The sequence below is a fragment of the Streptomyces sp. TRD_SC_5 genome, from assembly GCF_056836825.1.
In genome coordinates, this window is record NZ_JBWZZS010000001.1 from 6,425,734 (window position 1) to 6,480,000 (window position 54,267).

At 70.9% G+C, this 54,267-nt stretch carries 51 protein-coding genes, 1 tRNA gene and 1 riboswitch (2 of these 53 cut by a window edge); of the genes, 33 read left to right on the forward strand and 19 right to left on the reverse strand.

The genetic code is table 11. From position 1 onward, the window contains the following. From AC1P0E_RS29385 to AC1P0E_RS29455, 15 genes are all read left to right on the forward strand, one after another. On the forward strand, positions 1-433 hold the 3' end of the coding sequence (locus AC1P0E_RS29385) for an iron-containing alcohol dehydrogenase family protein (protein ID WP_482745127.1). The gene continues 629 nt to the left of window position 1, outside the view; 433 of the gene's 1,062 nt are visible here — the last part of the coding sequence; the start codon falls outside the window, past its left edge; it ends in the stop codon at positions 431-433. Next, complete coding sequence (locus tag AC1P0E_RS29390; RefSeq protein WP_482745128.1) at positions 411-1,190, forward strand: CDP-alcohol phosphatidyltransferase family protein; 780 nt, start codon at positions 411-413, stop codon at positions 1,188-1,190. The genes AC1P0E_RS29385 and AC1P0E_RS29390 overlap by 23 nt, the downstream gene beginning before the upstream one ends. A gap of 50 nt (positions 1,191-1,240) precedes the next feature. Next, on the forward strand, positions 1,241-2,086 hold the full coding sequence (locus AC1P0E_RS29395; protein WP_482745948.1) for a glycosyltransferase family 2 protein: 846 nt from the start codon (positions 1,241-1,243) through the stop codon (positions 2,084-2,086). A gap of 94 nt (positions 2,087-2,180) precedes the next feature. Further along, on the forward strand, positions 2,181-3,116 hold the full coding sequence (locus AC1P0E_RS29400; protein ID WP_482745129.1) for an ABC transporter permease: 936 nt from the start codon (positions 2,181-2,183) through the stop codon (positions 3,114-3,116). Then, positions 3,109-3,894, forward strand: coding sequence for an ABC transporter ATP-binding protein (locus AC1P0E_RS29405; RefSeq protein WP_482745130.1), 786 nt, complete (start codon positions 3,109-3,111; stop codon positions 3,892-3,894). The genes AC1P0E_RS29400 and AC1P0E_RS29405 overlap by 8 nt, the downstream gene beginning before the upstream one ends. Before the next feature lie 345 nt (positions 3,895-4,239). Then, positions 4,240-5,142, forward strand: coding sequence for a squalene synthase HpnC (gene hpnC, locus AC1P0E_RS29410; RefSeq protein ID WP_482745131.1), 903 nt, complete (start codon positions 4,240-4,242; stop codon positions 5,140-5,142). Next, a complete protein-coding gene (hpnD, locus tag AC1P0E_RS29415) occupies positions 5,139-6,107 on the forward strand; it encodes a presqualene diphosphate synthase HpnD (protein ID WP_482745132.1) in 969 nt (322 codons plus the stop codon). Before hpnC ends, hpnD begins: the two co-directional genes overlap by 4 nt. A 127-nt stretch (positions 6,108-6,234) precedes the next feature. After that, positions 6,235-7,638, forward strand: coding sequence for a hydroxysqualene dehydroxylase HpnE (gene hpnE / locus AC1P0E_RS29420; protein ID WP_482745133.1), 1,404 nt, complete (start codon positions 6,235-6,237; stop codon positions 7,636-7,638). Beyond that, the gene (locus AC1P0E_RS29425) at positions 7,635-8,729 is read left to right on the forward strand and encodes a polyprenyl synthetase family protein (protein WP_482745134.1); all 1,095 of its coding nucleotides are present in this window, start codon (positions 7,635-7,637) and stop codon (positions 8,727-8,729) included. The genes hpnE and AC1P0E_RS29425 overlap by 4 nt, the downstream gene beginning before the upstream one ends. Positions 8,730-8,850: 121 nt before the next feature. Beyond that, positions 8,851-10,899, forward strand: a complete 2,049-nt coding sequence (gene shc, locus AC1P0E_RS29430; RefSeq protein ID WP_482745135.1) for a squalene--hopene cyclase — start codon at positions 8,851-8,853, stop codon at positions 10,897-10,899. 26 nt (positions 10,900-10,925) lie between these two features. Continuing rightward, positions 10,926-11,579, forward strand: a complete 654-nt coding sequence (locus tag AC1P0E_RS29435; protein ID WP_482745136.1) for a phosphorylase family protein — start codon at positions 10,926-10,928, stop codon at positions 11,577-11,579. Positions 11,580-11,584: 5 nt separating this feature from the next. Beyond that, positions 11,585-12,607 (forward strand): adenosyl-hopene transferase HpnH, encoded by a 1,023-nt coding sequence (gene hpnH / locus AC1P0E_RS29440; RefSeq protein ID WP_482745137.1) that lies wholly within the window; start codon positions 11,585-11,587, stop codon positions 12,605-12,607. A gap of 123 nt (positions 12,608-12,730) precedes the next feature. Continuing rightward, the gene (locus tag AC1P0E_RS29445; RefSeq protein ID WP_482745138.1) at positions 12,731-14,128 is read left to right on the forward strand and encodes an aspartate aminotransferase family protein; all 1,398 of its coding nucleotides are present in this window, start codon (positions 12,731-12,733) and stop codon (positions 14,126-14,128) included. 58 nt (positions 14,129-14,186) lie between these two features. Then, a complete protein-coding gene (locus tag AC1P0E_RS29450; protein ID WP_482745139.1) occupies positions 14,187-14,789 on the forward strand; it encodes a helix-turn-helix domain-containing protein in 603 nt (200 codons plus the stop codon). Between the two features lies 1 nt (position 14,790). Next, positions 14,791-14,943, forward strand: coding sequence for a DUF6126 family protein (locus AC1P0E_RS29455; RefSeq protein WP_482745140.1), 153 nt, complete (start codon positions 14,791-14,793; stop codon positions 14,941-14,943). Positions 14,944-14,992: 49 nt separating this feature from the next. On the opposite strand, the gene AC1P0E_RS29460 is transcribed toward AC1P0E_RS29455, so the two are convergent. Beyond that, positions 14,993-15,817 (reverse strand): tyrosine-protein phosphatase, encoded by an 825-nt coding sequence (locus AC1P0E_RS29460; protein WP_482745141.1) that lies wholly within the window; start codon positions 15,815-15,817, stop codon positions 14,993-14,995. Positions 15,818-16,264: 447 nt separating this feature from the next. Continuing rightward, a riboswitch (cyclic di-AMP (ydaO/yuaA leader) is annotated at positions 16,265-16,437 on the forward strand. Between the two features lie 2 nt (positions 16,438-16,439). On the opposite strand from AC1P0E_RS29460, the gene AC1P0E_RS29465 reads away from it, so the two are divergent. Continuing rightward, a complete protein-coding gene (locus AC1P0E_RS29465; RefSeq protein ID WP_482745142.1) occupies positions 16,440-17,366 on the forward strand; it encodes a M23 family metallopeptidase in 927 nt (308 codons plus the stop codon). A gap of 219 nt (positions 17,367-17,585) precedes the next feature. Next, complete coding sequence (locus tag AC1P0E_RS29470) at positions 17,586-18,377, forward strand: SGNH/GDSL hydrolase family protein (RefSeq protein WP_482745143.1); 792 nt, start codon at positions 17,586-17,588, stop codon at positions 18,375-18,377. Here AC1P0E_RS29470 and AC1P0E_RS29475 read toward each other — a convergent pair. The 6 genes from AC1P0E_RS29475 to AC1P0E_RS29500 are packed head-to-tail and all read right to left on the reverse strand — an operon-like array spanning position 18,330 to position 24,474. Beyond that, entirely contained in the window at positions 18,330-19,262 is a 933-nt protein-coding gene (locus AC1P0E_RS29475) for an STM4011 family radical SAM protein (RefSeq protein WP_482745144.1), read from the reverse strand. The genes AC1P0E_RS29470 and AC1P0E_RS29475 overlap by 48 nt on opposite strands. An 8-nt stretch (positions 19,263-19,270) precedes the next feature. Beyond that, a complete protein-coding gene (locus AC1P0E_RS29480) occupies positions 19,271-20,599 on the reverse strand; it encodes an STM4012 family radical SAM protein (RefSeq protein WP_482745145.1) in 1,329 nt (442 codons plus the stop codon). Further along, positions 20,596-21,408, reverse strand: coding sequence for an STM4013/SEN3800 family hydrolase (locus AC1P0E_RS29485; protein ID WP_482745949.1), 813 nt, complete (start codon positions 21,406-21,408; stop codon positions 20,596-20,598). The genes AC1P0E_RS29480 and AC1P0E_RS29485 overlap by 4 nt, the downstream gene beginning before the upstream one ends. Position 21,409: 1 nt before the next feature. Then, entirely contained in the window at positions 21,410-22,564 is a 1,155-nt protein-coding gene (locus AC1P0E_RS29490) for an STM4014 family protein (RefSeq protein WP_482745146.1), read from the reverse strand. After that, positions 22,545-23,516 carry an STM4015 family protein gene (locus AC1P0E_RS29495; RefSeq protein ID WP_482745147.1) on the reverse strand — a complete coding sequence of 324 codons (972 nt, stop codon included), beginning with the start codon at positions 23,514-23,516 and terminating at the stop codon, positions 22,545-22,547. Before AC1P0E_RS29495 ends, AC1P0E_RS29490 begins: the two co-directional genes overlap by 20 nt. Positions 23,517-23,523: 7 nt before the next feature. Next, complete coding sequence (locus AC1P0E_RS29500) at positions 23,524-24,474, reverse strand: STM4015 family protein (RefSeq protein WP_482745148.1); 951 nt, start codon at positions 24,472-24,474, stop codon at positions 23,524-23,526. Between the two features lie 174 nt (positions 24,475-24,648). Between AC1P0E_RS29500 and AC1P0E_RS29505 the strand changes: the two genes are divergently transcribed. Further along, positions 24,649-24,975 carry a hypothetical protein gene (locus AC1P0E_RS29505; protein WP_482745149.1) on the forward strand — a complete coding sequence of 109 codons (327 nt, stop codon included), beginning with the start codon at positions 24,649-24,651 and terminating at the stop codon, positions 24,973-24,975. 104 nt (positions 24,976-25,079) lie between these two features. Continuing rightward, the gene (locus tag AC1P0E_RS29510; RefSeq protein WP_482745150.1) at positions 25,080-26,081 is read left to right on the forward strand and encodes a DUF6745 domain-containing protein; all 1,002 of its coding nucleotides are present in this window, start codon (positions 25,080-25,082) and stop codon (positions 26,079-26,081) included. A gap of 18 nt (positions 26,082-26,099) precedes the next feature. On the opposite strand, the gene AC1P0E_RS29515 is transcribed toward AC1P0E_RS29510, so the two are convergent. Then, positions 26,100-27,014: a carbohydrate kinase family protein gene (locus tag AC1P0E_RS29515; RefSeq protein WP_482745151.1), complete on the reverse strand. Its 915-nt coding sequence runs from the start codon at positions 27,012-27,014 to the stop codon at positions 26,100-26,102. A 128-nt stretch (positions 27,015-27,142) separates the two neighbouring features. Here AC1P0E_RS29515 and AC1P0E_RS29520 point away from each other — a divergent pair, with 128 nt between their 5' ends. Beyond that, entirely contained in the window at positions 27,143-27,883 is a 741-nt protein-coding gene (locus AC1P0E_RS29520; RefSeq protein ID WP_482745152.1) for an SIMPL domain-containing protein, read from the forward strand. Positions 27,884-27,952: 69 nt separating this feature from the next. Here AC1P0E_RS29520 and AC1P0E_RS29525 read toward each other — a convergent pair whose 3' ends face one another. Then, positions 27,953-28,573 (reverse strand): TetR/AcrR family transcriptional regulator, encoded by a 621-nt coding sequence (locus tag AC1P0E_RS29525; protein ID WP_482745153.1) that lies wholly within the window; start codon positions 28,571-28,573, stop codon positions 27,953-27,955. Between the two features lie 186 nt (positions 28,574-28,759). Between AC1P0E_RS29525 and AC1P0E_RS29530 the strand changes: the two genes are divergently transcribed. After that, entirely contained in the window at positions 28,760-30,328 is a 1,569-nt protein-coding gene (locus AC1P0E_RS29530) for an APC family permease (RefSeq protein ID WP_482745154.1), read from the forward strand. Positions 30,329-30,352: 24 nt separating this feature from the next. Further along, positions 30,353-30,931: a hypothetical protein gene (locus AC1P0E_RS29535; protein ID WP_482745155.1), complete on the forward strand. Its 579-nt coding sequence runs from the start codon at positions 30,353-30,355 to the stop codon at positions 30,929-30,931. Between the two features lie 224 nt (positions 30,932-31,155). On the opposite strand, the gene AC1P0E_RS29540 is transcribed toward AC1P0E_RS29535, so the two are convergent. From AC1P0E_RS29540 to AC1P0E_RS29560, 5 genes are read right to left on the reverse strand one after another with little or no spacing between them, the layout of a single operon-like run. Next, the gene (locus AC1P0E_RS29540; RefSeq protein ID WP_482745156.1) at positions 31,156-31,968 is read right to left on the reverse strand and encodes a glucose 1-dehydrogenase; all 813 of its coding nucleotides are present in this window, start codon (positions 31,966-31,968) and stop codon (positions 31,156-31,158) included. Beyond that, positions 31,965-34,286 carry an acetate--CoA ligase family protein gene (locus AC1P0E_RS29545; protein ID WP_482745157.1) on the reverse strand — a complete coding sequence of 774 codons (2,322 nt, stop codon included), beginning with the start codon at positions 34,284-34,286 and terminating at the stop codon, positions 31,965-31,967. The genes AC1P0E_RS29540 and AC1P0E_RS29545 overlap by 4 nt, the downstream gene beginning before the upstream one ends. Continuing rightward, positions 34,283-35,467 (reverse strand): Glu/Leu/Phe/Val dehydrogenase dimerization domain-containing protein, encoded by a 1,185-nt coding sequence (locus AC1P0E_RS29550; protein ID WP_482745158.1) that lies wholly within the window; start codon positions 35,465-35,467, stop codon positions 34,283-34,285. Before AC1P0E_RS29550 ends, AC1P0E_RS29545 begins: the two co-directional genes overlap by 4 nt. After that, on the reverse strand, positions 35,464-37,200 hold the full coding sequence (locus tag AC1P0E_RS29555) for a thiamine pyrophosphate-dependent enzyme (protein WP_482745159.1): 1,737 nt from the start codon (positions 37,198-37,200) through the stop codon (positions 35,464-35,466). Before AC1P0E_RS29555 ends, AC1P0E_RS29550 begins: the two co-directional genes overlap by 4 nt. 1 nt (position 37,201) lies before the next feature. Beyond that, positions 37,202-38,359 (reverse strand): acyl-CoA dehydrogenase family protein, encoded by a 1,158-nt coding sequence (locus AC1P0E_RS29560; RefSeq protein ID WP_482745160.1) that lies wholly within the window; start codon positions 38,357-38,359, stop codon positions 37,202-37,204. Between the two features lie 272 nt (positions 38,360-38,631). Between AC1P0E_RS29560 and AC1P0E_RS29565 the strand changes: the two genes are divergently transcribed. The 8 genes from AC1P0E_RS29565 to AC1P0E_RS29600 all read left to right on the forward strand — a co-directional run bounded on the left by AC1P0E_RS29565 (position 38,632) and on the right by AC1P0E_RS29600 (position 45,523). Beyond that, positions 38,632-39,873 (forward strand): MBL fold metallo-hydrolase, encoded by a 1,242-nt coding sequence (locus AC1P0E_RS29565; protein WP_482745161.1) that lies wholly within the window; start codon positions 38,632-38,634, stop codon positions 39,871-39,873. Between the two features lie 435 nt (positions 39,874-40,308). Next, positions 40,309-42,144, forward strand: coding sequence for a sensor histidine kinase (locus AC1P0E_RS29570; protein WP_482745162.1), 1,836 nt, complete (start codon positions 40,309-40,311; stop codon positions 42,142-42,144). Between the two features lie 69 nt (positions 42,145-42,213). Beyond that, complete coding sequence (locus AC1P0E_RS29575; protein ID WP_482745163.1) at positions 42,214-42,648, forward strand: roadblock/LC7 domain-containing protein; 435 nt, start codon at positions 42,214-42,216, stop codon at positions 42,646-42,648. Next, positions 42,648-43,022, forward strand: a complete 375-nt coding sequence (locus tag AC1P0E_RS29580) for a DUF742 domain-containing protein (RefSeq protein ID WP_482745164.1) — start codon at positions 42,648-42,650, stop codon at positions 43,020-43,022. Before AC1P0E_RS29575 ends, AC1P0E_RS29580 begins: the two co-directional genes overlap by 1 nt. After that, complete coding sequence (locus AC1P0E_RS29585; protein WP_482745165.1) at positions 43,000-43,605, forward strand: GTP-binding protein; 606 nt, start codon at positions 43,000-43,002, stop codon at positions 43,603-43,605. Before AC1P0E_RS29580 ends, AC1P0E_RS29585 begins: the two co-directional genes overlap by 23 nt. Next, positions 43,602-44,171 carry a GAF domain-containing protein gene (locus tag AC1P0E_RS29590; RefSeq protein ID WP_482745166.1) on the forward strand — a complete coding sequence of 190 codons (570 nt, stop codon included), beginning with the start codon at positions 43,602-43,604 and terminating at the stop codon, positions 44,169-44,171. The genes AC1P0E_RS29585 and AC1P0E_RS29590 overlap by 4 nt, the downstream gene beginning before the upstream one ends. 240 nt (positions 44,172-44,411) lie before the next feature. After that, positions 44,412-45,338, forward strand: coding sequence for an alpha/beta fold hydrolase (locus AC1P0E_RS29595; protein WP_482745167.1), 927 nt, complete (start codon positions 44,412-44,414; stop codon positions 45,336-45,338). Between the two features lie 108 nt (positions 45,339-45,446). Then, a tRNA-Pro gene (locus tag AC1P0E_RS29600) sits at positions 45,447-45,523 on the forward strand. A gap of 80 nt (positions 45,524-45,603) precedes the next feature. On the opposite strand, the gene AC1P0E_RS29605 is transcribed toward AC1P0E_RS29600, so the two are convergent. The 4 genes from AC1P0E_RS29605 to AC1P0E_RS29620 form a co-directional block, all read right to left on the reverse strand. Next, positions 45,604-46,374: a metallophosphoesterase family protein gene (locus tag AC1P0E_RS29605; RefSeq protein WP_482745168.1), complete on the reverse strand. Its 771-nt coding sequence runs from the start codon at positions 46,372-46,374 to the stop codon at positions 45,604-45,606. Further along, positions 46,371-46,625, reverse strand: coding sequence for a hypothetical protein (locus AC1P0E_RS29610; RefSeq protein WP_482745169.1), 255 nt, complete (start codon positions 46,623-46,625; stop codon positions 46,371-46,373). Before AC1P0E_RS29610 ends, AC1P0E_RS29605 begins: the two co-directional genes overlap by 4 nt. Then, positions 46,622-47,251, reverse strand: coding sequence for a nucleotidyltransferase family protein (locus AC1P0E_RS29615; protein ID WP_482745170.1), 630 nt, complete (start codon positions 47,249-47,251; stop codon positions 46,622-46,624). Before AC1P0E_RS29615 ends, AC1P0E_RS29610 begins: the two co-directional genes overlap by 4 nt. A 102-nt stretch (positions 47,252-47,353) precedes the next feature. Then, positions 47,354-48,157 carry a VOC family protein gene (locus AC1P0E_RS29620; protein WP_482745171.1) on the reverse strand — a complete coding sequence of 268 codons (804 nt, stop codon included), beginning with the start codon at positions 48,155-48,157 and terminating at the stop codon, positions 47,354-47,356. 282 nt (positions 48,158-48,439) lie between these two features. Here AC1P0E_RS29620 and AC1P0E_RS29625 point away from each other — a divergent pair, with 282 nt between their 5' ends. Further along, entirely contained in the window at positions 48,440-48,766 is a 327-nt protein-coding gene (locus tag AC1P0E_RS29625) for a plasmid stabilization protein (RefSeq protein WP_482745172.1), read from the forward strand. Positions 48,767-48,784: 18 nt separating this feature from the next. On the opposite strand, the gene AC1P0E_RS29630 is transcribed toward AC1P0E_RS29625, so the two are convergent. After that, the gene (locus AC1P0E_RS29630) at positions 48,785-50,317 is read right to left on the reverse strand and encodes an FAD-dependent oxidoreductase (protein WP_482745173.1); all 1,533 of its coding nucleotides are present in this window, start codon (positions 50,315-50,317) and stop codon (positions 48,785-48,787) included. 256 nt (positions 50,318-50,573) lie between these two features. Between AC1P0E_RS29630 and AC1P0E_RS29635 the strand changes: the two genes are divergently transcribed. Both AC1P0E_RS29635 and AC1P0E_RS29640 read left to right on the forward strand, forming a co-directional pair. After that, positions 50,574-51,983: an NADP-dependent succinic semialdehyde dehydrogenase gene (locus AC1P0E_RS29635; RefSeq protein ID WP_482745174.1), complete on the forward strand. Its 1,410-nt coding sequence runs from the start codon at positions 50,574-50,576 to the stop codon at positions 51,981-51,983. A gap of 44 nt (positions 51,984-52,027) precedes the next feature. Next, positions 52,028-54,267, forward strand: the 5' portion of a protein-coding gene (locus AC1P0E_RS29640) for a phosphoketolase family protein (protein ID WP_482745175.1). It continues 172 nt past the right edge of the window; only the first 2,240 of its 2,412 coding nucleotides appear in the window; the start codon lies at positions 52,028-52,030; the stop codon falls past the right edge of the window.

Here is a 54,267-nt window from a genome sequence, read left to right on the forward strand (position 1 = left end):
CCCCGGCGGGGTCGGCACCGACGAGTTCCTCACGGTCCTCGCAGAGTCCCTCGTGCTCTCGGGCATCGCCATGTCGATCAGCGGCGACAGCCGCCCGTCGTCCGGCGCGTGCCACGAGATCAGCCACGCCTTCGACCTGCTGTACCCCAAGCGGGCCGCGAGCCACGGCGAGCAGGTCGGCCTCGGTGCCGCCTTCGCCATGCACCTGCGGGGCGCGACGGAGCAGTCCGGCCTCTTCGCCGAGGTACTGCACCGGCACGGTCTGCCGGTGCTGCCGGAGGAGATCGGCTTCAGCGTCGACGAGTTCGTCAAGGCCGTCGCATACGCACCTCAGACCCGCCCGGGACGTTTCACGATCCTGGAGCACCTCGACCTGTCCGCAGACCAGATCAAGGACGCTTACGCCGACTATGTCAAGGCCATCAGTAGCTGAACTCCGTCCGGTCGTTCACCCCGAGGGTGTGAAGGACCGGCGCAGCGGTGAGCACTGGGCCGGGCGCATGTACATGCGAGAGATCTCGCTGCACATCGACCCGTACCTGGTGAACACCAAGATCACGCCCAACCAGCTCACGTACCTCATGGTCGTCGTGGGTGTCGCGGGCGGCGCGGCCCTGCTGATCCCCGGGCTGCCCGGTGCCATCCTCGCGGTGGTCCTGTTCCAGATCTATCTGCTGCTCGACTGCGTCGACGGCGAGGTCGCGCGCTGGCGCAAGCAGACCTCGATCACGGGCGTCTACCTGGACCGCATCGGCCACTACCTGTGCGAGGCGGCCCTGCTCGTGGGCTTCGGGCTGCGCGGCGCCGACCTCTTCGGCGCCGGACGGCCCGAGTGGCTGTGGGCGTTCCTCGGAACGCTCGCCGCGCTCGGCGCGATCCTGATCAAGGCCGAGACCGACCTGGTCGACGTGGCCCGCCAGCGCAGCGGTCTGCCCGCCGTGAAGGACGAGGCCTCCGTGCCGCGCTCCTCCGGTCTGGCCGTGGCGCGCAGGCTGGCCGCCGCGCTGAAGTTCCACCGCCTGGTCGGCGGCATCGAGGCGAGCCTGTTCATCCTGGTCGTCGCGATCGCCGACTTCGTCCAGGGCGACCTGTTCTTCAGCCGCCTCGGGATCGCCGTACTGGCCGGAATCGCGATCGTGCAGACCTTCCTGCACCTCGTGTCCATCCTCGCTTCGAGCAGGCTGAAGTGACGGCCGCGGGCGCGGGCACCGGCCTGAAGGCCGGCGCCGTCATCATCACGATGGGCAACCGCCCGGAAGAGCTGCGCGCCCTCCTCGACTCGGTCGCCAAGCAGGACGGCGACCGCGTCGAGGTGGTGGTGGTCGGCAACGGCTCGCCGGTCACCGGTGTCCCCGAAGGTGTACGGACCGTCGAGCTGCCGGAGAACCTCGGCATCCCGGGCGGCCGCAACGCCGGCATCGAGGCGTTCGGCCCCAGCGGCGCCGAGATGGACATCCTGCTCTTCCTCGACGACGACGGTCTGCTGGCGCACCACGACACGGCCGAGCTGTGCCGCCAGGCCTTCGCCGCCGATCCGAAGCTCGGCATCATCAGCTTCCGGATCGCGGACCCCGCAACGGGCGAGACCGCGCGCCGCCACGTTCCGCGGCTGCGCGCGGCCGACCCGATGCGCTCCTCGCGCGTGACGACCTTCCTCGGCGGCGCCAACGCCGTACGCACCAAGGTCTTCGCCGAGGTCGGCGGGCTGCCGGACGAGTTCTTCTACGCCCACGAGGAGACCGACCTGGCCTGGCGGGCGCTCGACGCCGGCTGGATGATCGACTACCGCTCGGACATGGTCCTGTACCACCCGACGACCGCCCCCTCCCGGCACGCCGTCTACCACCGCATGGTGGCCCGGAACCGGGTCTGGCTGGCACGGCGCAATCTGCCGGCCCCCCTGGTGCCCGTCTACCTCGGCGTGTGGCTGCTGCTCACGCTGGCGCGGCGGCCGTCCGTACCCGCTCTGAAGGCGTGGCTCGGCGGCTTCAAGGAGGGTTGGACGACCTCCGCGGGGCCGCGCCGTCCGATGAGATGGCGTACCGTCTGGCGCCTGACCCGGCTCGGCCGACCTCCTGTCATCTGACAAGCTCGGGTCTGAAAGCATCGGGTGCACGCGGGATCCGTAGCCCGTTCCTGCGCCTTACGCCTGCGCATCTTGAACACGAAAGTTTCAACTTGTGAGTGACACAACCCATGACGGTGCGGTCGCGACGAGCGCCCCGCCATCTCCCGACGACGGACTTACCCCGGCGCAGCTCGCCGCCAAGTACGGCCTGTCGGTGAGCGGTGCCCGGCCGGGGCTGATCGACTATGTCCGGCAGCTGTGGGGCCGGCGCCACTTCATCCTCGCGTTCTCGCAGGCGAAGCTGACCGCCCAGTACAGCCAGGCCAAGCTCGGCCAGCTGTGGCAGGTGGCGACTCCGCTGCTGAACGCCCTCGTGTACTTCCTCATCTTCGGCCTGATCCTGGAGGCCGACCGGGGCATGGAGCGGGAGGTGTACGTACCCTTCCTGGTCACGGGTGTGTTCGTCTTCACCTTCACCCAGAGCTCGGTGATGGCCGGTGTCCGGTCCATCTCGGGCAACCTGGGCCTGGTGAGAGCCCTGCACTTCCCGCGGGCCTCGCTGCCGATCTCCTTCGCGCTCCAGCAGCTCCAGCAGCTGATGTTCTCGATGATCGTGCTGTTGATCATCGCGGTGGCGTTCGGCAGCTACCCCTCCCTCTCCTGGCTGCTGGTCATCCCCGCGCTGGCGGTCCAGTTCGTCTTCAACATCGGCCTCGCGCTGATCATGGCGAGGCTCGGCAGCAAGACCCCCGACCTCGCCCAACTGATGCCGTTCGTGATGCGTACGTGGATGTACGCGTCCGGCGTGATGTTCAGCATCCCGGTCATGCTCGCCGACAAGGACCTGCCCGGCTGGGTCACGGACGTGCTCCAGTGGAACCCGGCGGCCGTCTACATGGACCTCATCCGCTTCGGCCTGATCGACGGTTACGGCTCCGAGAACCTGCCCCCGCACGTCTGGGGCGTCGCCGTGGGCTGGGCGCTCCTCATGGGCCTCTTGGGCTTCGTGTACTTCTGGAAGGCTGAGGAGAGGTACGGCCGTGGCTGACGACAAGAAGCAGGGGCGGGTCCCCACCGTCATCGCGGACGACGTGCACATCGTGTACCGCGTCAACGCCGGTGCGGGCGGACGCGGCAGCGCCACCGCCGCCCTGAACCGCATGATGAAGCGCGGCAAGGGCGACTCGCCCGGCGTACGCAAGGTGCACGCGGTGCGCGGTGTCTCGTTCACGTCCTACCGGGGCGAGGCGATCGGCCTCATCGGCACGAACGGGTCGGGCAAGTCGACGCTGCTGCGTGCCATCGCGGGCCTCCTGCCGACCGAGCAGGGCAAGGTCTACACGGACGGCCAGCCCTCGCTGCTGGGCGTGAACGCGGCGCTGATGAACGACCTGACCGGCGAGCGCAACGTCATCCTCGGCGGCCTCGCGATGGGCATGACGCGCGAGGAGATCCGCGAGCGCTACCAGCAGATCGTCGACTTCTCGGGCATCAACGAGAAGGGCGACTTCATCACGCTGCCGATGCGCACGTACTCCTCCGGCATGGCTGCCCGCCTGCGCTTTTCCATCGCCGCCGCCAAGGATCACGACGTACTGATGATCGACGAGGCGCTGGCGACCGGCGACCGGAAGTTCCAGATCCGCTCCGAACAGCGGATCCGCGAGCTCCGCAAGGAGGCCGGCACGGTCTTCCTGGTCAGCCACAGCAACAAGTCGATCAGGGACACCTGCGACCGCGTTCTGTGGCTGGAGAAGGGCGAGCTGCTGATGGACGGTCCCACGGACGAGGTCCTCAAGGCGTACGAGAAGGAAACCGGCCGCTAGGGCGGCGTCCGCGGTCGGTCCCCCGCCGGTCGGTCCGGCGGGGGTTCCGCGTGTCCGCACGGTACGAGCGGCCCGGCGCGCCGTGCGCCCCCCGTCAGACGCGTGCCGGAATCGTCAACTCCCGCTACCTTCGGGAAGGTTGGGGCGTATTGCTGCGTTGTTGTAATGAGACCAACACCCCGGGGCGGTGTGGGTCGTTGTACAACGTAAGCTGTACCAGTGGGCGGCGTGTCCGGAATGGGATGTATTAGGTCGGCAGTGTAGAACGGGAGATGTGACGGCAATGGCTATGGAATCTCTCCAGCTCGAAGACGCTTACGCCGTCCCCGCACCGGGCAGCCCGCGATGACCGGAACCCGGCACGTGCGCACCGACGCACACGCGCGCACGACCCTGGACAAGGCCGCCGACGAGAACTTCCCGGTGGCTCCCTTCTTTCTGCCCCGCAGCTGGCGGGACGACCTGATGGCCGTCTACGGCTACGCCCGCCTCGTCGACGACATCGGTGACGGCGACCTGGCCCCCGGCGGCGCCGACGCCCGCCTGCTCGGCCTCGACCCCGCCGTGGCCGACGACCGCCTGCTCATGCTCGACGCCTTCGAGGCCGACCTGCGCCGCGTCTTCGAGGCCACCGGGGACGGCCCGCGCCACCCGCTGCTGCGCGCCCTCGCGCCGACCGTACGCCGTTGCTCGCTGACCCCCGGGCCGTTCCTCGGGCTCATCGAGGCCAACCGGCAGGACCAGCTCGTACGGCGCTACAAGACGTACGACGACCTCCTCGCGTACTGCGAGCTGTCGGCAAATCCCGTGGGCCGGCTGGTCCTCCAGATCACCGGCACCGCGAGCCCCGAGCGGATCCGCCGCTCGGACGCGGTGAGCACCGCCCTGCAGATCGTCGAACACCTCCAGGACGTCGCCGAGGACCTCGGCCGCGACCGGATCTACCTGCCCGCCGACGACATGGCGCGCTTCCACGTCGAGGAGGCCGACCTGGCCGCTCCGTCCGCGAACGCGTCGGTGCGCGCACTGATCGCGTACGAGGCGGAGCGCGCCGGGCGCCTGCTGGACGAAGGCGCCCCGCTCGTGCGCAGCGTCAACGGCCGGCTCAAGGTCCTGCTGGCCGGTTTCGTCGGCGGCGGACGCGCCGCCCTCACGGCGATCGCGGCCGCCGGATACGACGTCCTTCCCGGACCGCCCAAGCCCACCAAGCTCAGCCTGCTGCGCGCAGCGGGAGCTGTCTTGCGATGAGACCGAAGAGAGGGGTGAGCCGGACCGTGGAGGGACTCACGCAGATGTCCGCACCGGTACTCGCCGCGTACAGCTACTGCGAGGCCGTGACCGGGCAGCAGGCGCGCAATTTCGCGTACGGCATCAGGCTGCTGCCGACCGACAAGCGAAACGCCATGTCCGCGCTCTACGCGTTCTCGCGGCGGGTGGACGACATCGGCGACGGCGCACTGGAGCCCGACGTCAAGCAGGTGCGGCTCGAAGAGACGCGCGCGCTGCTCGGCCGCGTCCGGGCGGGCGTCGTCGACGACGACGACACCGACCCGGTCGGCGTGGCGCTCTCGGACGCGGCACGCCGCTTCCCGCTCCCGCTCGAAGGGCTCGACGAGCTCATCGACGGCGTCCTCATGGACGTACGCGGCGAGACCTATGAGACCTGGGACGACCTGAAGGTCTACTGCCGGTGTGTCGCCGGGGCCATCGGAAGGCTCTCGCTGGGAGTGTTCGGCACTCAGACCGGCGCGCGGTCCACGGAACGCGCCTCCGAGTACGCCGATACGCTCGGCCTCGCCCTCCAGCTCACCAACATTCTCAGGGACGTCCGTGAGGACGCCGAGAACGGGCGCACGTACCTGCCCGCCGACGACCTCGCGAAGTTCGGCTGCTCGGCGGGTTTCCACGGTGCGACCCCGCCCGAAGGGTCCGACTTCACGGGGCTCGTCCACTTCGAAGTGCGCCGAGCCCGCGCCCTGTTCGCCGAGGGTTACCGACTGCTTCCCCTGCTCGACCGTCGTTCCGGTGCCTGCGTCGCCGCCATGGCCGGCATCTACCGGCGGCTCCTCGACCGCATCGAGCGAGACCCCCTGGCCGTACTGCGCGGCCGGGTCTCGCTGCCGGGACACGAGAAGGCGTACGTCGCCGTGCGCGGCCTGTCGGGCCTCGACGCCCGGCACATCTCCCGGAACCACACCAGGAGGCGGGTCTGATGCGGGCCGTTGCGGCCGGCGGGACGAACGCGTACAAGGGAGGCGCAACCCCCCGGCGGGCCGATGCGTCCCTGACTGCAACGGCCCGTCGTCCGTGCATCGCCGGCGAGGCCCGAGGGGAGGGCGTATGACACGCTCCATGCCGACCGCGCCCGTTGGGGCACCGGGCCACGCGGTCGTCGTCGGAGGCGGACTGGCCGGTGTCACGGCCGCGCTCCAGCTGGCCGACGCCGGGACGCGGGTGACGCTGCTCGACGGGCGCCCGCGCCTGGGCGGCCTCGCGTTCTCGTTCCGCCGCGGCGACCTCACCGTCGACAACGGCCAGCACGTCTATCTGCGCTGCTGCACCGCCTACCGGTGGTTCCTCGACCGTGTGGAGGGCGCCGCCCTCGCGCCGCTGCAGAGCCGTCTCGACGTACCGGTGCTCGATGTCGGCCGGACCGCCGGGCCCAGGCTCGGGCGGCTGCGCCGCACGGCGCTGCCCGTACCGCTGCACCTGGCGGCCAGCCTGGCGACGTATCCGCATCTGTCCCTCGCCGAACGCGCGAGCGTGGGGCGGGCCGCGCTGGCACTCAAGAAGCTCGACCCGGCCGATCCCGCCCTGGACGGCGTGGACTTCGCGACCTGGCTGGGCCGCCACGGGCAGTCCGAGCGCACCATCGAGGCGCTGTGGGACCTGGTCGGCGTCGCGACGCTCAACGCGACCGCGCCCCACGCCTCCCTCGGTCTCGCCGCGATGGTCTTCAAGACGGGGCTGCTCTCCGAGCCGGGCGCCGCCGACATCGGCTGGGCGCACGTACCGCTGGGCGAACTGCACGACACGCTCGCCCGCAAGGCGCTCGACTCCGCGGGTGTACGGACCGAGCTGCGGACCAAGGTCACGTCCATCTCCCGTTCGGTGAACGGCGGTTGGGAAGTCGAGACGGCGGGGGAGCGGATCGCGGCGGACGCCGTCGTACTCGCCGTACCGCAGAACGAGACGCACGCCCTGCTGCCCGAAGGCGTCATCGACGACCCCGACCGGCTGCTCGACATCGGCACCGCGCCGATCCTCAACGTCCATGTCGTCTACGACCGCAAGGTGCTGCGCCGGCCCTTCTTCGCGGCGCTCGGCAGTCCCGTCCAGTGGGTCTTCGACCGTACGGAGTCCTCCGGGCTGAGCGGCGGCGGACAGTACCTCGCGGTCTCCCAGTCGGCGGCGCAGGACGAGATCGACGCGCCCGTGGCGGAGCTGCGCGAGCGCTATCTGCCCGAGCTGGAGCGGCTGTTGCCCGCCGCGCGCGGCGCCGGCGTACGCGACTTCTTCGTCACCCGGGAGCGGACAGCGACGTTCGCCCCCACCCCCGGCGTCGGACGGCTGCGCCCCGGCGCCCGTACGCACGCGCCCGGCCTCTACCTGGCCGGGGCGTGGACCGCCACCGGATGGCCCGCGACCATGGAGGGCGCCGTGCGCAGCGGCATCACCGCCGCCGGCGCGGCCCTCTCCGAACTCGGCCGCGCACATGAACATCCGTTGCAGGAGGCGGTATGAGCACTGGCATGGAAACAAGAGGAGAGCCTGTGACCCCGGTGAATCCGGTCGACAACACCACGGTGGACATCGCCGCGCTTCTGGAGCGCGGCCGCACCCTGTCCACTCCGGTGCTGAAGGCCGCCGTGGACCGGCTCGCGCCGCCCATGGACACCGTCGCGGCGTACCACTTCGGGTGGATCGACGCCCAGGGGCGTCCGGCTGACGGCGACGGCGGCAAGGCCGTGCGTCCGGCGCTCGCGCTGCTGTCGGCCGAGGCGGCGGGCGCGGCGCCCGAGGTCGGCGTTCCCGGCGCCGTCGCCGTCGAACTCGTACACAACTTCTCGCTGCTCCACGACGACCTGATGGACGGCGACGAGCAGCGCAGGCACCGCGACACCGTGTGGAAGGTGCACGGACCCGCGCAGGCGATCCTCGTCGGTGACGCGCTCTTCGCGCTCGCCAACGAGGTGCTGCTGGAGATCGGCACCGTCGAGGCGGGGCGCGCCACGCGCCGGCTCACCACCGCGACACGCAAGCTCATCGACGGGCAGGCACAGGACATCTCCTTCGAGCACCGCGAGCGGGTCACCGTCGAGGAGTGCCTGGAGATGGAGGGCAACAAGACGGGCGCGCTGCTCGCCTGCGCGGTCTCCATCGGCGCGGTGCTCGGCGGGGCGGACGACCGTACGGCCGACACGCTGGAGGCGTACGGCTACCACCTCGGTCTCGCCTTCCAGGCCGTCGACGACCTGCTCGGCATCTGGGGCGACCCGGACGCCACCGGCAAGCAGACCTGGAGCGACCTGCGCCAGCGCAAGAAGTCCCTGCCCGTCGTCGCGGCGCTGGCCGCGGGCGGTCCGGCGTCGGAGCGGCTCGGCGAGCTGCTGTCCGCCGACGCCAAGAGCAACGACTTCGACAGCTTCTCCGAGAAGGAGTTCGCCACCAGGGCGGCTCTGATCGAGGAGGCGGGCGGCCGTGACTGGACGGCGCAGGAGGCCCGCAGGCAGCATGCCGTCGCCATCGAGGCGCTGGACGGCGTCGACATGCCCCCGCAGGTTCGTGCGCAGCTCACCGCGCTCGCGGACTTCGTCGTCGTACGAAAGAGATGATCAGCATCCGCCTCATATAACTCGCATGTCGCCGTCCGGTGTCGGGACCCGCCGTAAACCCCGCACCGGACGACGTCGGACCCCAGCACAGCAGATGACCAACTGCCACGAAGGGGAAGCCATGACAGCGACGACCGACGGAAGCCCCGGGGCCATGAAGCCCCGCGCAGCCGCGGCCAGCGAATTTGCCGACAACAACACCCACACCAATAACAATCACACCGATACAGACATCAGCGACGACAGTCCGGTCACCGCCGATGTCCTGGACGCGGCGCGGCGGGCCACGGACCGCGCCGTCGAGCACCTGCTCGCACAGCAGGACGACCAGGGCTGGTGGAAAGGCGACCTCGAGACCAATGTGACCATGGACGCCGAGGATCTGCTGCTCCGTCAGTTCCTCGGCATCCAGGACGAGAAGACGGTCGGGGCCGCCGCGCTCTTCATTCGCGGCGAGCAGCGTGACGACGGTACCTGGGCCACCTTCTACGGCGGTCCCGGCGACCTTTCCACCACCATCGAGGCGTACGTCGCCCTGCGACTGGCCGGGGACCGGCCGGACGATCCGCACATGGAGCGCGCCGCCGCCTGGATCAGGGCGCGCGGCGGCATCGCCGCGAGCCGCGTCTTCACCCGCATCTGGCTGGCGCTGTTCGGCTGGTGGAAGTGGGACGATCTGCCCGAGCTGCCCCCCGAGCTGATCTTCCTTCCGTCGTGGTTCCCGCTGAACATCTACGACTTCGGCTGCTGGGCCCGGCAGACCATCGTGCCGCTGACCGTCGTCTCGGCGAAGCGGCCGGTGCGTCCCGCCCCGTTCGCGCTCGACGAGCTGCACACCAACCCGCGGGTGCCCAACCCGCGCAAGCGCCTTGCCACGCCCACCAGTTGGGAGGGCGCCTTCCAGCGGCTCGACAAGGCCCTGCACGTCTATCGCAAGCTCGCGCCGGCCAGGCTGCGCGGCGCCGCGATGAAGAGCGCGGCGCGCTGGATCGTCGAGCGGCAGGAGAACGACGGCTGCTGGGGCGGAATCCAGCCGCCCGCCGTGTACTCCCTGATCGCGCTCCACCTGCTCGGGTACGACCTGGATCATCCGGTGATGCGGGCCGGCCTGGAGTCGCTCGACCGGTTCACGGTGTGGCGCGACGACGGCGCCCGGATGATCGAGGCCTGTCAGTCGCCGGTCTGGGACACCTGCCTCGCCACCATCGCGCTTGCCGACGCGGGGGTACGGCCCGACGACCCGGCCCTCGTCAAGGCCGCCGACTGGATGATGCGGGAGCAGATCCTGCGGCCCGGAGACTGGGCCGTACGCCGGCCCGGACTGGAGCCGGGCGGCTGGGCGTTCGAGTTCCACAACGACAACTACCCGGACATCGACGACACCGCCGAGGTCGTCCTGGCGCTGCGGCGCGTCGCGCACCCGGACCGCGCGCGGATAGAGGCGACCGTGGACCGCGCCGTCCGCTGGAACCTCGGCATGCAGTCCAAGAACGGCGCCTGGGCCGCCTTCGACGCCGACAACACCAGCCCCTTCCCCAACCGGCTGCCCTTCTGCGACTTCGGCGAGGTCATCGACCCGCCGTCCGCCGACGTCACCGCCCACGTGGTGGAGATGCTGGCCGTCGAGGGCAAGGCGCACGACCCGCGCACCCGGCGCGGCATCGAGTGGCTGCTCGCCGAACAGGAGGCGAACGGCGCCTGGTTCGGACGCTGGGGCGTCAACTACGTATACGGAACAGGGTCGGTCGTACCGGCGCTGACCGCGGCCGGGCTGCCCGTTTCCCACCCCGCGATCCGCCGCGCCGTCGACTGGCTGGAGTCCGTCCAGAACGACGACGGCGGCTGGGGCGAGGACCTGCGCTCGTACCACGAGGCCGGCTGGGCCGGGCGCGGCGCCTCGACCGCGTCCCAGACCGGCTGGGCGCTGCTCGCCCTGCTCGCGGCGGGGGAGCAGGAGGCCAAGTCCGTCGAGCGGGCCGTCACCTGGCTCGCCGAGACCCAGCGGGAGGACGGCTCCTGGGACGAGCCGTACTTCACGGGCACCGGATTCCCGTGGGACTTCTCCATCAACTACAACCTCTACCGGCAGGTCTTCCCGCTCACCGCCCTCGGACGGTACGTGCACGGGGAGCCCACCTTCCCGGGCCTGGGCACCCGGGAAGGGGCCTGATGGGCCCGACGGACCCGATGGCCCCCATGAGCGGGATCCCGGAGCCCTCGCGGCCCGCGCCGCTGCTGATCGCCTGCGCGCTCGGCATCGAGCAGTTCGCGCTGCGCAGCGGCCACCGCAGGGAGGCTCCGGGGCCCGTGACCGTACTGCGTACGGGCATGGGGCCCAAGGCGGCGGAGGCCGCCGTCACTCGCGCGCTCGTCGCCGGCGGGCCGGCCGGGGACACCGCCGTCATCGCCTCCGGCTTCTGCGCCGGGCTCGCACCGGGGATGCACCCCGGGGACCTGATCGTCGCCGACGAGACCCGCGGCCCCCACGGCAGCACGGCCTGCACGGGCGTCGAACTGCTGGCGAAGGCGCTGGCCAGGGCGGTGCCGGGGCGCGCCGTACACACCGGCCCGCTGACCGGCTCCGACCATGTCGTACGCGGACCCGAGCGGGCCGAGCTGCGGGCCACCGGGGCCATCGCGGTGGACATGGAATCCGCCGCGACGCTCTGGAGCGCGCTGCGCGCCGGACCGCGTCCGATTGCGGCCGTTCGGGTGGTCGTGGACGCTCCGGAGCATGAGCTCGTACGCATTGGCACGCTTCGCGGTGGAATATCGGCCTTTCGTGTTCTCCGCGCAGTTATGCCTGCCTTTTTTGAATGGCACCGTTCTTTGCTGCTCCCCAGGAGGTGAGCTAGATGGCCATGCCGCTCCGTCAGACCATCAGGGTCGGGACGTACCTCGTTGAACAAAAGCTCCGCAAGCGTGAGAAGTTCCCGCTCATCGTCGAGCTCGAACCTCTTTACGCCTGCAACCTCGCTTGCGAGGGCTGCGGCAAGATCCAGCACCCCGCCGGTGTCCTGAAGCAGCGCATGCCCGTGGCGCAGGCCGTGGGCGCGGTACTCGAGTCCGGCGCTCCGATGGTCTCCATCGCGGGCGGCGAGCCGCTGATGCATCCTCAGATCGACGAGATCGTGCGGCAGTTGGTGGCGAAGAAGAAGTACGTGTTCCTCTGCACCAACGCGATGCTGCTGCGCAAGAAGATCGAGAAGTTCACCCCTTCCCCGTTCTTCGCCTTCGCCGTGCACATCGACGGGCTGCGGGAGCGCCACGACGAATCGGTGGCGAAGGAAGGCGTGTTCGACGAAGCGGTGGAAGCGATCAAGGAGGCCAAGAAGCGCGGCTTCCGGGTCACCACCAACTCCACCTTCTTCAACACCGACACCCCCCAGACGATCATCGAAGTGCTCAATTACCTCAATGACGACCTGGAGGTGGACGAGATGATGATCTCGCCCGCCTACGCGTACGAGAAGGCTCCCGACCAGGAGCACTTCCTCGGCGTCGAGCAGACCCGCGAGCTGTTCAAGAAGACGTTCGCGGGTGGCAACCGGCGACGCTGGCGGCTCAACCACTCGCCGCTCTTCCTGGACTTCCTGGAGGGCAAGGCGGACTTCCCGTGCACGGCGTGGGCGATCCCCAACTACACGCTGTTCGGGTGGCAGCGGCCCTGCTACCTGATGAGCGACGGATACGTGGCGACGTACCGGGAGCTCATCGAGGACACCGACTGGAGCAAGTACGGACGGGGCAAGGACCCGAGGTGCGCCAACTGCATGGCGCACTGCGGCTACGAGCCCACGGCCGTCCTCGCGACCATGGGCTCGCTCAAGGAGTCCCTGCGCGCGGTCCGCGAGACGGTCTCGGGGAACCACGGGTGATGTGACGGGACGGGCGGGCCCGCGAGAGCGGGTTCACCCGTCGACGGGAGTGACCATCGGCCTCGGGCCGGCGGCCGGGGAAGCCGGGGCCGCCCCACTCGGGAACGCTAAGGAGACCGCGCAATGACGGATGTCGCGCCGAAGGGGTTCGACCTGGCGAAGCTCCTCGCCGAACGCGGGACCGAGCGTTACGAACTGCATGCCAGACACCTGAACCACCAGCTGCCCCGCATGCTGCGCACCCTCGGCTTCGACAAGGTCTACGAGCGGGCCGAGGGCGCCTACTTCTGGGACGCGGAAGGCAACGACTACCTGGACATGCTCGCCGGCTTCGGCGTGATGGGTCTCGGCCGGCACCATCCCGTCGTACGCAAGGCGCTGCACGATGTCCTGGACGCCTCGCTCGCCGACCTGACACGCTTCGACTGCCAGCCGCTGCCGGGGCTGCTCGCCGAGAAGCTGCTCAGCCACAGTCCGCACCTGGACCGGGTGTTCTTCGGCAACAGCGGCACGGAGGCCGTCGAGACCGCGCTGAAGTTCGCCAGGTACGCGACGGGCAAGCCCAGGATCCTGTACTGCGCCCACGCCTTCCACGGCCTGACCACGGGCTCGCTGTCGGTGAACGGCGAGGCGGGTTTCCGTGACGGCTTCGCGCCGCTGCTGCCCGACACCGCGATCGGGCTCGGCGACCTGGACGCCCTGGAGCGGGAGCTGAGGAAGGGCGACGTGGCCGGCTTCGTCGTCGAGCCGATCCAGGGAAAGGGTGTGCACGAATCCCCGCCCGGGTTCCTGCGCGCCGCCCAGGAGCTCCTGCACCGCCACAAAGCACTGCTGATCGCCGACGAGGTGCAGACGGGCCTGGGCAGGACCGGGGACTTCTACGCCTACCAGCACGAGGAGGGCGTCGAACCCGATCTGCTGTGCGTCGCGAAGGCGCTCTCGGGCGGCTACGTTCCGATCGGCGCGACCCTGGGCAAGGACTGGATCTTCAAGCGTGTCTATTCGTCGATGGACCGGGTGCTGGTGCACTCGGCCAGCTTCGGCTCCAACGCGCAGGCGATGGCGGCGGGCCTCGCCGTTCTCGCGGTGATGGAGGACCAGGAGATCGTCGCGAACGCCCGGCGCTCCGGCGACCTGCTGCGCGAACGGCTGGCCGCGCTCATCGGCCGCTACGAGCTGCTGCACGACGTACGCGGGCGCGGGCTCATGATCGGCATCGAGTTCGGCCGGCCCAGCTCCCTGAAGCTGCGCAGCCGCTGGACCATGCTCCAGGCCGCCCGCAAGGGTCTCTTCGCGCAGATGGTCGTCGTACCGCTGCTCCAGAAGCACCGGATTCTCACGCAGGTCTCCGGCGATCACCTCGAAGTGATCAAGCTGATTCCGCCGCTGATCGTGGGCGAGAGGGAGGTGGACCGGTTCGTCGGCGCTTTCACTGCCGTGATGGACGACGCGCACAGCGGCGGCGGTCTGATGTGGGACTTCGGCAAAACACTGGTGAAGCAGGCGGTCGCCAACCGGTGATTTTGCCTCAGAGGCAAATTACTTGCCTCACGGGCAATCCCTCTGGCCCAATGGCGGCATGACATCCCGCCCCGAAGAGCCGCCCGCAGGAGCGCTGCCCCCGGTCGCCCCGCGACTGCGCGACCTGCGCCGGCACAGCGGCCTCACGCTGGAGGCGGCCGCCCGCCGCGCCGGGCTCTCGCCCGCGCACCTGTCCCGCCTGGAGACGGGACAGCGCCGGCCGTCGCTGCCGATGCTGCTCGCGCTGGCCCGTGTCTACGGTACGACGGTGTCCGCGCTCCTCGGCGAGACCCCGGGCGACCGGGACGCCGTACTGCGCGCGGACGAGAGCGAGGCACGGGAGGCCGACGGCTGGACGTACCACCGGGCGGGCGGCTCGGGGCGCGCCATGCAGGCGCTGCGGGTGCATGTCCCCTACGGCGCTCAAGGGGACCTGGTGCGCGTCCATCCGGGCGAGGAGTGGCTGTACGTCCTGTCGGGGCGGCTGCGACTGGTGCTCGGCGAGAGCGTCCACCGCCTCGATGCCGGGGGCAGCGCGCATTTCGACTCGCTGACCCCGCACCGCATCGCGGCCGCCGGCCCGGCCGGGGCCGACCTGCTGTTCGTTCCCACCTTGCTGCAGAGCGCCACCGGCGGCCTGTGCCTGCCCCAGGAGACCTGACATGCCGCAGCCCGAAGAGAAGACCACCGTTCGCCGCTTCGCGGAGGACAAGATCCCCAGGGGCCTGGCGGTCCGCGTCTTCGTGTACGTCGTCGCGGGCCACCTCTTCGCGGCCTTCGTCTACCTGCTCTTCACGCTCGGCGGCCAGCGCTGATCTTGCGGCCGACGCCGGTACTCGCGGCCGACACCGGTACTCGATGTGATCAGCTCTTGTCGAGCAGGCGCGTCCGCAGCCGCTCCCGGGTCTCCGGAGTGATGCCCAGCCCCTCCGCGAGGTAGCGGTCGGTGGTGCCCCAGATCTCCTCGATCGTCTCGAAGGCGGCGTTCAGATACTCCGCGCGGGCCTCGAAAAGCGGGCTGAGCAGCTCCATGACCTCGGGTGACATCCCGGCCGACGAGTTGTCGCTGCGGCGCACCTTGTAGCGGCGGTGCGGGTCGTTCGACTTCAGGTAGTCGGCCTCGATGGCCTCGCGCTCCACGCCGACCGCCAGCAGGGCCACCGCTATGGACAGGCCCGCCCGGTCCTTGCCCGCCGCGCAGTGCATGAGCGCGGGGACGGCTTCCTCGGCGAGAGCGTGCAGCACCTGGCTGTGCTCGGCCGTACGCTCCTTGATGATCACGCGGTACGTCGCCGACATCCGGTCCGCGGCCTTGCCGTCCGAGAGGATCTCGCGCAGCTCGTCGAGGTTCCCGTCGCGGACCATCTTCCAGAACACGGCGCCGTCGGCCGGGTCCGTCAATGGCAGGTTGACATTGCGCACCCCCGGCAGCTCGATGTCCGGGCCTTCCAGTTGCTGGTCCGCCTCGTTGCGGAAGTCGAAGATCGTGTGGAGGCCCAGCGAACCCAGGAACGCCGCGTCGGCGGCGGTGGCGTGCGCCAGGTGACCGCTGCGGAAGAGGACTCCGTGCCGTACCCGCCGCCCGTCCACCGTCGGCAGGCCGCCCACATCACGGAAGTTGCGCACGGCGGCAAGCTCGGGCTCCTGCTCGGGCTCTGTCGACGGGACCTGCGGCAGCTGCTGTGTCACGTGGGCTCCTGAAGTCTGCCGTCGGCGCTGCTCGCCGACTTCGGCGCGTTTCGACGATACGACATGGGTTCGTTGGGCAACCATCTCGGCCGACCCGGCGCGGCCTGTCGTGGAGTCGCCTGCTCTTACCGCTACAGGATGGGGCGTAAGTGATTGTTCGGGTGAAACGGACTATGTCCTGCTAACTCCCCTTGTAGGTACGGGAAATGGTGAGACCGCTGGTGAGCAGGATCATATTCGTGACGGTGCGTGGCGAAGCGCCGTGGGTAAATACCAGTTCACAGGCGGGGCCCAAAGATCCGTAATCCACAGAGGGTGACGGGAATTGCGTCATGAATTCTTGTGGGGCGACGGCGGAGTGAATGGACTGGCTTGTACGGGGGAGCCGCGTCGGCTTACGGTCACCGTCAATCCGGGTGGACCGCCGAATCCTGCCACCTCCCGGAATCCGCACCCACACTCACTCACGCGTGGCAGGAGCGGGGGACCCAGGTAAGTACGCCGGTCATCCGGATGTTCCACGTCCGGACCGGCTTTGGGGTTAAGTCGCGCAACAGCGCGGCCGGGCATCTCCAGCCCGAACCCGACAGCTCACCTCGTAGGCGCCGGAGAGGAATGTTCCATGCCCGCAAAGGGTAAGCACCGCCGCCCGAGGTCCAACTCGCTCACGCGCGGATTCGCCGCCGCCGGAACGGGCGGGGCAGTACTCGCACTTCCCCTCATCGCCGCCACCGGCGCGAACGCCGCGGAGAAGGCGGCCCCGGCTGCCGCGTCCGCCGGCCAGGCCGCCGCTTCGGACGTTGCCAAGAAGGCGACGCCCAAGAAGAAGACCAGCACCAAGACCTACGCCGTGGTCGCCGGCGACTACCTGTCCAAGATCGCCGACGAGCAGGACGTGCGCGGCGGCTGGCAGAAGCTGTACGACGACAACCGTGAGGTTGTCGGCGGCAACCCCTCGCTGATCCTGCCCGGCATGAAGCTGACCATCGGCGCGAAGGCGGCGGCGCCCGCGAAGGCCGCACCCGCGAAGCCGGCGCAGCCGGCGGCCAAGGCGCCCGCGCCCGCCGCCCCGAAGGCCGAGCCCAAGGCCGAGGTCAAGGCCGAGGTCGAGAAGCCCGCCCCCGCCGCCGCGCAGAGCACCGGATCCGGCTTCACCGCCCCGGTCTCCGCGGGCGTCACCACCCCGTACCGCGCCGCCGGCGGCAGCTGGTCCAGCGGCTACCACACGGGCGTCGACTTCTCCGCGTCCAGCGGTACCCCGGTCAAGGCGGTCGGCTCCGGCACCGTCGTCTCCGCGGGCTGGAGCGGGTCGTACGGCAACGAGGTCGTCATCAAGCACGACGACGGCCGGTACTCGCAGTACGCCCACCTGTCCTCGCTGTCCGTCTCCTCCGGCCAGAGCGTCGGCGGCGGCACCCAGATAGGCCTCTCCGGCAGCACGGGCAACTCCACCGGCCCGCACCTGCACTTCGAAATCCGCACCGGCCCGAGCTACGGCTCGGACGTCGACCCGCTGGCCTACCTGCGCGGCCACGGCGTCACTGTCTGATCCGTCTGGTCGGTCAGGTCCGCCTGGTCCGTCTGGTCCGTCCTGAACGACGCTCCCGTACGCCCCCTTTTGCTGCCACGCCCGGCGGCAAAAGGGGGCGTACGTGCGTTTCGGGTCTATTCCGGATTGGGTGAATCTTGACCGGTGTCATATGTCACGCCGCGTCAACCCCTCCCTACGGTGGCGTAGGTCACTCGCTCCAGTGAAGGATGTGCCGACGTGGCAGACGATTCGAGATCATTCAGTACAGGCACCATCGGGTCGTACGCGGCGATCGGCGACAGCTTCACCGAAGGCGTCGGAGATCCCGGACCCGACGGTGCGTTCATCGGCTGGGCCGACCGGCTCGCCGTACTCCTCGACGACCGCGTCCCCGAGCACACGTTCCGCTACGCCAACCTCGCCGTACGCGGCCGCCTCCTCGACCAGATCGTGGCCGAGCAACTCCCGCGCGCGAAGGAACTGGCCCCCGATCTGGTGAGCTTCTGCGCCGGCGGCAACGACATCCTCCGGCCCGGCAGCGACCCCGACGACGTCGCCGAGCGCTTCGAGCGGGCCGTCGCGGACCTCACCAACGCGGTGGGCACCGTCATGGTGACCACCGGCTTCGACACGCGCGGCATTCCCGTACTGCGCCATCTGCGGGGCAAGATCGCGACGTACACCGCTCACGTACGGGCGGTCGCCGACCGGTACGACTGCCCGGTGCTCGACCTGTGGTCGCTCAAGTCCGTCCAGGACAGGCGCGCCTGGGACGGCGACCGGCTCCACCTCTCGCCCGAGGGCCATACCCGGGTCGCGCTGCGCGCCGCACAGGTGCTCGGGCTCGGTGTACCGGCCGATCCGGACCAGGCGTGGCCGCCGATGGCGCCGCGCGGCTCGCTGGAGATGCGCCGGGACAACATCCAGTGGGCGCGCGAGTATCTGGTGCCGTGGATCGGGCGGCGGCTGCGTGGGGAGTCGTCAGGTGATCACATCGAGGCGAAGAGGCCCGATCTGCTGCCCTTGTGAGAGGGGGACGGGAACGCGGGGCGTGCGGGGTATGCGCTCCAGGATGCCGCCCGCGAACACGTCGTACAGCGGCAGCGTCTCCAGGTGGACGTAGCCGATGTGGCAGTCGCAGGCGGCGAGCGGGCAGGCGCGCGGGCGCAGTGCCCGGCGGTACGAACCGTCGTAGAGGTTGCCGAGTTCGGCGGGTACGAAGTGGCAGCGGCGCACCGTGCCTTCGCCGTCCACCGAGATCACCGATTCGCCGGTCCGGCACGGGAGGCCGGCGGAACGGTGCGGGTGGCGGCTGTACGGGAAGAGGGGGTCCAGGGCCGTCCACCGGCCGGCTTCCTCGTCCGTATAGGTGCGGCCCTCTGCCGCGTTGATCCACAGGTAGACCTCGGAGGGGAGCGCGGCGCGTAGCCTTCGTGCTTCTTCGAGGTGCTCCGGGAAGCCGACGACGCCGACGCTGAACCGCACGCCGCGGGCGGTCAGTTCGCGGCACTTGGCGAGGAAGCGGTCGTACGGTGTCTGACCTGGGTGGTACGTACACCACAGCGCGAGCGTGCCGAGGTCGGCGCCGGCTTCGGTGAGCCAGTCGGTGCGGCAGCTCAGGTTCGTCTGGATGGCGACGCGCCGGATGTGCGGCAGCCGGGACAGCTCGGTGAGGGCGCGGCGGTACCAGGAGCGGACCAGGCCCTCGCCCCAGGGCGTGAAGAGCACCGAGAGGCGGTCGCTCGTCTGCGCGGCGGCCCACGCGGTGAAGCGCTCCAGCGCGGCTCGGTCGGCGCGCAACTGCTCAGGGCTGTCGCGCCGTTTGGCGAACGGGCAGTACGGACAGTCGTAGTCGCAGGAGGCGAGCGGGCCGCGGTAGAGGATCGTCAGGTCCGTCGGGCTCGTCGGGTCCATGACCGGGCTCACTTCGGTTCGTACGCGGCCATGGCGGCCCGTACGGAGTCGGAGAAGAGCTCGGGACCGATCGCGTCGGAGTGCGCGAGGCCTTCGGGGGAGAGGCGCAGCAGAGCCTTCGGGGCGCTGTCGTCGAGCCAGCCGAGGGCGGCGAAGCGGTCGAGCTCGGCGGGGAAGTCGTCGGCCGGGTCCGTTCCGAACCGTTCGCGGTAGCCGGCCAGTGGCATGCCATCGGCCTGGAGGAGCGACTGGAGCAGATGACGGCGGCGGGCCTCGTCGGCGTCTGCGTACCAGCCGGTCTCCGCACGGGAGAAGTCCTCGGTGGTCGTGTAGGCGTCGATGATTTTGCGGACCTCGCGCATGTCCACGGCGTAGTCGAAGGAGTAGTGGAGCGCGGAGGTGTACGAACGGGCTCCGCAGCCGAGGCCGATCATGCTGTCGGTCTGGCAGGCGTAGTCGTCGGCCTCCTGCTTCGGCGCGTCCGTGCGGCGGAACATCCGCATCGAGACCTGCTCGTAGCCGTGGGCGAGCAGATGGTCCCTGCCCTGGCGGTAGAGGCGCAGCCGCTGGGTGTCCCACGCGGCGTCGGCCTCCGCGCCGATGCGGCCGAGGCCCGTGAGCGGGCGTATGTACAGGGGATAGAGGTAGAGCTCCTCGGGCCGCCAGGCGAGCGCCGCGTCGAGCGAGGTGCGCCAGGTGTCGGGGGTCTGGCCCTCGATGCCGTAGATGAGGTCGATGTTGAGGGTGGGGATGCGGGCGTCGCGGACGGCGGCGAGGGCCGTCTCGACGTCGGCGCGGCGCTGGGGGCGCACGGCCGCGCGGGCCTCGGAGTCGACGAAGCTCTGGACGCCGAGGCTGAGCCGGGTCGTGCCGCGGGCGGCGAGCACGGCGAGACGGTCGGGGGTGGCGGTGGCCGGGGATGCCTCGACGGACAGGGGTACGGCGCCGAGGTCCGCGCCCATCCGCTTCTCCGCGATGTCGCAGAGCCTTTCCAGCTCGCCGGCGTCGAGGAAGGTGGGGGTGCCGCCGCCGAAGGCCGCGGCGGCGAATCCGACTCCGTCGTCGCCCAGGGCTTCGCGGACGGCGCTGGCCTGGCGGTCGAGCGCGTCGAGGTACCGGCCGGTCAGCTCGTCCGGGGCGCCGATCCGGGTGAAGAGATTGCAGAAGCCGCAGCGGACCTCGCAGAACGGTATGTGGAGGTAGAGGGAGAGGGCGTTCCTGGGCTCCGCCGACCAGAGGTCACGGAGCGCGGGGCGGCTCCCCAGCTCGCGGTACGCCGTCTTGTGCGGGTAGGCGTAGACGTAACTCTGGTAGGGGCGCGGCGGCGTGGTGCTCATCGGGTGGCCCCTTGGTCGAGAGTGAAGTGGGCGTAGGGGACGGTCCAGACGGAATCGTGGCCGAGGCGGTGACCGGTGTAGCCGTCGTCGCCGTACGCGGTGCCGTGGTCGGAGCAGACGATCGCGAAGCAGGGGCGGCGGCTGCTCGCGGCGGCGAACAGGCGGCCGATGTGCTCGTCGACGTACTCCAGAGCGGCCGCGTGGGTGGCGCGCGAGTCACCGGCCGCGTGGGTGGCGCCGGGGAGGTGGAACCAGTTGGGCTGGTGCAGGGCGGAGACGTTGACGAACAGGAACAGCCGTTGGCCGGCCGGGAGGGCGGCGACGACCTGCTCGGCCCGGGTGACCTGCGCCTCGAAGGAGGTGGGCGAGGCCACGCCGAACTCCGGCTCCCAGTGGCTCTCCTGGAACATGCCGGGCAGTACCGAGCCGAGCGGGCCCCGCCGGTTGAAGAAGCCGACGCCGCCGATGCACACGGTGTGGTAGCCGGCGTCCGCGAGACCGGAGACGAGATCGGGCGCGTCGAAGACGAAGGTGCGCTCGGCCGTGGTCTCGCTGCCGGCGAAGCGCGCGGCGAAGAGCCGGGGGTGGGGCCCGGGGGCGGCGGGCGTGGGCAGGAAGCCCGCGAAGATCGCCTGGTGCGAGGCGTAGGTGAAGCTGCCGGGGGCGTGTCGCTTCTCCCATACGCCGCCGGGCAGGTGCCGGGCCAGGTTCGGCAGGCGGCCCGCGGCGGCGAGTTCGGCCGCTACATCGTGGCGCAGGGTGTCCAGGGTGACGAGCAGCAGGTCGTGGCTGCCGACGATCTCGTTCATGTCAGGTGGTCGCATGGTGGTTCCTTGTCGTGCGCTGTACGGCGCGATGTGCTGCGGCGACCTGCGCCGCGTAGGTGTCCAGGCCCTCGAAGCCGCTGCCCGGCAGGCCGGTGAGGCGCGGCAGCAGGTCGCCGAAGGCGTTGACCTCGCAGACGGCGAAGCGGCGCCAGCCGACGGCGGGCAGCAGGTCGACGCCGACGCAGAGCGTCCGGGGGAAGCAGGCGGCGGCTCGCTCGCACACCTCCATGGCCTCGTCCCAGCTGCCGCCCGCCGAAGCGATGGCGGCGCGGACCTCGTCGAGGTCGCCTCGCTCACCGCCCAGATGGAGGTTGGTCATGGGGGAGCGGCTGGTGCGTACGACGGCGTGCGTCGCCCGGCCGCCCATCACGACGACCCGCAGGTCGGCGGCGCGGCCCCGCTGCGCGGCCTTGGGCAGCCAGCGTTCGATGTGGAGCCCGTCCGGGGCGAGCGCGTCCACGATCGCCGCCACCTCGCCCTCGGTCGTACAGCGGCGTACCCGCAGGGAGTTGAACAGCCGGCCCTGCGGGTCGCGTTCCACTGATGTGGTGGCCCGTACGCGGCCGGAGCCGTGGGCTTCCACGGCCAGTACGCCGGAGGCCGACGAGCCGTGCGCCGGCTTGACGAAGGCACGTGGCATACGGTGCGCGCGCAGAAGGTCCCGTACGTCCGCCCAGCCGCGTACGACAGGTGCTGTTGCCCCGGAGGTGGGCGAAGAGGGCACGGGAATGCCCGCGTCGTGCAGCACGGCGTGGCACAGCCGCTTGTCGAACAGCACGGCCAACTCGTCGGGGTCGTCGAGCAGGGTGCAGCCAGTGGCTGCCCGGCCCACTTCCCGTACGGCCGCCGTGAACCGCTCGTACCAGCGGGCCGATCCCTCCACGCGAGTGCCGTCGCCCACGCCCCGCAGCAGGCGCTCGACCTCGGGGTCCTCGCCGGGCGAGTCGATCCGTACGGTCTCGCCGGGCCGGAACGAGGCCCGGCCGCCGAGAACCTCCAGCCAGGGGACAACCCGCGCGGCGGGGAGCCCGGCGGCGGCCACGGCGTCCTGGAACAGGGCGACGCGACGGTTGGCGGGGTTGCCGACGACCGCGAAGCGCGGCCCCGCGCCGATCGCCCTACTCGTCGACGGCGACATAGCGGGGTTCGTCGTCCTCGGGGTCCCAGTAGTCGGGCCCGTCGAGGTCCAGCCGCACGCCGTGCGGTTCGAGCGTCTTGCGTATGCGCTGCTGGATGGACTCGGTGATGTAGTGGTGGTGCAGGTCCAGTTCGCTCAGGTGAGTGAGCGGCTGGCCGTCGAGCAGGGCCTGCGCGCCGGTGTCGCTGAGGGTGCCCATCGACAGGGCGAGCGAGTCCAGCTGGGCGACGACGGGTGCGGCGGCCACCGCTGCCGCGATCTCGTCCTGGATCTCGCTGTTCTGCACACCCAGGTGGCGCAGGCGCGGAAGCGCGCCGCCCGACAGCAGGGGCGAGAGGTCCGCGACCGTCGCATCCCCTCCGTAATGCGTGACACCCAGCCACAGCTCCAAGCGCTCCAGGGCGGGCAGGCTGGAGGCGGCCACGGCGCGGACGACGGAGCCGGGCAGGCCGCCGGATTCGAAGCGCAGCACCCTCAGCGCGTCGTGGCGCACGGGCCGCAGGGAGAGCACGTCCGTATCGGAGAGCGATTCGCCGCAGCCGCGCACGATCAGCTCTTCGAGCCGGGGGAACGCTTCGAGGCACGGCGTGATGTCGGTCATCTCCAGCCAGGACACCTCGCACTCCTCACTGATGACGTCGGCGAGGAAGAGGCCGCGCAGCGCGGGAAAACGATCGGCGTCCGCGAGAGCCCGGTCAAGAACGGGTCGCAGATGCTCGTAATCGTCCTGCCACCAGGGGCCGATCAGCAGCGCCCTCACCTGCGTGGAGTCGACGGAGTCGAGGAAGCGCGGCCACAGCTCGGTGAACGGCTCGTCCTCGTCCCACAGACAGTCCAGGCGCCAGGCCACGGAGCCGGCGGGCGGAAGAGGCAGGGCAGGCGGGTCACCGGGCTGGGGCAGTGTGAAGACGGGAAGCCCGTTGAAGGTCTCGGGGTGTTCGATGTCGGTCACGGCCGGGTCACTCCGCGACCGCGGTGTAGCGGCCTTCGGCGCCGCCGTTGTCCCACGGCTCCAGGCGGTCCGACAGGTCGACGTCCACGCCGTGCGGCTCCAGGGACTCGGCCACCCGTTGCTCCATCTCCTCGGAGAGGAAGTGGTGGCTCAGGTCGAGGCGTTCGAGGTGGGTGAGCGGCTGTCCTTCGAGCAGCGCGGCTGCTCCCTCGTCACCGAGGGTGCCGTTCGACAGGTCGAGGGTGTCCAGCCGGGCCACGACGGGGGCCGACGCCACAGCCGCTGCGATCTCGTTCTGGATCTCACTGTTGCGCAGGCCGAGGTGACGCAGTCCGGGGAAGAGGGCGCCGGAGAGCAACGGCGCGAGGTCGGCGACCTCCGTGTCGCCGCCGTACTCGGAGACGCCGAGCCACAGGTCCAGGTGGTCCAGGGAGGGCAGTTCGCTTTCGGTGATGCCCCGCACGACCGCCGCGGGCAGGCCCCCGGATTCGAAGACGAGCGAGCGCAGCCGCTCGTGCCGTACCGGCGGGAAGCGGAGGTCCTGACCGCCGCGTACGCCGAATTCCAGCAGGCGGGGGAAAGCGCTGAGCAGCCCCGTGACGTTGGACTGCTCGATCCAGGAGATCTCGGCCTGCTCCTGGGTCAGGTCACCGATGAACAGGGCCTCCAGGGAGGTGAGCCTGTCGGCCGCGGCGATGACGAGGTTGATGGGGTAGCTCGAATTCGCGTCGTAGCACTCGCCCCACTGGCCGATGATCAGCGCTCGTACCCCCGAGGGATCGACGGCCTTGAGGAACTCCCCGAAACTTTCCTCCCATGTCCCGTCTTCGTCCTCGTACGGGTTCACGGAGATGCGCCATGCCACGGAGCCCGCGGTCGGCAGCGGCGTGGGGGAGTCGGGACGAAAGTCGACGGCCGGGAGGCCGAGCAGTTCCTGCAGATGGTCCACACCGGACATGGCCCTGGTCTCCTGACGCTGTGCGAGCTACTGACGTGCGAAAGGTTTATCAAGCGGGACTGACAATCCCGCGAGCGGGTTGGTCTTCGCAGGTCAGGAGCGATTGTCAGACCCTGGCCGTAGCGTTTTCCACGTGGCCGGCACACGGTGTGCGGCCCGGGAGGGGAGACAGCCATGTACCGGCAAGGGGACGTACTGATCATGCCGTTGGACGAGTCGGCGGTGCCGGAGCGGCTGGCGGAGGCCTCCGGTGAACGGCGGGACGCCAGGGGCCGGTTGGTGCTGGCGCTGGGTGAAGTCACGGGGCACGCACACGCGGTGCAGGGCCCGGGAAGGCTGCTGCGGGAGGCAGGCCCCTTCGATCCGATGCTGCTCCATCTCCCTGAGGGCGGGCGGGTCGTGCACGAGGAGCACGCGGCGATACCGCTGCCCAAGGGCTGGTACCGGGTGGTGCGCCAGCGGGAGTACGTACCGGGTTCGGTCCGGATCGTCGCGGACTGACCGCCCGGCGCGGGAACCATGCCCCACGGAACGACGGGGCCGGTGATCAGAGTCAGGGATCAGGATCAGGGACCAGGGTCAGGGATCAGGGGACAGGGAATTCGATGCAGCATGTGAACACTTGGCGGACCGTCGCGGCGGCGACCGGTGCGGCGGACCGCGCGGCCGCGGAGGAGGGCGTGCGGGTCGCCTACCGCACGGCGGGCCTCGCGGAGCCGGAGCGGATCGTCTGGGCCGCCTCGCCCAAGGAGGCGGTCGAGACCGTCGAACGGCTCTCCGGTGTGGGACGGTCGGTGCGCGACGACGTGCGTACCGGGCCGTGGGCGGAGGAACGGAGGCGGCTGCACGACGAGTTGGGCCCGGCGGGCTGGGCGGCGTTGTGGTCCGCCACCGGCGCCCAGTTGTGGGACACCACCCGCGAGCTGGCCGAACGGATACGCACGGGTGTCGTCGCCGAGCTGGCGGAGCGGCCGGAGGACGAGTCCGATGTGCGACTGGTGCTGCTCGACGCGGTGCTCGGCCAGCACGACGCCGCCTGGCTCGCGGCGTTCGACGGTCGGGGCGAACGGCTCGCGGGGCTGGCGCAGGTCGCCAGGCACGCCGGCTGGTGGTGGCCGTACGAGAACGCCGTGGTGATCAGTGAACGGCCGGTGGAGCTCCACCGCGACGAAGCCGGGCGGCTCGACCGGGGCGACGGCCCCGCCCTCGCCTTCCCCGACGGCTTCGCGCTGTACGCCTGGCGCGGTATGCCCGTACCCGCGGCGTTTCTGGACGAGCTGTCGTTGTTGACGCCCGCTCGCATCCGCGCCGAGGAGAACGCCGAGCTGCGCCGCGTGATGCTGGAGCACTACGGCTACGACCGCTATCTCAGCGAGTCCGACGCCGAGCCGGTGCACCGCGACGAGACCGGCGTCCTGTGGCGCATAGCCCTGCAGGGCGACGAGGACGTGGTGATGGTCGAGGTGGTCAACTCCACCCCGGAGCCGGACGGCACACACCGTACGTACTGGCTGCGCGTGCCGCCCACGACGAAGACCGCGAAGGAAGGAGTGGCCTGGACGTTCGGGCTCGGCCAGGAGGCGTATGAACCGGTGCGGCAGACCTGAGAAGGCCGTACGCGCGCTCTAGGAGGAGAGGAGGTCGCCCGGTCCGATCAGGTCCGTGTTGCCTTCCGTCGTGCAGGCGTGGGCACCCGCCCGCGCGCCCAGGCGGGCGCACTCCTCCAGGTCCCGGCCGGTGAGGCGCCCGTACAGGAATCCGCTGACGTACGCGTCCCCGGCGCCGTTGGAGTCCACCACCGGGCCGGGCGGCACGGTCGCCGGGACGGGGCGCGGGGTGCGGCTGCCGTCCCGCGTCAGCAGGTACGAGCCGCCCGCGCCCGCCGTTGCCACCACGGCCTCGGCGCGGCCCTCGCGCAGGATGTCGCGCATCACGGCGGCGATTCGCTCGCCCGCGCCCGCCGCGCTGAGGAACACCAGGTCGGAGCGGAGAGCGAACTCCCTGTGGTGATCGGCGAGTCCGTCCCAGTCGTGCAGATCGGTCGAGACGGGAACGCCCAGTTCCTCGATGTCGTCGAGCAGGTGCCGGGCGAAGTTCATGATGGACAGGTGGACATGCCCGGCCCGCCGCACTTGGGGGAGGTAGAAGTCGCGGGGCATCCGCAGATCGCCGGGGTCGCGGGCGTCGTAGAAGGACATCCGGCGGCCCGTGGCACTGTCGACGAGGTTCACCGCTCGTCGGGTGCCCGTCGGTGAGATCAGCGGCTCGAAGTCGACACCGCCCTTGGCGAGCCGCTCCCTGACCTGGCCGCCGGCCCAGTCGTCGCCGATGAAGTCGAGGAATTTCACCTCGAGTCCCAGAGCCCGGCAGCCCAGCGCGACATTGCCGCCCGTGTGCCCCGGCCACTCGCGGATGGGCGGCACGCCGAACGAGTCGGCGAGCGGTACGGGCAGCGAGTCGACGCGGACGACCGTGTCCACCCCGCTGCCGCCGACGACCAGGACGTCGTACGCCGCGTGCTCAGACTGCTGTTCAGACACCGCAACCCCTTCCAGCTCCGCTGCGCACAGTATGGCTGGTACGGAGAGGTGACAGGGCTGGAGTGGCGCGACCGGTCCGGCGGCTCCCGGTGCTGGGATGGCCTCCTGCCTCTGGAAGGACCACTTTCATGCCCGTACATACGGCCCTCACCGCTGCTGTGCTCACCGGCGGACTGCTCATCGGCGGCGCCACCCCCGCCTTCGGGGCAACCCGTGCGGCAGCCCCTGCGGCCACCGCCCCCGCCGCCGACACAAGCACCGTCTCCGTGGGCGGCGAGGGCAGAGCCTCGGCCGCCCCCGACATGGCGGTCCTCACCGCCGCCGTCGAGGCCACCAAACCCACCGCGAAGCGGGCCCTGGCCGCCCAGACCGCAGCCGCCACCGCGCTGCTCGCCGCCGTACGCGAACAGGGCGTCGCCGACCGCGACGTACAGACCGAGAGCCTTTCCCTGAACGCCGTCTACCAGCACACCGACCGCGCCTCCAAGCTGACCGGCTATCAGGCCGGCCAGTCCTTCACCATCAAGATCCGCGACATCGCCAGGACCGGCGCCGTCGTCGAAGCCGTGACGGCTGCGGCGGGCGACGCGGGCCGGATCAACGGCGTCACCTTCGACGTGGCGGACCCGGCCGCCCTGCGTGCCAGGGCCCGCGAGGCCGCGCACGCCGACGCGCGGGTGAAGGCCGAGCAGTACGCGCAGCTGAGCGGCCGCAAGCTGGGGCGGCTCGTGTCGCTCGCCGAGACGGGCAGCGGCGTGCACCGCCCACTGGAGGTGCCCGGCACGGCGTTCGACGAGGCGAAGGTGCCTGTGGCGCCCGGTGAGGTCAGGAACGAGGTCAGCGTCACCGCGGTATACGAACTGGACTGACCCGTACCGGCTGCCCTGACCCGTACTGGCCGTACTGGCCGTACTGAACCGACGGCACCGGACGGGGCTTCAGCGCGTCGCCGCCGCCAGTGCCGCGCGGTCGAGGCCCAGTTCGCGGGCGAGCGCGTCGTCCGTCCACTCCAGCATGGCGGTACGGGACAAGGACCCCGCGTACGAGGTCATCTGAACGGCGAGGCCGTCCAGCAGGGCGGTCAGCCGCCAGGCCGCGGACGCGGGGTCCTCGCACCGGAACTCACCGGCTTGCGCACCCTCGGCCATCACGTCGGCCAGCGCCGCCTTCCACTGCTGGTCGAGGTCACGGGCCACCTCGCGCAGTGCCGGCTCACGCAGCGATGCCGCCCAGCTCTCGATCCACAGCTTCCACCCCTTGGCCTGCCCGGTGGGCGCGTACCAGCGGATCGCGGTGCGCAGCCTGCGGACAGCGCTGGTCCGACGGCCGAGCAGCTTGCGCAGCTGGGCGAGATCGCCCTCGGCGGCGTACGCGAAGGCGGCCGCGACGAGCTTCTCCTTGGTCGAGAAGTGGTAGAGCACCAGCGCGTTGCTCACGGAGAGGGCCGACGCGACATCGGCGATGCGTACGGCGCTCACGCCCCGCGCCTCGATCTGCTCGACCGCGGCGCGCAGCATTTCCTCGCGCCGTTCCTCCACGCTCAACCGGACTCTTGCCACGCGGGTAACCCTACACACGGGACGCCTGACCAGGCCGGTCACGCGGATTTTGACGAGCCCTTGACAGCGCGCTGTGGCGCGGGCCACAGTCACCTCTACTGACTGGCCATTCAGTCAGTGCGGAGTGTGAAGTACGAAGTGCCGCGCCTGTACGCAGTCCCCCGTACCGCCGTAGGAGTCAGCCCCGTGACCCAAGCACCTCCCTCCCGGACCGAAACGACAGCCGGCGCGCCCGCCGCCGGAGCGTCGCCCGACCTCTCCGAGGGCTGGGGTGAACAGCGCGGCAGGCTCCGCAAGGACTTGCGCCGCCTCGATGTCCTCTTCTTCCTCATATGTACGCTCGTCGGCCTCGACACCATCGGTTCGGTGGCGGCGCAGGGACCCCAGGGCCTGACCTGGATGGCGATCCTCGCCGTCGCCTTCTTCCTCCCGTACGGGCTGCTCGTCGCCGAGCTCGGGTCCGCGTTCCCGGTCCAGGGCGGCCCGTACGTCTGGACGCGGCTCGCCTTCGGGCGGCTCACCGCCGGCCTCAACCAGATCCTCTACTGGATCTCCAACCCCGTCTGGGTGGGCGGCAGCCTGTGCATCATCGCCCTCACCACCTGGGAGGAGTTCTTCACCCCGCTGCCCGGCGGCTGGAAGTACGCCGCCGGACTCGTCTTCATCTGGGGCGGGGCGCTCGCCGTCGTACAGTCCGTACGAATCGGCAAGTGGGTGCCGATCGCCGGTGCGATCGCCCGGATCGTCCTGCTCGGCTTCTTCCTCGTCTCCGTCGTCGTCTTCGCCGCCGAACACGGGGTGCACACCCTGCCGGCCGGCGAGTTCGCCCCCACCTACGTCGGCTTCGTCGCCCTCGTCCCCGTCCTGATCTTCAACTTCGTCGGCTTCGAACTCCCCAGCTCCGCCGCCGAGGAGATGCAGAACCCGCGCCGTGACATCCCCCTGTCGATCCTCCGCTCCGGTCTCGCGTCGCTCGTCCTGTACGGCGGACCCATCCTCGGTATCCTCTTCGTTCTCCCCAGCGAGGACATCGGGAGCCTCGGCGGCTTCATCGACGCCTGCAAGGCCGTCTTCACGGTCTACGGAGGCTCGATCGCCGCCGACGGTACGGTCACCCTCACCGGCGCGGGCTCCGTCTTCGGCGGGATCGCCGCTGCCGGTCTCATCATCGGGCTGCTGACCAGCGGCGTCACCTGGGCCATGGGCGCCCACCGGGCGCAGGCCGTCGCCTGCGCGGACGGGGCGGGCCCGGCCTGGCTCGGCGCGATCTCCGAGAAGCACGGCACGCCGGTACGGGTGAACCTGCTGTCCGCCGTCCTGGCGTCCCTCCTCTTCGTCGTAGCACTCAACCTCTCCGGCGGTGACGGTGAGAAGTACTTCGCGGCCGGCCTCGGCCTGACGATCAGCACCACCTTCATCTCGTACGTCATCACCTTCCCGAGCCTTGTCGTGCTGCGCCGCAAGTATCCGGACGTCACGCGGCCGTACGCCGTCCCGGGCGGCCGGGCCGGAGCGTGGCTCGTGACCTCGCTCGCGACCGGGTTCGTCGCCTTCACCGTGGTCGTACTGATCTGGCCGGGCTTCGGCGTGGGCTGGTTCGGTACGGAGGGGACGGCCGCGGCCTCGCTGCCCGAGGCCTTCGCGGGCGAACGGCTCCAGTACACGCTCAGCCAGGTCGTACCGCTGCTGCTGTTCCTGGTGATCGGGCTGGTCTTCTACGCGCTGGGCGCGAAGACGCGGCGCGCCAAGGGGTGAGGCGTACGGGATAACGTGCGGCGCATGGGCGATGCGTACGTATGGGTGGCCGACCTGGAGGCCAGGCCGGAGGAAGCCGCCGTGCTCGCCGGCCGGGTCATGGACTGGCTGGAGCACCGCGGCATCGTCCGGGGCGAGCTGACGAACTGCCTGCTCGGCGACGAGCTCGGCAGGGCGCCGGGGCCGCACGCCGCGCGTGCCGTCACCGAGGGGGAAGCGGTGACGGTGGGCGGGGCGTGCGGCGTCGGCATGGAGATCGAACGCCGCGTGTATGTGTGCGCGGATCTCTGGACGGCCACCTGCCCGGCCTGCGGCGCCACGACCGAGCCGGCCGAGCGCGGCCCCGATATGTGGACGCGCGCGTGGGCCCCATTGCTCGACGATCTGTACGCCTGGTTCGGGGGTACGGGGCCGGGCAGCGGGGCCTGTGTGCGGTGCGGTGAGCGGTCCGGCTTCCTCGCGTGGAACGTCGACCCGCCGGTCGCGGTGGCCCACTTGGGGATGGTCCTGTGGAACTGGCCGCCGCTGTCGGCGCGGTTCCTGGCGGAGCTTTCGGTGGTGCTGGGCGGCCACCGGTTGGTGACCGCGCGGACCACGGTCTGAACGATGCCCGCCACGGACGGCCCCGCGGGGCTTGGCTCCGCCGCGTGAGGGCGCTTCGGCCGGCCCCGGTCCTCAAACGCCCGGACGGGCTGAATGCGCCCGGGGGTTGCTGGGGCGCTGCCCCAGCCCCAGTGTCCGCCGCGCGGCAGATCCAGCGCGCCCCTGGTAATTCCAGCCCGTCCGGCGTTTGGGGGTGGGGAAGAGCCCGCCGCAGGCGCCCCGCGCTACCGCACCGCCGGCCGCCCGTACACCTGCTTGCCGAGCCACTGCCCGCCGTCCACCGTCAGGCACTCGCCCGTCAGGTACGACGCCCGCTCGCCCAGCAGGAACAGCGACGCGTCCGCGATCTCCGCCGGGTTCGCGAAACGGCCGGCCGGCACCGTCGCGAGCACCTCCGCCCGCGCCTCGTCCGTGGCCCACAGCGCGGCGCTCGCGCCCGCCGTTTCGGTCGGTCCCGGGGCGATGCAGTTCAGCCGGATGCCGAGGGGGGCGAGTTCGACCGCGAGCGTACGCGTCATGGCGAGGACGCCGGCCTTCGCGGCGGCCGAATGGACCGTCCCAGGGTGACCGTGCCAGGCGTACGTCGCGATGACCGAGAGCACCGACCCGCCGGTGCCCTGCTCGCGCAGCTGCCTCGCCACGGCGCGCGTGCAGTAGTACGAGCCGTTGAGGACGATGTCGACGACCGCGCGCCAGCCGTTCGGGCTGATGTCGATGCCGGGTGCGACGAAGTTGCCCGCGGCGTTGTTGACCAGGCCGTCGAGCCGGCCGAAGCGCGCCGCGGCGGCCGCCACCAGCGCGTCGACGGCCTCCGGGTCGCGTACATCCGTCGGTACGGGGAGGGCTTGGCCGCCCTCCTTCTCGATCAGGGCGACCGTCTCCTCCAGCTTCCCGGGCGTACGGCCCGCGACGACGACCCGGGCGCCCGCCGCGCCCAGCGCGAGGGCGATCGCACGGCCGATGCCGCTGCCGCCGCCGGTCACGACGTACGTACGCCCTGCGAACTCGTCATTGGTCTTGTCATCGGTCTTGCTCAACGGAGCACTCCATGCGCATCGAGGGCGATCGCACCGCCCGGGTGGACCAGCAGGGGATTGACTTCGAGCTCGGACAGTTCCGGATGCTCCGCACCCGCACGCGCGAGCGCGCACAGAGCCGCGGCGGCCGCGTCCAGATGTACGGGCGGCGCGCCGCGCCAGCCGGTCAGCAGCGGGGCGTGGCGCAGCGACAGCAGCAGCTCGCGGGCGCGGTCCGCAGTGAGCGGCGCGAGGGCGACGGCCGTGTCGGCGAGCAGTTCGGCGGTGACCCCGCCGATGCCGACCATGGCGACGGGGCCGAAGGCGGGGTCGCGCCGTACACCGGCGATGAGTTCGACTGCGTACGGGGGAGACGCCATCGCCTCCACGGCGTAGCGGGCGGCCCGGGTGGTGGACCGCATCCGCGCGAAGGCGGTGCGCAGGCGGCCCTCGTCGGCTATGCCGAGGGCGACGCCGCCCGCCTCCGTCTTGTGGGCCAGGCCCATCGCCTTGAGTGCCAGGGGGTAACCGGTGCGGTGTGCGGCGTCGGCCGCCTCGTCGGCGGTGGTCACGAAACCGGCCACCGGGAAGGTGAGTCCGTACGAGGCGAGCAGCTCGCGCACGGTTTCGTAGCCGCCGTCGGACACGGCGAACGAGGCGGAAGAGGCCGGAGGCGGCGACGGGGCCGCGGCCACCACAACGGTGGCGCGTAGCCGCGCCGTTGCGGCCAGGGCGGTCGCGGCCTGCTCGATCCGCTCGTACACGGGCACGGCGTGAGCGCGCAGTACGGCGAGGGCGGGGGAGTCGCGCGCCATGGTGTGCACGACAAGCTGCCGCCCGGACTCCCGTGCCGCTGACGCCAGTTCGCGTGCGACCTCGCACTCGTGGTCGGCCTGGGCGGGGTTGGCGGTGGCGTAGTCGCCGAAGTAGCCGGTGAGTACGACTGCGTCGGCGTCCCCGCCGGACAACAGCGCCCGGGCGATACGCGCGTAGTTGCCCAGATCCGCCTCGCCCGCCCCCGCGAGATCGACGGGGTTGCCGCAGGCGGCTCCCGCCGGCAGACGGGCGGCGACTTGGCGCGCGGTACCGGCCGAAAGCCCGGGCACGTCAAGCCCACGCGCCGTCAACGCGTCGGCCGCCAGAGCCCCTTGACCTCCACTGTCTCCGACGACGGCGACGCGTAGACCACGCCGCCGTGCGCTTGCCGGCTCCGGGCACCCACCGGCCGCAGGCCGCCGCTCGGAGGTCGCGGAAGTACCCCGGCCGTCGGCGCGGTCGGTGGTGTCCCGGCCGTCGGTGCGGTTGGTGATGTCCTGGGCTTCGGCGGCAGCGGCGGTGTCCTCTGCGCCGGGAAGCGCTGCGGCGGGTGGGCCGTCGACCGGGCCGGCCTCGTATCCCGGGCGGCTCCCGGATGCCGGCTGCCGCAGCGGAAGGCCGCCTGCCCGCACGCCCAGTAGACATACCGCTGTATCCACAAGCTCCCCCGCCGTGTCCAGCAGCAGCGCCCCCGCGTCGCGGCACATCGCCTCCACCGTCGCGCGGGTGCTGACCAGGGCTCCCGTGTGAGACGCCGCCGCGCGGCCCGAGGCCTCGCTGCGGCCTACCGTCAGCAGGAGCACGGGTTTGCCCGCCGCGGCGGCCGCGGTCAGGGTGCGGGCCAGGTGGCGGCCGTCGCGGAAGTCCTCGACGTACGCGGCGACGACCCGCGTGGGGCCGTGCGCGATCAGCGCGTCCAGCGCGTCCGCCGCGTCGATGTCGCGCTGGTTGCCCAGCGACACGAAGCGAGAGAAGCCCTGCCCGGCGCGGGCCAGGAGCCTGCCGATTTCCAGGGCCAGATTGCCGCTCTGCGACACGAGGCCCACCGCTCCGGCCGGGAAGTCGCCCCAGCTCAGACGCAGGGCGGTCGTCGTGTCCACGACGCCCATGCAGTTGGGGCCGAGCAGCCGCGCGCCGCCGGCCGCGACCAGGGAGGCGAGTTCGCGCTCCTCGTCCGCGTTCGTACCGCCCGACGTGATGACCGTGAAGCAGCGGACCCCCACCGCGAGACCTTCGACCACCAGGGGCCTGACCTGCCGCGGAGGTACGGCGACGACGACGTGGTCCGGCGGGTCCGGCAGGTCGTCCAGACCCGTCCGGAACCGTACGCCGCGCAGTTCGCCGCCGCGCCGGTTCACCAGGTGGACCGTACGGCGATCACGCCCTTCCAAAGCTCCGGAGGCCAGCCAGTATCCCCACTTCGCCGGGTTGGCGGAGGCGCCGACGACCGCTACGGACCTGGGGTCGAAGAGGGTGTCCAAGCCGAGGCGTTCGACGCGTCCGTCGCGTTCGCTGCGCGTCACCTGTACCACCCGAACCGCTCCGCGATCACCGGCAGGCGGTCCGCGACGATCGCGTGCGCCGCGGCGCGCGGCGTCGTGCCGTCCGCCTCCGCCCGTGCCAGCATCTGGTCGATCAGCGCGCGCATCGAGCGCCGCGTGTACGCGAATGCCTCGTCCGCGTCGGCGCCGATGTCGCCGAACAGGGTCCACCACCACCAGGCGTTCGTACCGGAGTTGACGACCACGTCCGGCAGGACGCTCACCCCGCGCTCCGCCAGCAGCTCCTCCGCCTCCGGCCGCACCGGCATGTTGGCCGCCTCGACGATCCAGCGGGCGGTGCTGCCGATCCGCTCCTGGTTGGTGGCATCGACGGCGTACGAGACGGCCGCCGGAACCAGCACCTCCGCCTCCACGGACAGCCAGGCGTCGCCCGGCAGTTCGACGTCCCCGAGGCGCAGCACGCCCCGGTCCACGGCCCCGTACGCGTCCCGGGCGGCGAGCAGTGCCTCGACGTCCAGACCCTCCGGGTTGGCGACGGTGCCCTTCACATCGGCCACCGCGACGATCTTCAGCCCCGCGCGGGACAGGAAGCGGGCGGTCGCCCCGCCCATCGTGCCCAGGCCCTGTACGGAGACACGCGTGCCCTTGTACGCGACCCCGGCGCGGTCCAGCGCCGCGAGCACCGACTCCGCCACCCCGCAGCCGCCGACCAGCTCGTCGAGCCCGATGCCGTCGACCTCGACGGCGAACGCGTCGGCGAGCCGCTGCCGCGCCGCCTTCTCGTCGTCGAGCAGCGGGTAGACGGCCTGGATGGACGAGACGAGACCGGCCTCCGCGGCGGCCTTTTCGACGATGTCCTGGGTCAGGCCGAGGTCTTCGCCGGTGGTCCAGAAGTTCTCGATGTGAGGACGCATCGCGCGCAGGTAACGCACGAGAACGCCGTACGCCTCGGGGTCCCGGGGGTCGCAGTCGATGCCGCCCTTTGCGCCGCCGAGCGGGATGTAACGGCCCTTGGCGTTGTAGTGGAGGGCCTCCTTCATCGTCATGCCGCGGGCCAGCCCCGCGACCTCGTCGAGCGTGCAGCCCTCGCGCATGCGCAGGCCGCCGCTGGAAACACCGCGTACGAGCCGGTCGACGACGAGGAAACCCCGGCGCCCCGTGACGTGATCGGTCCAGGTCTGCGAGATCAGGGGGGCGTTCATACGATGGTCTCCTCGGGAACGGTGATGACGGTCGGGCCGGGGGTGTTCAGCGCCCGCGTCAGCGCCTCGGCGAGGGCGCCGGGGGACGCGGCGTGCGTGCCCCCGCCGCCGTACGCGCGGCAGAGCGCGGGCAGGTCGACGCGCGGCAGGTCGACGGCCGTCGGCGTATCGCCGCGGGCGTTCATCTCGTCGCGGATCTCGCCGTATCCGCCGTTGTCGAAGACGACGACGGGGAGCGGGTGCCCGAGCTGCGCGGCGGTGGCCAGTTCCTGCACGGTGAACTGCAGCCCGCCGTCGCCGCTGAGCGCCACGACCTGCCGTCCGGGGTACGCCGACTTCGCGCCGATGGCGGCGGGCAGGGCGTATCCGAGCGTGCCGAACCCGGTGGGGTGGAGGTAGCGGCCACGGGGGCCGACGGGCAGGTGGGGGATCGCGCCGTAGTAACAGCACTGCGCGCTGTCCGAGGTGATGACGGCGTCCTCGTCCAGCACGCCCCGGATCGCGCGCAGGTACGGAATCCACCGCGCGTCCCGCCCCGCCGTCTCCGCGTCCCGCCGACCGCGCAGCGCGGCGACGGCGTACGCGGCACCGGCCTCGGCCGCGCCCCCCGGCCCGAAGGCGGCGTCGAGTCCCGGAATGGAGGGGTGGCGCTCGCCAGTGGCCCGGGGCGCCCCGCCGCCGTTCGCGACCGTGGGGCGCAGCTGCCCGACGGCCTCACCCAGGGCCCCGAGCGCGTCCCGTGCGTCCCCGACGAGTGCGACGTCCGTCGGCAGACCGGCGTACATCTGCGCCGGGTCCACATCCACCCTGATCAGCACGGAGCCGAGCGCCAGTGGCGTTGCCGACCACAGGTCCGACTCGGCCAGCTCCGTCCCGACCGCCAGGACGACATCGCACTCCGTCAGGGCCTTCCGCACGGACGGGCTGTGCAGCGAGACGCCGAGCGACAGCGGATGGGACTCGTCGACGATCCCCTTGCCGTTGGCCGTCGTGACGACCCACGCGCCCAGTTCCTCGGCGAGGGCCAGGCACTCCGCCGCCGCGCCCCGCGCGCCCCCGCCGAGCACCAGCGCGGGACGGCGAGCCGCCAGCAGGTTCGCGGCGGCCTCCCGGGCGGGCGCGGCGCCGGGCCGCCGCTCGGCTGACGGCGGTGCGAGACGTACGCCGCCCACCGGCTCGGCGGCCTCCAGGAGGTCCAGCGGTACTTCGATGTGCACGGGACGCGGGCGTTCGGTGCGAAAGAGCGTGAAGGCCCGTGCGACCGCCGAGCCGATCTCCTCCACCGTCGACACTCGGTGGCTGAAGGCGGCGACCCCGCGCAGCGCTTCCGTCTGGCTGCGCATTTCGTGCAGCATGCCGGTCGGCTGCCGGGGGTGGCGCAGCGGCATGCCCGGCGAGACGATGAGCAGTGGCACGCTGTCCGAGTACGCCTGACCGGCCGCCGCCGCGATGTTGAGGAGGGCGGGCCCGGTGGTGGTGACGGCGACACCGGGGCGGCCGGTGACGCGGGCGTAGGCGTCGGCGGCGTATCCGGCGCCCTGCTCGTGGCGGGGCGTCACGTGCCCGATGCCGTACGGCTCCAGATGCCGGTACACCTCCAGGTTGTGCGTGCCGGGGATGCCGAACGCCGTGCGGACGCCGTGCGCCGCCAGCGCCCTGACGAGGGCTTCGCCGCCGGTCATGGCGGCCTCGGGGCCGTAGCGCCCGTGGGGTGCCACCTTGGGCGTACCCACGTCAGACGCTCCGCGAGATGACGAGACGCATGATGTCCGAGGTCCCCTCTTCGATCTCTTCGAGCTTCGCGTCGCGCATCCACTGCTCGACCGGGTACTCGCGCGAGTAACCCCAGCCGCCCAGCGTCTGGACGGCTGCCCAGGTGCAGTACGCCGCCGTCTCCGAGGCCGTCAGCTTCGCCATCGCCGCCTCGGCCGTCGCGTCGAGCCCCGCGTCCAGGCGCTTGGCGGCCCGCCAGGTCATCAGCCGGGCCTGCTCGATGCGCGTGCGCATGTCGGCGAGCCGGAACGCCACCGCCTGGTGCTCGATGATCGGCTTTCCGAACTGCTGCCGCGTCTTCGCGTAGTCACGGGCGTATTCGTACGCGGCCCTGGCGACGCCCGTGGCGGCGGCGCCCAGCACGGCGCGCGAGATGTCGAACGTACGCATCAGCCCGGTGAAGCCCGCGCCCTCGTCGCCGAGGCGGTCGGACTCGGGCACGAAGGCGTCCGAGAAGAAGATCTCGCGGCAGACGATCGCGCGCTGGCCCATCTTGCGCATCGGCTCACCGAACACCACACCCGGCGTGTCCTTGCGGAACAGGAACGCCGTCACGCCGCGCGAGCGCAGGGAGGGGTCGGTCTTGGCGAAGACGACGTACTGGCCGGCCTCACCGGCGTTGGAGATCCACGACTTCTGGCCGTTGACGCGGTAGCCGCCGGCGGTGCGCGTCGCCGTCGTGACGATGGACGCGGCGTCGGAGCCGGAGCCGGGTTCGGTGGTCGCCAGGGACGTCATCGGGGTGTCCGGCCCGGTGAGCGGGGTCAGCCATTCCCGCTTCTGCTCCGGGCTGCCCAGTTCCATCAGGGGGTCGGCGAAGAAGCCGTTCGAGCAGAGCAGGTTCCCGATGCCCAGGTCTCCGACGCACAGCTCTTCCTGGACGAGGCACTGGGTGAAGACGTCGGTGAAACCGCCGCCCCCGTACTCCTCGGGGAGCATGAAACCGGTGATGCCGACCTTGGCCGCCTTGCGCCACAGGTCCCAGGGGGTCTCGATGTCCGCCTCGTCCACGGCGCGTGCCCGGGGCCTGATCTCCTCACGCGCGAAGGTACGGGTGAGTTCGACGATGTCGCGCTGCTCCGCGTTGAGCGGAACGAGCTCGGTGGGGAGGTCGGACATGGGTGCCTCCAGGCACGACGACGGTGTCTGCACGATCTATTAACTGAACCGTCAGTCAGTATCTGGACCCGGACGCGCCCCTGTCAACGAGATCGGTTACTGAACCGTCGATCAGTTCACGCCATGCTCCGAGGCAGCCCCGCGGCCCGTTCCGCACGACGCCGGATCCCCGCCGCGCGCGGCTTCCCGTACCCGGTCCTGTAATGGTTCCGTTCCCGCGCTGTCGTACCGGGCGCTCATAATGGGAAGGACACTGAGCCCCTGGAGGTCCTGTGACCGGCGCCGACGCCCTGCTACCGCTGCGCTCCCGGCTGCGCTCGCTGCGGACCGCCCCCTTCGGCGCGGATCCGGCGGGGGAGCGGATGGAGCGCATCCGCCGTTCGCCCAACTTCGCCGACGGGGTCTTCCGCAATCCGGTGGGCGCGCGGACACGGCCCTCGGGCTCGGCGCTCGAACTGATGAAGGTCTACTTCCGCAAGGAGGAGCGGCGCCGCCGGGCGCCGGCCGGTCCCGTACCCCTGCACGCCACGACCCTCGCCGACCTGGCCGGGCCGCCCGCCACAGGGCTGCGCCTCACCTGGATGGGTCATTCGAGCGTGTTCGCCGAGATCGACGGGCGGCGCGTGCTCTTCGACCCGGTGTGGGGAGAGCGCTGCTCCCCCTTCTCCTTCGTCGGGCCCAAGCGACTGCATCCCGTCCCGGTCCCGCTGGCGTCACTGGGCGCGCTCGACGTCGTAGTGATCTCCCACGACCACTACGACCACCTCGACATGCCCACGATCCGCGCGCTCGCCGGCACCCGAACCGTCTTCGCGGTGCCGCTCGGTGTCGGAGCCCACCTGGAGCGCTGGGGCGTACCGGCCGACCGGGTGCACGAGCTGGACTGGAACGAGACGGTGAAGATCGCCGGGCTCAGCCTGACCGCGACCCCCGCCCGCCACTTCTGCGGCCGCGGTCTGCGCAACCAGCAGCACACGCTGTGGGCGTCCTGGGCCGTCGCGGGACCGGAGCACCGGATCTACCACAGCGGCGACACCGGATACTTCGACGGCTTCAAGGACATCGGCTCCGAGCACGGCCCGTTCGACGCGACCATGATCCAGATCGGTGCGTACAGCGACTACTGGCCCCAGAACCACACGGACTCCACACCGCTTCCCGGAGCGTGGCCGGACATTCACATGTCGCCCGCTCAGGGTGTTCAGGCACACCTTGACCTGCAGGGAGACCAGCCGCACGGTGTGCTGCTGCCGATCCATTGGGGCACGTTCAGTCTGGCGCCGCACGCGTGGGCGGAGCCCGGGGAGTGGACAAAGGACGCGGCTGAAGGGGTCGGGCAGGTGGCGGCGTTCCCCAGACCCGGCGAGCCCTTCGAGCCCGCCGGAACCCTCCCCGTTGATCCCTGGTGGCGAGCCGTGTCCGCGCCCATCGCGCACCCGTGGCGCCGCCCCGAAGGACCGCACGTCACACCGGAGGTCACCAGGGGTGATCTCGACTTCGCCGGTGATCGGTGACGCCGGCCATGGACGATCTCAGTGGTCGGCCCGCGAAGAGCGCCGGGTAGCCGCCGAGGCGAGTGACCGGTACGGCGGCGATGGCCGGCGCCGGCACGTGTGGGAGGCGGGCCGGCGGGGCGGGCCGACCTCGAAGACGGTGAGGACCCCTCTCTGGGCGGCCCGGCATCCGCAGCGCATCCGCAGCCTCATCGGAGAGCCCGTCCGGAGCTGCGGGAGCCGTCCGTTTTTCGGTCTGTAGTACGAGGCGTCATACCAGAGCGGGACGCTGTGCGGGCAAGTTTGGCAACAGCGCGTCGATCATGAAAGGTTGCCGACTACTGTGAGTGCCCGGTGATCAACATGGGGCCACATCACCCAAGTTGAGCCCAGACCGACAGTGGTCGAACTGACGCAGCATGCCGATCCCTGGGGCCCCACGTACTGAGGACACTGATGTCTCAACTTCGCGCACCTGCCGCGCGCGCAGACCGCCGCGAGGGCGGGCGGCACGGACGGCCGGGCGCCCGGCCCCATCCCGCGCAGCCGATGCCCGATGTCCACATACGCCCGCAGCTCCTGCGTGCCGCCGTACTCCCGGCCGTCGTCGTCGCCCTCAGCGGCGCAGCGGCCGTGCTGTTCACCCTCCGCGCCACCGCCGCCGAGCCGACACGCAACTTATGGGTCGCCCTCGCCGGTGCCGGAGCGCTCGTCGTCGTCTCGCTGGCGGCCGCCGTCGTGGGCGCCGACCGGGCGGCCAAGACCGTGCTCGACCGCTGCAACGCACTGCGCAGGGCCGGCGCTCGCGGGCAGGCCGACCTGCGCACGGTCCTCGAGCAGTTGCGCCGTGGCGAGGGGCCGCCCGCCCGCCGTGCGCCGCCGCCCGGCGCACCGGGCGGTGACGAGTTCGACCGGCTGGAACTGGAGATGGCGCGGGCGCACGAGGCCGCCGTGGCCGCCGTCGTGCAGGCCTCGCAGCTGTCCAGCAGCGCGGGTACGGACCAGATGGTCGAGGTCTTCGTCAATCTGGCCCGCCGGCTCCAGTCGCTCGTACACCGGGAGATCCAGCTGCTCGACGAGCTGGAGAACGATGTCGAGGACCCCGAACTGCTCAAGGGCCTCTTCCACGTGGACCACCTCGCCACCCGCATCCGCAGGCACGCGGAGAACCTCGCCGTCCTCGGCGGCGCCGTCTCCCGTCGCCAGTGGAGCAACCCGGTGACCATGACGGAGGTACTGCGCTCCTCGATCGCCGAGGTCGAGCAGTACTCCCGGGTCAAGCTGGTGCCGCCCGTCGACGGCACGCTGCGCGGCCACGCCGTCGCCGATGTCATCCACCTCCTCGCCGAACTCGTCGAGAACGCCACGGTGTTCTCCGCCCCGCACACCACCGTGCTGCTCCGCGCCCAGCACGTCACCGCGGGCCTGGCCATCGAGGTCGAGGACCGTGGCCTGGGCATGCCCGTCACCGAGCAGAACAAGATGAACGCCCTGCTCCACGACCCTGACAACGTCAACGTCGGCCGCCTTCTCCAGGACGGGCGCATCGGCCTCTTCGTGGTGTCGGCGCTGGCCCGCAGGCACGGCATCTCGGTCCGGCTCCAGGCCAATATCTACGGCGGCGTGCAGGCCGTACTGGTGCTGCCGCAGGGGCTGCTGGGCGGCGGGGAGGAGCAGGACGGTCCGGGCCGGGCGACGGCGGCCGAGACCCGGCGGACGGTCCCGGTGCCCGCGCCGACCGTGAACGCTTCCTCTCAGACTCCCGGCCTTGGACCTGTCGCCCCTGGATCTGTCGCTCCCGGACCTGTCGGCCCTGGACCCGTTGCCCCCGGGCCCGTTGCCCCCGGACCCGCCCACGCGGTCCCCGCTCCGGCCGTGAACGGCAACAGCCACGCACCGCTCCCCGTGCGCGGCGCGCAGGAGGAGCGGCCCACCCCGGCGGCGGCCCGACCGGGCATCGACCGGTCCGTCCACCCCGGTTTCTCCGCCGAGCCGGTGCACGCGCAGGCCCAGCCCCGCTCCGACGGATACGTACGCGACATCACGAGCCGCCCCAGCCTGCCGAGGCGCCGCAGCCAGGAGAACCTGGTGCCCCAGCTCAGGGAAGCGCCGGCCGCGCCGCAGGACGACGAGTATCCCGCCCTCCACGACCCGGGGCTGATGGCGGCCTTCCAGCGGGGCATCGGCCTGGCGGAGGCCCAGCCGGACACGCACCCCGCACCGCACCCGGACAACTACCCCGCACCGCAGCCGTACCACCCCAGCGACCCGTGCGAGAGCGACGCGGGCTGACCACTGCCTGCGCCTCCCGCTCCCTTCCCTCCTCCCCCCACCCGCGGTACCCCAAGGAGTAGATGCACCATGGCGAGTGATGCGCCGACCGGCCAAGTCCCCGATCTCGACTGGCTGTTGAGCGGGCTGGTCCAGCGTGTTCCGTTCACGCGCAATGCGGTTCTGCTCTCCTCCGACGGCCTGGTGAAGTCGGTCCACGGCCTCGACACCGACAGCGCCGACCACATGGCCGCCCTCGCCTCCGGCCTGTACTCGCTCGGCCGCAGCGCCGGTGCCCGCTTCGGCGACGGCGGCGAGGTCCGCCAAGTCGTCGTGGAACTCGACTCCACCCTCCTCTTCGTCTCCACCGCCGGCTCCGGAACCTGCCTCGCGGTACTCGCGGGGCGCGAGGCCGACGCGGCGGTACTGGGATACGAGATGGCGATGCTCGTCAAGAGCGTGCGGCCGTACCTCGTCACACCGGCCAGGCAGCGGGCGGGCGTGCCGAGCGCCACGGGACGCTGATGGGGCCGCTCCCGCAGGACGGGCCGTGGCTCGACGACGCGGCCGGCCGGCTCGTCCGCCCGTACACGGTGAGCGACGGCCGCACCCGCCCCACGACCGCACTCGACCTGCTGTCCATGGTGCGGGCCACCGGGGTGGAGCCCCTGATGCATCTCGGTCCCGAGCACGCCCAGGCACTCGGGCTGTGCGCACGTCCCACCTCGGTGGCGGAGATCTCGGCGTATCTGCGGCTGCCCGTGGTCGTCACCAAGGTGCTGCTTTCCGACCTCGTCGACTGCGGAGCGCTCACCACCCACGCGCCCCGCTTCGACACCCAGCCCAACGACCTCACCCTGCTGGAGGCAGTGCTCGATGGCCTACGACGACGGCTCTGATCTGTTTCCCACCGCACTCAAGATCCTCGTCGCGGGTGGGTTCGGCGTCGGCAAGACGACCTTCGTGGGAGCGGTCAGTGAGATCGCACCACTGAGTACGGAAGAACTCCTCACCCAGGTGAGCGTGGGGACCGACAGCCTGGAAGGCATCGAGGACAAGTCCACGACGACCGTCGCCATGGACTTCGGCCGCATGACCCTCGACGAGCACCACGTGCTGTACCTCTTCGGCACACCCGGCCAGGAGCGCTTCTGGTTCATGTGGGACGAACTCTCCAAGGGCGCCCTCGGTGCCGTCGTGCTCGCCGACACCCGCCGGCTCCAGGACAGCTTCGCGGCGCTGGACTTCTTCGAGCGGCGCGGCATCGAATTCGTCGTGGCCGTCAATGAGTTCGACGGCGCTCACCGCTACGAACCCGAAGAGGTACGGGCCGCCCTCGACCTCACGCCGGAGGTCCCGGTCGTGCTGTGCGACGCCCGTATCGCCAGCTCGGGGATCAAGACGCTGGTCACTCTCGTCCGGCACCTGCTCACCATCACCCCTGCCTCGCCGAGCCACGGAAACCATGGAGCACCCGCATGACATACGACCGGATCGGCCAACTGCTGCTCACCCCCGCCGATCCCGAGGCTCCCGCGCGCGTGCGGCGACTCCATCAACTCGGGCTCGGCGACCGGGCCGTACCCGCTTTCGACACGTTCGCGGACCGGCTCGCCGAGGTGACCGGAGCGCCGTACTCCATGGTCAACTTCATTGACGAGAACCGGCAGTTCTTCGCCGGACTGCACACCCCGGCCGGGACGCACAGCGGCACGGACCTGGGCGCGGTCGCCGCCACGAGCCGCATCGGCCGGTTCCTCGCCCGCGATCACGGGTACTGCCCGCATGTCGTCGCGCGGCGCAAGGCACTGGTCCTGGAGGACGTCTGCGACTACCCGCGCTTCGCGGGAAACCCGGTCGTCGACGAGATCGGCATCCGCTCGTACATGGGAGCGCCCGTCATCGACCGTACGGGCATCCTCCTCGGCACGGTCTGTGTAGTCGACACCGAGCCGAGGCAGTGGGGGCGGGCGGGACTGGAGACGATCAAGGCGATGGCGGCGGAGCTGGCCGAGCTGATCCGGCGCCGCGAGGACGGCGGCATCTGACCGGCCGCCGCGACGGCGCGCCGAATGTTCTGGACGACCTGTTGACCATGGCTGCGGCCAGTCATCAGCGTGGCGACACCTTGTGAGAAAGCGCTTTCTGAAGTGCGTCGCTCAGAGTAGGTTCCCGCCGACAAGGGGGTCAATGGACAGGTAGAGGTCTGGTGTGAGCCGCGCTCCCCCGGGGAGAGTCAGCCCCAGTACCCGAGCGCATACATCAGCAGACACCAGGAGGCGTGCCCGATGACCACCGCACACCGCACGGGAACGGCGACCGCAGGCGACGGCGCACAGATCGCCGCGTACACCTGGCTGCCCGAGAACGGCAGGCCGCGCGCCCTCGTCCAGATCGCCCACGGCGCGGCCGAACACGCACTGCGCTACGACCGCTTCGCCCAGCACCTGGTCTCCCACGGCTACGGCGTCATCGCCTCCGACCATCGCGGCCACGGCGCGACCGCGGCCGCCACCGGTGGTTACGGCGTGGTCGGCGAGAACAGCTGGCGCGCGATCGTCGACGACCTCAAGGCGGTCGGCGACCAGGCCAGGGCGCTGCACCCGGGCGTCCCGGTCGTCCTGCTCGGCCACAGCCTCGGCTCGATGCTGGCCCGTGACTACGCCCAGGAGTACCCGGACGGCCTGGCCGGTCTCATCCTCTCGGGCACCTTCCGTACGCTTCCGGGAGCCGAGCTCCAGGAGTCGATCGCCGGCCTGGAGGCGGAGATCGCGGAGCGCGGCCGCACGGCGCTTTCCTCGTACATCCCCAATCTTTTCTCCTCCTTCAACGACGCGTACGAGCACCGCACGGGCTTCGAATGGCTCTCGCGCGACGAGGCCGAGGTCGACGCGTACGCGGCGGACGAGCGCTGCGGCTTCGCCTTCAGCGCCGGTCTCGCGCTGGACTGGGTGCACGCGGTCCGCAAGATCAACGACCCGCGCAATCTCGCCCGCGTCCCCGCCGACCTGCCCGTCCACATCGCCGTCGGCACGGAGGACCCCTGCCACCAGCGGATGACCCTCGTCTACGAACTCCTGGAGGACTTCCGCTACCTCGGCACGGAGGACCTCACCTGGAAGGGGTACGAGGGAGCCCGCCACGAGATCCTCAACGAGACCAACCGCGAGGAGGTCCAGGACGACCTGACCGCCTGGCTCGAAAAGCGCGTCTGATTACGCGGCTGAGTACGCGGCGCGAAATGCGGTTCGTGACCACCGGCCCAAGTGCGGTATTGTTCTCAAGCGCGTTCAGCCGGGGGAAACCCCAGGCCAGACGGGCATCGGGACGTGGCGCAGCTTGGTAGCGCACTTGACTGGGGGTCAAGGGGTCGCAGGTTCAAATCCTGTCGTCCCGACCAGCGTTTCTTCGCAGGTCGGAGGTCGTATCGGAGCAATCCGGTACGGCCTTTTCCGTTTCCCGGGAGCTCGGGAGAGCGGACTATTCGGCCGCGACAGGAACGCTGTCGGCAGTGACGCCCGCCGCTGCGTGCACCGTGAGGTGGTAGACGGCGAAGGCACGGCCGATCACCGGCTGGGCGACATTGCGCACGCGCACCCCGCCGCTGGTCATCCCGTGCTCGGTGCCCAGGTGCGCGTGGCCGTGGACCGCGAGATCGGCCCCGGACTCGTCCATCGCCTCGGCCAGCAGATAGCTGCCCAGGAAGGGAAAGATCTCCGGGGGCTCACCCGCCAGGGTGTCCGGCACGGGCGCGAAGTGCGTCAGTGCGATGCGTACGGCGCAACCGCGCTCCTTCAGCTCGTCCAGGGAAAGCCGCAGGCTCTCCGCGCAACGCCGGGAGTACCGGATGAACTCCTTCATCACCGGTTCGCCGAACTCGCCGCCGCTGCGGCCGGCGAACCCCCCGCCGAAGCCCTTGGTCCCGGCGACACCGACCCGTACCCCGCCGATGTCCAGCACGGTCGCCTGCCCCTCCAGCACGGTCACGCCCGCCTCGCCGAGCGCATCCGTCACCTCGGCCTGCTGGTCGCTGTGGTAGTCGTGGTTGCCCAGCACGGCCACCACCGGCACGTCGAGCCCGGCCACCTCCCGGGCGACCACCGCGGCCTCCTCGGCCGTGCCGTGCCGCGTCAGGTCACCCGCGAGCAGCAGCACGTCGGCGGAGTCCCTGATGGTTTCGAAGGCGGGCCGCAGTACCCCCGCGCTGTCCAGCCCCAGATGAATGTCGCCGACGGCCGCGATCCGGATCACGCGAGCTCCTCGGAGTGGTCGGGTGCGGTCGCGGAGACCACGATCAGGTCCTCCCGCAGCGGGAGTCCCGCCAGCTCGTCCTCGGCCATGCGCAGGATCTCGCTTCGGCAGGCGGCGCTGGAGACGGTGCCGGCGATCAGGACGCTGCCTCCGCGCAGCTCTATCCGTACGCCCATCTCGGCGTAGTCCCCACTGGCCAGATGCTCCCGCAGATGGGCGATCCGGTACTCGGCGGCGGATGTGTCGTTCACGGCCCTGCCTCCCGTGGCTCGATGACGTCCAGACGCTCGAGAAGGTAGAGAAACGCGTCCGGCATGGGCGAGTCCTGATGCTCGCGGCGCAGGCGCCCCCAGTCGATCTTCTCCCGCAGGATCCGTGCGATCGGCAGTACGGCCCCGAAGTCGCAGTGGTGCTCGGAGAAGGCGTGGAGCTGGCTGCCCATGAGGTCGGTGGGCGACAGCACGGGCATGTGCACGGAGTCCACCGGGAGCGTCAGCGCCCGGCTCAGCAGCTCCCTGGTCACCGGCTGCCGGGCCAGTTCGAAGATCAGGTCGATCTCCTCGCCGTGACTTCGCGCCTTGATCAGCCAGTCCTCCGGCGGGACGCGCACCTCAATCCCGGCGGCCTCCAGAGCCTCGGTCACGTCCTGCGCGTCCTCGCGCAGAATGCAGAAGTCGGCGTCGTGCTGGAAGCTGGCCGGCACGCCGTGTGCGTACGCCGCGACGCTCCCGACCAGCGCGAACGGATACCCGCCGCTCTTCAGCCTGGCCGCCACGTGCTTGGTGGCCTCCAGGATGGCCTGTGTGCGGTCCGGCGGCAGCGGCCAGGCGCTGCCGTACGACGCTCCCGGGAGCGGTCCGACGGGTCCGCTGTTCACAGCTCTCCCCGCCGTCAGCCGCAGACCCGCCGGATCGGGCCTGTTGCCGGGCTGAGGGGCGTCTTGTGAGTAACCGCGCACGGGTGCACCTTCCTCGTCGCCCTATCCGGGCCCTGCGCTGGTGACGGTGAAGATCGCGCCGTCCGGGTCGCGCACCGTCGTTTCCATGCCGTAGGCGGTGGGGCCGTGCCCGAGAGCGGTGCCGCCGTGACGGAGCGCTGCCTGGACCGTGGCTTCGACGTCGGGCACGGGGAAGTGGGCGTGCCACCGGGGCTGGATCAGGGGATCGGGCGCGGTGTCGACGGCACCGGAACTCAGCCGCGCCAGGATCTGTCCGTCCTGGAGCAGTACGACTTCGTCCTCCTGGTACTCGACCTCGCAGCAGCCGGGACGGCCGCTGGCCCATTCGAGGACCTGTCCGTAGAAGATCGCCGCATCGAACGCGTCCCGGGTCCGCAGCCGCAGCCACACGGGTGCGTTCTTGCGCCAGACGTGCCAGTCGGAGAAGAGCTGCCCTTCCCAGATGCCGAAGACGGCTCCGTCACGGTCCGCCGCGAGGGCTCCGCGGCCGGTGGCGAACCGGAGCGGCCCCACGGCGACGGTGGCGCTCCGTTCACGGATCCGGCTCGCGGTTTCGTCCACACTGGCGACAGCGAAGTAGGGCGTCCAGGTGACAGGCGCCCGCAGAGCGCTGTCGAGTACGCCGATTCCGGCGACCGGTTCACCGTCGAGCAGCGCGATGCTGAATCCGCGACCGAGGCCGGCCCGCCGGAATTCCCAGCCCAGAACCGCGCCGTAAAAGGCCTGGGCGGGCTCCAGATCGCGCGCCATCAGAGTGATCCAGCACGGAGCGCCGAAGATCTCGTGACTCGAAGTTCTACCGGTGGCCGTCGTTTCCATTTCCATCGCACGTGTCCTGGTCGAATGGGGGCGTGAGAGGCCAGTTTCGTAATCCATCCTGCCCCCGGGGGACCGTACTGGCGAACCGCGTGGGCACCCGGAGCAGGCCGTCGATCATGGAATTGTGTGTCTGTTCCCGTGCTCGGAGGGTACTCGCCCCGCACCGATCGGGACGGCGCCACAGCGTTCTCGGGCTGCGTTTGCGGAGACACGGCACCGGACGCAGGGTAGGCGGAGGCTGCTCATTCCAAGGCAGCGCACCACTGGTTCACATACGAAGGAGCAACAATGCCGAAGGGTTCGAGCGCCAAGCGGGAACGTCAGTACGAGCACATCAAGGAAAGTGCCGAAGAGCGCGGCGCGGGCACCAAGCGGGCCAAGGAAATGGCTTCGCGGACCGTCAACAAGGAGCGGGCGCGCTCCGGCGAGTCCAAGACGGCGAGCAAGAGCTCGACCCAGGGAAAGTCGTCCTCGCAGCGCGGGGGACAGCGTTCCGGCAGCGGTTCGCAGGGCCAGACGTACGACCAGCTGTACGCGGAGGCGAAGCGCCGCGACATCCACGGGCGCTCGTCGATGAACAAGTCCGAGCTGCAGCGCTCCCTCGGACGGTCCTGACCCACTACGCGGCAGACCTCAGTCGCGACGCTCCAGAGGCCGGGTGGCGGGGCCGTGCAGCACCGCACCGTCCGTCCCGAAGCGCGAGCCGTGGCAGGGGCACTCCCAGACCTTCTCGGCGTCGTTGAACCCCACCAGACACCCGAGGTGCGTACAGCGGGCCGAAAGGACGCCGGCCTCGCCGGACTCGTCGCGGTACACCGCACAGCGGTGCCCCTCGAGACTGACCACCGCGCCGCTGCCCGGGGGGACCTCGTCCACCGAGTCGACGTGACCGGTGTGCAGACGGTCGCCCACGAAGTGCCGGGCGACAGCGGCCTGGTACTTCGCCAGCTCCGCCGTCTCCCGCACCTGAGGCAGGCGGCGCGGGTCGTACAGGTCCGTCCACCCGGGGCGGGGGCCGCCCGCGATGTGGGCGGTGAGCAGACGGCCGGCCATCACACCGTTGCTCATGCCCCAGCCGCCGAAGCCCGTCGCGACGAACACGTGCTGAGTGCCCGCGTGCGCGTGTCCGACGTACGGCAGATGGTCGCTCGAGTCGTTGTCCTGCGCCGCCCAGCGGTACGCCCGGTCGGCACCCGCGAAGCCCGGCATCCGTTCGCGCGCCCAGGTGTCCAGGCGCGCGAAGCGTTCCCGTACGCCGCCGGCACCCGGCTCGAACGTCTCACCCGTGACGATGAGCAGCCGCTGTCCGTCGTCGTACGGCGCACTGCGCACTGAACGGACCCTGTCGGCGGGACTCAGGTACATGCCCCGCGGCGCGTCACCGGAAGGCACCGGCGCGGCGATCACCAGCTCGCGCCTCGGCTTCAGACGGGTGAACAGCAGCGTGCGGTCGAAGACTGGGTAATGGGTCGCGATGACGACATCGCGCGCCTCCACAGTGACCCCGTTCTCGGTCGACAGCCGGCAGCGCGCGCCGTCGTGGAGCCCCGTGACGCGGGTGCGCTCATGGATGCGTCCGCCCGCACCGGTGATCCGCTCGGCCAGGGCCAGCAGGAACTTGCGCGGGTGGAACTGCAGCTGCCCCTCCACCCGCACCGCCCCGGCCACCGGGAAGGGCAGCTCCGTTTCGGACACGAACGAAGCGTCGAGGCCCGCCCGCCGGGCGGCCTCGGCCTCGTCCCTCAGCTCGTCCGCCCGCCCCGGATCCTCCAGGTACGTGCAGGCGGCCGCCCGCTCCAGGTCGGCGTCGATACCCAGCTCGTCGCAGAGCGCCGCCGTACGGTCGACCGCGTCCTGTTGCGAGAGCGCGTACAGCGCGGCGTTGTCGGCGCCGTGCGTCGCCTCCAGCCTGGCGTACGTCAAGCCGTGCAGCGCCGTCAGCTTCGCCGTGGTGTATCCGCTCACCCCGGCGGCGATGCTGTCCGCCTCCAGGAGCACGACGTCCAGGCCCGCCCGCACCAGCTCCCACGCGGTGCACAGGCCGGCGATGCCGCCGCCGACGACGGCGACGTCCGCGGTCAGGTCTGTGTCCGGGGGCGGACGGCGGGTGCCGGGGGCGGTGGCCATCCAGTACGACTCGTCGACAGTCTGACGCTCTGCAGCCATGACCTTCGGCTTCCCGTTCTACGGTCCGGTTAACGGCTTCGCTCCCTCCAGGGCCCGCGGGCACAGAGACCTGGCCGTTTCCTCCAGCTCCTCACGGGTACCGGGAGCCAGGCCGTCGCATCGCGGCAACCACCTCCCGCCCTCGGTTCCCGGGAACGCACCGTGGAAGGTGAAGCAAAAGGCGGCGCCCGCCACGTTGCGGGACCGCCCGTACCGCGCAAGTGTCGAAAGGACCGAGTCCGAGGAGGACGGCAGCATGCCCATCGCCACGGTGAATCCCGCCACCGGAGAAACGCTCCAGACGTTCGACGCGCTCGCAGCCGAAGAGATCGAGCGGCGCCTGGCACTCGCCGGTACCGCCTTCGCGCAGTACCGCACCACCGGCTTCGACCGGCGGGCCGAACTCCTGAACCGCGCGGCAGACCTGCTGGACGAGGACCGGCAGGACATCGCCCGCACCATGACCACCGAGATGGGCAAGCCGGTCACGGCCGCCCGCGCGGAGGCCGCCAAATGCGCGAAAGCGATGCGCTGGTACGCCGAGAACGCCCGGGAACTCCTGGCCGACGAATACCCCTCCGCCGACGACGTGACGGACTCCGGGGCATCCCGGGCGATCGTCCGCTACCGCCCGCTCGGTGTCGTCCTGGCCGTGATGCCGTGGAACTTCCCGCTCTGGCAGGTCGTACGCTTCGCCGCGCCCGCACTCATGGCCGGCAACGTCGGCCTGCTCAAGCACGCGTCGAACGTTCCGCAGACCGCCCTCTATCTGGAGGACCTCTTCCGCCGCGCCGGCTTTCCCGAAGGATGCTTCCAGACGCTGCTCGTCGGATCCGGCGCGGTCGAGGACATCCTGCGCGACCCCAGGGTGGCCGCCGCGACGCTCACCGGAAGCGAGCCGGCCGGACGCTCCGTCGCCGCCGTCGCGGGTGACGAGGTGAAGCGGACCGTTCTGGAGCTCGGCGGCAGCGACCCCTTCGTGGTCATGCCGTCCGCAGACATCGAGCGGGCCGCCCGGACAGCGGTGACGGCCAGGGTGCAGAACAACGGCCAGTCCTGCATCGCCGCCAAGCGCTTCATCGTCCACGCCGACGTCTACGACGACTTCTGCGAACGCTTCACCGCCGGAATGCGGGAACTGACGGTCGGCGACCCGATGCAGGAATCCACCGACGTAGGGCCCCTCGCCAGCGAACAGGGCCGTAGCGACCTCGAAGAACTGGTCGACGACGCCCTGCGCCTCGGCGCCACCGCGCAGTGCGGAGCACAGCGCCCCGAGAAGCACGACAAGGGCTGGTTCTACGAGCCCACCGTCCTCACCGGAGTCACCGACGGCATGCGCATCCACCACGAGGAAGCCTTCGGCCCCGTGGCGACGGTCTACCGGGTGTCCGGCCTCGACGAGGCGGTGACCCTCGCCAACGACTCGCCCTTCGGGCTGAGCTCCAATGTCTGGACACGCGACGAGGAAGAGGTCGAGCGGTTCGTGCGGGACCTGGAGGCGGGCGGCGTCTTCGTCAACGGCATGACGGCCTCCCACCCCGCACTGCCCTTCGGCGGAATCAAGCGCTCGGGGTACGGCAGGGAGCTGTCGGGCCACGGCATCCGCGAGTTCTGCAACATCACCACTGTCTGGCACGCCGCCGAGCCGGCCGACAAGGGCTGACCCCGGACCCGCTCCCGCACCTCCGGCCGCACCGAGGAGCACACATGGACGACCCCCGTACGCCGACGCCCATGCCCACCCCCGCTCCCCTGAGCGATCAGGAGCTCCAGACCCTGGACGCGCACTGGCGTGCCGCGAACTACCTGGCGGTCGGACAGATCTACCTCATGGCCAACCCCCTCCTGAGGGAGCCGCTGCGCCCGGAGCACATCAAGCCCCGGCTCCTCGGCCACTGGGGCACCTCGCCGGGCCTCAACCTCGTGCACACCCACCTCAACCGGGTCATCAGCGCCCGCGGCCTCGACGCGCTGTGCGTCTGGGGCCCCGGCCACGGAGGACCGGCCGTACTCGCCAACTCGTGGCTGGAGGGGACGTACAGCGCGACGTACCCCGACGTGAGCCGGGACGAGCCCGGGATGGGGCGGCTGTTCAAACAGTTCTCCTTCCCCGGCGGGGTGCCCAGCCACGTCGCCCCCGAGACGCCGGGTTCGATCCACGAGGGCGGAGAACTCGGCTACGCACTGACCCACGCGTACGGAGCGGCCTTCGACAATCCACACCTGCTCGTCGCCTGCGTGATCGGCGACGGGGAGGCGGAGACGGGACCACTCGCCGCGTCCTGGCACTCCAACAAATTCCTCGACCCTGTGCACGACGGCGCAGTCCTGCCCGTCCTGCATCTGAACGGCTACAAGATCGCCAACCCGACCGTGCTCGCGCGTCTTCCCGAGGGCGAGCTCGACGAACTCCTGCGCGGATACGGCCACGAACCGCTCCACGTCGGCGGAGACGATCCCGAAGCAGTGCACCGCGCCATGGCGGCAGCCATGGACCAGGCACTCGACCGCATCCGGGCGATCCAGGGAACAGCCCGCGACGCTTCCCGCGACAGCGGCGGCGCGTACGAACGCCCCCGCTGGCCCATGATCGTGCTGCGTACGCCGAAAGGCTGGACCGGCCCCCGAGAGGTCGACGGAAAGCCGGTCGAGAACACCTGGCGCGCCCACCAGGTGCCACTGCCCGCAGTACGGGAGAACCAGGACCACCTCCGGCAACTGGAACAGTGGCTGCGCTCGTACCGCCCCGACGAACTTTTCGACGAGGCCGGACGCCCCCGCCCGCAGGTGCTCGCCTGCGTGCCCGAAGGCGACCGCAGGCTCGGAGCGACGCCGTACGCGAACGGCGGGCTGCTGCTGCGCGAACTGCCCCTACCGGCGCTGGAGGACCACGCCGTCGACGTCGACAAGCCGGGAACCACCCTCCACGAACCCACCCGGGCCCTCGGCGGTCTCCTCGCCGCCGTCATGGAGGCCACCGCCGAGCGCCGTGACTTCCGCGTAGTAGGCCCGGACGAGACCGCCTCGAACCGCCTGGAGGCGCTGTACGACGCCACCGGCAAGGCATGGCAGGAACGGACCCTCGGCACGGACGAGCACCTCGCGCGCGACGGCCGGGTGATGGAGGTCCTCTCCGAGCACCTCTGCCAGGGCTGGCTGGAGGGCTACCTGCTGACGGGCAGGCACGGGCTCTTCTCCAGCTACGAGGCGTTCGCCCACATCGTCGACTCGATGGTCAACCAGCACATCAAATGGCTCAGGACCTCCCGCCGCCTGCCCTGGCGCCGCCCCATCGCCTCCCTCAACTACCTGCTGACCTCGCACGTCTGGCAACAGGACCACAACGGCTTCTCGCACCAGGACCCCGGATTCGTCGACCACGTACTGAACAAGAGCCCCGAAGTCGTACGCGTCTACCTCCCCCCGGACACCAACACCCTGCTGGCGGTCGCCGACCACGCACTGCGCAGCCGCGACCTCGTCAACGTGATCGTCGCCGGCAAGCAGCCCGGCCACGACTGGCTCACGCTCGACGAGGCCCGCGCGCACTGCGCACGCGGCGCCGGCGTGTGGGAGTGGGCCGGGTCGGAGGACGGCACCGGCGAGCCCGATGTGGTGCTGGCCTGCGCAGGCGACGTACCCACGCTCGAAACTCTGGCGGCGGCCGAACTCCTGCGCCGCCACCTGCCCGACCTCACCCTGCGGGTGGTCAACGTCGTCGACGTGGCGAGGCTGATGCCGCACGAGGAGCACCCGCACGGGATGCCGGACTTCGAGTACGACGCGCTGTTCACCCGCGACAAGCCGGTGATGTTCGCCTACCACGGCTACCCCTGGCTGATCCACCGGATCGCCTACCGCCGCACCGGCCACGCCCACCTCCATGTGCGCGGCTACAAGGAGGAGGGCACCACGACCACGCCGTTCGACATGGTCGTACGCAACGA

What these genes read in the sequence shown, in the direction of transcription:
- AC1P0E_RS29570 (WP_482745162.1), top strand. Translation starts at nt 40,309, where the DNA reads ATGTCTCAACTTCGCGCACCTGCCGCGCGCGCAGACCGCCGCGAGGGC.
- AC1P0E_RS29475 (WP_482745144.1), bottom strand. Translation starts at nt 19,262, where the DNA reads ATGGACCCGACGAGCCCGACGGACCTGACGATCCTCTACCGCGGCCCG.
- AC1P0E_RS29620 (WP_482745171.1), bottom strand. Translation starts at nt 48,157, where the DNA reads ATGGAAATGGAAACGACGGCCACCGGTAGAACTTCGAGTCACGAGATC.
- AC1P0E_RS29500 (WP_482745148.1), bottom strand. Translation starts at nt 24,474, where the DNA reads ATGTCCGGTGTGGACCATCTGCAGGAACTGCTCGGCCTCCCGGCCGTC.
- AC1P0E_RS29485 (WP_482745949.1), bottom strand. Translation starts at nt 21,408, where the DNA reads ATGAACGAGATCGTCGGCAGCCACGACCTGCTGCTCGTCACCCTGGAC.
- AC1P0E_RS29450 (WP_482745139.1), top strand. Translation starts at nt 14,187, where the DNA reads ATGACATCCCGCCCCGAAGAGCCGCCCGCAGGAGCGCTGCCCCCGGTC.
- AC1P0E_RS29480 (WP_482745145.1), bottom strand. Translation starts at nt 20,599, where the DNA reads ATGAGCACCACGCCGCCGCGCCCCTACCAGAGTTACGTCTACGCCTAC.
- AC1P0E_RS29590 (WP_482745166.1), top strand. Translation starts at nt 43,602, where the DNA reads ATGACATACGACCGGATCGGCCAACTGCTGCTCACCCCCGCCGATCCC.
- AC1P0E_RS29390 (WP_482745128.1), top strand. Translation starts at nt 411, where the DNA reads ATGTCAAGGCCATCAGTAGCTGAACTCCGTCCGGTCGTTCACCCCGAG.
- AC1P0E_RS29630 (WP_482745173.1), bottom strand. Translation starts at nt 50,317, where the DNA reads ATGGCTGCAGAGCGTCAGACTGTCGACGAGTCGTACTGGATGGCCACC.
- AC1P0E_RS29535 (WP_482745155.1), top strand. Translation starts at nt 30,353, where the DNA reads ATGGGCGATGCGTACGTATGGGTGGCCGACCTGGAGGCCAGGCCGGAG.
- AC1P0E_RS29560 (WP_482745160.1), bottom strand. Translation starts at nt 38,359, where the DNA reads ATGTCCGACCTCCCCACCGAGCTCGTTCCGCTCAACGCGGAGCAGCGC.
- AC1P0E_RS29455 (WP_482745140.1), top strand. Translation starts at nt 14,791, where the DNA reads ATGCCGCAGCCCGAAGAGAAGACCACCGTTCGCCGCTTCGCGGAGGAC.
- AC1P0E_RS29445 (WP_482745138.1), top strand. Translation starts at nt 12,731, where the DNA reads ATGACGGATGTCGCGCCGAAGGGGTTCGACCTGGCGAAGCTCCTCGCC.
- AC1P0E_RS29585 (WP_482745165.1), top strand. Translation starts at nt 43,000, where the DNA reads ATGGCCTACGACGACGGCTCTGATCTGTTTCCCACCGCACTCAAGATC.
- shc (WP_482745135.1), top strand. Translation starts at nt 8,851, where the DNA reads ATGACAGCGACGACCGACGGAAGCCCCGGGGCCATGAAGCCCCGCGCA.
- AC1P0E_RS29520 (WP_482745152.1), top strand. Translation starts at nt 27,143, where the DNA reads ATGCCCGTACATACGGCCCTCACCGCTGCTGTGCTCACCGGCGGACTG.
- hpnH (WP_482745137.1), top strand. Translation starts at nt 11,585, where the DNA reads ATGGCCATGCCGCTCCGTCAGACCATCAGGGTCGGGACGTACCTCGTT.
- AC1P0E_RS29625 (WP_482745172.1), top strand. Translation starts at nt 48,440, where the DNA reads ATGCCGAAGGGTTCGAGCGCCAAGCGGGAACGTCAGTACGAGCACATC.
- AC1P0E_RS29580 (WP_482745164.1), top strand. Translation starts at nt 42,648, where the DNA reads ATGGGGCCGCTCCCGCAGGACGGGCCGTGGCTCGACGACGCGGCCGGC.
- hpnD (WP_482745132.1), top strand. Translation starts at nt 5,139, where the DNA reads ATGAGACCGAAGAGAGGGGTGAGCCGGACCGTGGAGGGACTCACGCAG.
- AC1P0E_RS29465 (WP_482745142.1), top strand. Translation starts at nt 16,440, where the DNA reads ATGCCCGCAAAGGGTAAGCACCGCCGCCCGAGGTCCAACTCGCTCACG.
- AC1P0E_RS29395 (WP_482745948.1), top strand. Translation starts at nt 1,241, where the DNA reads ATGGGCAACCGCCCGGAAGAGCTGCGCGCCCTCCTCGACTCGGTCGCC.
- AC1P0E_RS29595 (WP_482745167.1), top strand. Translation starts at nt 44,412, where the DNA reads ATGACCACCGCACACCGCACGGGAACGGCGACCGCAGGCGACGGCGCA.
- AC1P0E_RS29575 (WP_482745163.1), top strand. Translation starts at nt 42,214, where the DNA reads ATGGCGAGTGATGCGCCGACCGGCCAAGTCCCCGATCTCGACTGGCTG.
- AC1P0E_RS29425 (WP_482745134.1), top strand. Translation starts at nt 7,635, where the DNA reads ATGAGCACTGGCATGGAAACAAGAGGAGAGCCTGTGACCCCGGTGAAT.
- AC1P0E_RS29550 (WP_482745158.1), bottom strand. Translation starts at nt 35,467, where the DNA reads ATGAACGCCCCCCTGATCTCGCAGACCTGGACCGATCACGTCACGGGG.
- hpnE (WP_482745133.1), top strand. Translation starts at nt 6,235, where the DNA reads ATGACACGCTCCATGCCGACCGCGCCCGTTGGGGCACCGGGCCACGCG.
- AC1P0E_RS29435 (WP_482745136.1), top strand. Translation starts at nt 10,926, where the DNA reads ATGAGCGGGATCCCGGAGCCCTCGCGGCCCGCGCCGCTGCTGATCGCC.
- AC1P0E_RS29510 (WP_482745150.1), top strand. Translation starts at nt 25,080, where the DNA reads ATGCAGCATGTGAACACTTGGCGGACCGTCGCGGCGGCGACCGGTGCG.
- hpnC (WP_482745131.1), top strand. Translation starts at nt 4,240, where the DNA reads ATGACCGGAACCCGGCACGTGCGCACCGACGCACACGCGCGCACGACC.
- AC1P0E_RS29635 (WP_482745174.1), top strand. Translation starts at nt 50,574, where the DNA reads ATGCCCATCGCCACGGTGAATCCCGCCACCGGAGAAACGCTCCAGACG.
- AC1P0E_RS29490 (WP_482745146.1), bottom strand. Translation starts at nt 22,564, where the DNA reads ATGTCGCCGTCGACGAGTAGGGCGATCGGCGCGGGGCCGCGCTTCGCG.
- AC1P0E_RS29505 (WP_482745149.1), top strand. Translation starts at nt 24,649, where the DNA reads ATGTACCGGCAAGGGGACGTACTGATCATGCCGTTGGACGAGTCGGCG.